Annotated in this window: 56 protein-coding genes and 1 pseudogene (1 of these 57 only partly in view); 26 read left to right on the top strand and 31 right to left on the bottom strand. The window is 69.3% G+C overall.

Annotation, left to right across the window (positions count from 1 at the left end; genetic code table 11):
- Positions 1-816, bottom strand: partial view of a hypothetical protein gene (locus JHY01_RS21725; RefSeq protein ID WP_205327793.1) — the 5' portion only. It extends 180 nt beyond the left edge of the window; the window shows 816 of its 996 coding nt (coding positions 1-816); it begins with the start codon at positions 814-816; its stop codon lies beyond the left edge, outside the window.
- Positions 817-881: 65 nt separating this feature from the next.
- Positions 882-1,679 carry a biotin--[acetyl-CoA-carboxylase] ligase gene (locus tag JHY01_RS21720; protein WP_205327792.1) on the bottom strand — a complete coding sequence of 266 codons (798 nt, stop codon included), beginning with the start codon at positions 1,677-1,679 and terminating at the stop codon, positions 882-884.
- 33 nt (positions 1,680-1,712) lie between these two features.
- On the opposite strand from JHY01_RS21720, the gene JHY01_RS21715 reads away from it, so the two are divergent.
- From JHY01_RS21715 to JHY01_RS21700, 4 genes are all read left to right on the top strand, one after another.
- Positions 1,713-3,296 carry an acyl-CoA carboxylase subunit beta gene (locus JHY01_RS21715; protein WP_374199570.1) on the top strand — a complete coding sequence of 528 codons (1,584 nt, stop codon included), beginning with the start codon at positions 1,713-1,715 and terminating at the stop codon, positions 3,294-3,296.
- A gap of 284 nt (positions 3,297-3,580) precedes the next feature.
- A complete protein-coding gene (locus JHY01_RS21710) occupies positions 3,581-4,594 on the top strand; it encodes an NYN domain-containing protein (protein WP_205327790.1) in 1,014 nt (337 codons plus the stop codon).
- 6 nt (positions 4,595-4,600) lie between these two features.
- Positions 4,601-4,810, top strand: a complete 210-nt coding sequence (locus tag JHY01_RS21705; RefSeq protein WP_205327789.1) for an acyl-CoA carboxylase subunit epsilon — start codon at positions 4,601-4,603, stop codon at positions 4,808-4,810.
- Positions 4,807-5,400, top strand: coding sequence for a nucleoside triphosphate pyrophosphatase (locus JHY01_RS21700; protein ID WP_205327788.1), 594 nt, complete (start codon positions 4,807-4,809; stop codon positions 5,398-5,400). The genes JHY01_RS21705 and JHY01_RS21700 overlap by 4 nt, the downstream gene beginning before the upstream one ends.
- Before the next feature lie 140 nt (positions 5,401-5,540).
- Here JHY01_RS21700 and JHY01_RS21695 read toward each other — a convergent pair whose 3' ends face one another.
- On the bottom strand, positions 5,541-6,083 hold the full coding sequence (locus JHY01_RS21695; RefSeq protein WP_205327787.1) for a thioredoxin family protein: 543 nt from the start codon (positions 6,081-6,083) through the stop codon (positions 5,541-5,543).
- A 124-nt stretch (positions 6,084-6,207) separates the two neighbouring features.
- Between JHY01_RS21695 and JHY01_RS21690 the strand changes: the two genes are divergently transcribed.
- Positions 6,208-7,092, top strand: a complete 885-nt coding sequence (locus tag JHY01_RS21690) for a sulfotransferase domain-containing protein (protein ID WP_307814523.1) — start codon at positions 6,208-6,210, stop codon at positions 7,090-7,092.
- Positions 7,093-7,269: 177 nt separating this feature from the next.
- On the opposite strand, the gene JHY01_RS21685 is transcribed toward JHY01_RS21690, so the two are convergent.
- On the bottom strand, positions 7,270-8,064 hold the full coding sequence (locus tag JHY01_RS21685; protein WP_205327786.1) for a MerR family transcriptional regulator: 795 nt from the start codon (positions 8,062-8,064) through the stop codon (positions 7,270-7,272).
- A gap of 95 nt (positions 8,065-8,159) precedes the next feature.
- On the opposite strand from JHY01_RS21685, the gene JHY01_RS21680 reads away from it, so the two are divergent.
- The 4 genes from JHY01_RS21680 (at position 8,160) to JHY01_RS21665 (ending at position 12,770) form a co-directional block, all read left to right on the top strand.
- Entirely contained in the window at positions 8,160-8,864 is a 705-nt protein-coding gene (locus JHY01_RS21680; protein ID WP_205327785.1) for a DUF2306 domain-containing protein, read from the top strand.
- 22 nt (positions 8,865-8,886) lie between these two features.
- On the top strand, positions 8,887-9,312 hold the full coding sequence (locus JHY01_RS21675; RefSeq protein WP_205327784.1) for a GNAT family N-acetyltransferase: 426 nt from the start codon (positions 8,887-8,889) through the stop codon (positions 9,310-9,312).
- Positions 9,313-9,405: 93 nt separating this feature from the next.
- A complete protein-coding gene (locus tag JHY01_RS21670; protein ID WP_205327783.1) occupies positions 9,406-11,547 on the top strand; it encodes a UvrD-helicase domain-containing protein in 2,142 nt (713 codons plus the stop codon).
- Positions 11,548-12,398: 851 nt separating this feature from the next.
- Positions 12,399-12,770, top strand: coding sequence for a hypothetical protein (locus JHY01_RS21665; RefSeq protein ID WP_205327782.1), 372 nt, complete (start codon positions 12,399-12,401; stop codon positions 12,768-12,770).
- 105 nt (positions 12,771-12,875) lie between these two features.
- Here the strand turns inward: JHY01_RS21665 and JHY01_RS21660 are convergent, their stop codons facing one another.
- Positions 12,876-13,565 (bottom strand): lysoplasmalogenase, encoded by a 690-nt coding sequence (locus tag JHY01_RS21660; protein WP_205327781.1) that lies wholly within the window; start codon positions 13,563-13,565, stop codon positions 12,876-12,878.
- Positions 13,566-13,833: 268 nt separating this feature from the next.
- On the opposite strand from JHY01_RS21660, the gene JHY01_RS21655 reads away from it, so the two are divergent.
- Positions 13,834-14,676 (top strand): class I SAM-dependent methyltransferase, encoded by an 843-nt coding sequence (locus JHY01_RS21655; RefSeq protein WP_205327780.1) that lies wholly within the window; start codon positions 13,834-13,836, stop codon positions 14,674-14,676.
- 196 nt (positions 14,677-14,872) lie between these two features.
- On the opposite strand, the gene JHY01_RS21650 is transcribed toward JHY01_RS21655, so the two are convergent.
- From JHY01_RS21650 to JHY01_RS21640, 3 genes are read right to left on the bottom strand one after another with little or no spacing between them, the layout of a single operon-like run.
- Positions 14,873-15,466, bottom strand: coding sequence for a histidine phosphatase family protein (locus tag JHY01_RS21650; protein ID WP_205327779.1), 594 nt, complete (start codon positions 15,464-15,466; stop codon positions 14,873-14,875).
- 57 nt (positions 15,467-15,523) lie between these two features.
- On the bottom strand, positions 15,524-16,504 hold the full coding sequence (gene egtD / locus JHY01_RS21645; RefSeq protein ID WP_307814522.1) for an L-histidine N(alpha)-methyltransferase: 981 nt from the start codon (positions 16,502-16,504) through the stop codon (positions 15,524-15,526).
- Positions 16,505-16,557: 53 nt separating this feature from the next.
- A complete protein-coding gene (locus JHY01_RS21640) occupies positions 16,558-17,445 on the bottom strand; it encodes a carbohydrate kinase (protein ID WP_307814526.1) in 888 nt (295 codons plus the stop codon).
- Between the two features lie 191 nt (positions 17,446-17,636).
- Between JHY01_RS21640 and JHY01_RS21635 the strand changes: the two genes are divergently transcribed.
- Positions 17,637-18,272 carry a DUF4245 family protein gene (locus JHY01_RS21635; protein WP_205327777.1) on the top strand — a complete coding sequence of 212 codons (636 nt, stop codon included), beginning with the start codon at positions 17,637-17,639 and terminating at the stop codon, positions 18,270-18,272.
- Here the strand turns inward: JHY01_RS21635 and JHY01_RS21630 are convergent.
- Positions 18,269-18,481: an exodeoxyribonuclease VII small subunit gene (locus tag JHY01_RS21630; RefSeq protein ID WP_205327776.1), complete on the bottom strand. Its 213-nt coding sequence runs from the start codon at positions 18,479-18,481 to the stop codon at positions 18,269-18,271. The two genes, JHY01_RS21635 and JHY01_RS21630, sit on opposite strands and share 4 nt — an antisense overlap.
- On the bottom strand, positions 18,481-19,683 hold the full coding sequence (gene xseA, locus JHY01_RS21625) for an exodeoxyribonuclease VII large subunit (protein WP_205327825.1): 1,203 nt from the start codon (positions 19,681-19,683) through the stop codon (positions 18,481-18,483). Before xseA ends, JHY01_RS21630 begins: the two co-directional genes overlap by 1 nt.
- 146 nt (positions 19,684-19,829) lie before the next feature.
- On the opposite strand from xseA, the gene JHY01_RS21620 reads away from it, so the two are divergent.
- Positions 19,830-20,792, top strand: coding sequence for a 4-hydroxy-3-methylbut-2-enyl diphosphate reductase (locus tag JHY01_RS21620; RefSeq protein ID WP_205327775.1), 963 nt, complete (start codon positions 19,830-19,832; stop codon positions 20,790-20,792).
- A gap of 130 nt (positions 20,793-20,922) precedes the next feature.
- Here the strand turns inward: JHY01_RS21620 and JHY01_RS21615 are convergent, their stop codons facing one another.
- Positions 20,923-22,062, bottom strand: coding sequence for a DNA recombination protein RmuC (locus JHY01_RS21615; RefSeq protein ID WP_205327774.1), 1,140 nt, complete (start codon positions 22,060-22,062; stop codon positions 20,923-20,925).
- 41 nt (positions 22,063-22,103) lie between these two features.
- Here JHY01_RS21615 and JHY01_RS21610 point away from each other — a divergent pair, with 41 nt between their 5' ends.
- On the top strand, positions 22,104-22,877 hold the full coding sequence (locus JHY01_RS21610) for a hypothetical protein (RefSeq protein ID WP_205327773.1): 774 nt from the start codon (positions 22,104-22,106) through the stop codon (positions 22,875-22,877).
- A 158-nt stretch (positions 22,878-23,035) separates the two neighbouring features.
- Here JHY01_RS21610 and JHY01_RS21605 read toward each other — a convergent pair whose 3' ends face one another.
- From JHY01_RS21605 to JHY01_RS21585, 5 genes are all read right to left on the bottom strand, one after another.
- Complete coding sequence (locus JHY01_RS21605; RefSeq protein ID WP_205327772.1) at positions 23,036-23,431, bottom strand: hypothetical protein; 396 nt, start codon at positions 23,429-23,431, stop codon at positions 23,036-23,038.
- A 152-nt stretch (positions 23,432-23,583) separates the two neighbouring features.
- Positions 23,584-26,493: a C39 family peptidase gene (locus JHY01_RS21600; protein ID WP_205327771.1), complete on the bottom strand. Its 2,910-nt coding sequence runs from the start codon at positions 26,491-26,493 to the stop codon at positions 23,584-23,586.
- Positions 26,494-26,736: 243 nt separating this feature from the next.
- A complete protein-coding gene (gene dgoD / locus JHY01_RS21595; protein ID WP_205327770.1) occupies positions 26,737-27,882 on the bottom strand; it encodes a galactonate dehydratase in 1,146 nt (381 codons plus the stop codon).
- A 31-nt stretch (positions 27,883-27,913) separates the two neighbouring features.
- On the bottom strand, positions 27,914-28,651 hold the full coding sequence (locus JHY01_RS21590) for an SDR family NAD(P)-dependent oxidoreductase (protein WP_205327769.1): 738 nt from the start codon (positions 28,649-28,651) through the stop codon (positions 27,914-27,916).
- A gap of 9 nt (positions 28,652-28,660) precedes the next feature.
- A complete protein-coding gene (locus tag JHY01_RS21585) occupies positions 28,661-29,905 on the bottom strand; it encodes an ROK family transcriptional regulator (protein WP_205327768.1) in 1,245 nt (414 codons plus the stop codon).
- 266 nt (positions 29,906-30,171) lie between these two features.
- Between JHY01_RS21585 and JHY01_RS21580 the strand changes: the two genes are divergently transcribed.
- The 3 genes from JHY01_RS21580 to JHY01_RS21570 are packed head-to-tail and all read left to right on the top strand — an operon-like array spanning position 30,172 to position 33,193.
- Positions 30,172-31,371, top strand: coding sequence for an extracellular solute-binding protein (locus JHY01_RS21580; protein WP_205327767.1), 1,200 nt, complete (start codon positions 30,172-30,174; stop codon positions 31,369-31,371).
- Positions 31,368-32,357 carry a carbohydrate ABC transporter permease gene (locus JHY01_RS21575; protein WP_205327766.1) on the top strand — a complete coding sequence of 330 codons (990 nt, stop codon included), beginning with the start codon at positions 31,368-31,370 and terminating at the stop codon, positions 32,355-32,357. The genes JHY01_RS21580 and JHY01_RS21575 overlap by 4 nt, the downstream gene beginning before the upstream one ends.
- Entirely contained in the window at positions 32,357-33,193 is an 837-nt protein-coding gene (locus JHY01_RS21570) for a carbohydrate ABC transporter permease (RefSeq protein ID WP_205327765.1), read from the top strand. Before JHY01_RS21575 ends, JHY01_RS21570 begins: the two co-directional genes overlap by 1 nt.
- 487 nt (positions 33,194-33,680) lie before the next feature.
- Here the strand turns inward: JHY01_RS21570 and JHY01_RS21565 are convergent, their stop codons facing one another.
- The 3 genes from JHY01_RS21565 to JHY01_RS21555 all read right to left on the bottom strand — a co-directional run bounded on the left by JHY01_RS21565 (position 33,681) and on the right by JHY01_RS21555 (position 37,966).
- Positions 33,681-35,333 (bottom strand): HNH endonuclease signature motif containing protein, encoded by a 1,653-nt coding sequence (locus tag JHY01_RS21565; RefSeq protein ID WP_205327764.1) that lies wholly within the window; start codon positions 35,331-35,333, stop codon positions 33,681-33,683.
- Between the two features lie 538 nt (positions 35,334-35,871).
- Complete coding sequence (locus JHY01_RS21560; RefSeq protein WP_205327824.1) at positions 35,872-37,452, bottom strand: amidohydrolase family protein; 1,581 nt, start codon at positions 37,450-37,452, stop codon at positions 35,872-35,874.
- Positions 37,453-37,555: 103 nt separating this feature from the next.
- The gene (locus JHY01_RS21555; RefSeq protein WP_205327763.1) at positions 37,556-37,966 is read right to left on the bottom strand and encodes a (deoxy)nucleoside triphosphate pyrophosphohydrolase; all 411 of its coding nucleotides are present in this window, start codon (positions 37,964-37,966) and stop codon (positions 37,556-37,558) included.
- Between the two features lie 433 nt (positions 37,967-38,399).
- Here JHY01_RS21555 and JHY01_RS21550 point away from each other — a divergent pair, with 433 nt between their 5' ends.
- A complete protein-coding gene (locus JHY01_RS21550; RefSeq protein WP_205327762.1) occupies positions 38,400-38,759 on the top strand; it encodes a hypothetical protein in 360 nt (119 codons plus the stop codon).
- 72 nt (positions 38,760-38,831) lie between these two features.
- Here the strand turns inward: JHY01_RS21550 and JHY01_RS21545 are convergent, their stop codons facing one another.
- The 4 genes from JHY01_RS21545 to JHY01_RS21530 form a co-directional block, all read right to left on the bottom strand.
- Positions 38,832-39,629 carry an SDR family NAD(P)-dependent oxidoreductase gene (locus tag JHY01_RS21545; RefSeq protein WP_205327761.1) on the bottom strand — a complete coding sequence of 266 codons (798 nt, stop codon included), beginning with the start codon at positions 39,627-39,629 and terminating at the stop codon, positions 38,832-38,834.
- A 200-nt stretch (positions 39,630-39,829) separates the two neighbouring features.
- The gene (locus JHY01_RS21540) at positions 39,830-40,234 is read right to left on the bottom strand and encodes a nuclear transport factor 2 family protein (protein WP_205327760.1); all 405 of its coding nucleotides are present in this window, start codon (positions 40,232-40,234) and stop codon (positions 39,830-39,832) included.
- A gap of 94 nt (positions 40,235-40,328) precedes the next feature.
- Positions 40,329-41,402, bottom strand: a complete 1,074-nt coding sequence (gene ychF, locus JHY01_RS21535; RefSeq protein WP_205327759.1) for a redox-regulated ATPase YchF — start codon at positions 41,400-41,402, stop codon at positions 40,329-40,331.
- A 125-nt stretch (positions 41,403-41,527) separates the two neighbouring features.
- Positions 41,528-41,950 carry a hypothetical protein gene (locus JHY01_RS21530; RefSeq protein ID WP_205327758.1) on the bottom strand — a complete coding sequence of 141 codons (423 nt, stop codon included), beginning with the start codon at positions 41,948-41,950 and terminating at the stop codon, positions 41,528-41,530.
- Between the two features lie 129 nt (positions 41,951-42,079).
- Between JHY01_RS21530 and JHY01_RS21525 the strand changes: the two genes are divergently transcribed.
- From JHY01_RS21525 to JHY01_RS21515, 3 genes are all read left to right on the top strand, one after another.
- Positions 42,080-42,652, top strand: a complete 573-nt coding sequence (locus JHY01_RS21525; RefSeq protein WP_205327757.1) for a TetR/AcrR family transcriptional regulator — start codon at positions 42,080-42,082, stop codon at positions 42,650-42,652.
- A gap of 80 nt (positions 42,653-42,732) precedes the next feature.
- Positions 42,733-43,176 (top strand): MarR family winged helix-turn-helix transcriptional regulator, encoded by a 444-nt coding sequence (locus JHY01_RS27450; protein WP_205327756.1) that lies wholly within the window; start codon positions 42,733-42,735, stop codon positions 43,174-43,176.
- A gap of 28 nt (positions 43,177-43,204) precedes the next feature.
- On the top strand, positions 43,205-43,639 hold the full coding sequence (locus JHY01_RS21515; RefSeq protein WP_205327755.1) for an organic hydroperoxide resistance protein: 435 nt from the start codon (positions 43,205-43,207) through the stop codon (positions 43,637-43,639).
- Positions 43,640-43,846: 207 nt separating this feature from the next.
- On the opposite strand, the pseudogene JHY01_RS21510 reads toward JHY01_RS21515, so the two are convergent.
- The 3 genes and pseudogenes from JHY01_RS21510 to JHY01_RS21500 form a co-directional block, all read right to left on the bottom strand.
- Positions 43,847-44,590: pseudogene (locus JHY01_RS21510) on the bottom strand (succinate dehydrogenase/fumarate reductase iron-sulfur subunit); the annotation flags it as partial.
- Positions 44,590-46,515, bottom strand: coding sequence for a fumarate reductase/succinate dehydrogenase flavoprotein subunit (locus JHY01_RS21505; RefSeq protein WP_240193087.1), 1,926 nt, complete (start codon positions 46,513-46,515; stop codon positions 44,590-44,592). The pseudogene JHY01_RS21510 and the gene JHY01_RS21505, both read right to left, overlap by 1 nt.
- An 11-nt stretch (positions 46,516-46,526) precedes the next feature.
- Positions 46,527-47,333, bottom strand: coding sequence for a hypothetical protein (locus JHY01_RS21500; protein WP_205327753.1), 807 nt, complete (start codon positions 47,331-47,333; stop codon positions 46,527-46,529).
- A gap of 169 nt (positions 47,334-47,502) precedes the next feature.
- On the opposite strand from JHY01_RS21500, the gene mshB reads away from it, so the two are divergent.
- Positions 47,503-48,381 carry an N-acetyl-1-D-myo-inositol-2-amino-2-deoxy-alpha-D-glucopyranoside deacetylase gene (gene mshB / locus JHY01_RS21495; RefSeq protein ID WP_205327752.1) on the top strand — a complete coding sequence of 293 codons (879 nt, stop codon included), beginning with the start codon at positions 47,503-47,505 and terminating at the stop codon, positions 48,379-48,381.
- 177 nt (positions 48,382-48,558) lie between these two features.
- Positions 48,559-49,215, top strand: coding sequence for an MgtC/SapB family protein (locus JHY01_RS21490; RefSeq protein WP_205327751.1), 657 nt, complete (start codon positions 48,559-48,561; stop codon positions 49,213-49,215).
- Between the two features lie 30 nt (positions 49,216-49,245).
- On the opposite strand, the gene JHY01_RS21485 is transcribed toward JHY01_RS21490, so the two are convergent.
- Positions 49,246-49,986: a hypothetical protein gene (locus tag JHY01_RS21485; RefSeq protein WP_205327750.1), complete on the bottom strand. Its 741-nt coding sequence runs from the start codon at positions 49,984-49,986 to the stop codon at positions 49,246-49,248.
- Between the two features lie 244 nt (positions 49,987-50,230).
- On the opposite strand from JHY01_RS21485, the gene JHY01_RS21480 reads away from it, so the two are divergent.
- The gene (locus JHY01_RS21480) at positions 50,231-50,635 is read left to right on the top strand and encodes a hypothetical protein (protein WP_205327749.1); all 405 of its coding nucleotides are present in this window, start codon (positions 50,231-50,233) and stop codon (positions 50,633-50,635) included.
- Positions 50,636-50,640: 5 nt separating this feature from the next.
- On the opposite strand, the gene JHY01_RS21475 is transcribed toward JHY01_RS21480, so the two are convergent.
- From JHY01_RS21475 to JHY01_RS21465, 3 genes are all read right to left on the bottom strand, one after another.
- Positions 50,641-51,477, bottom strand: a complete 837-nt coding sequence (locus JHY01_RS21475; protein ID WP_205327748.1) for a deiodinase-like protein — start codon at positions 51,475-51,477, stop codon at positions 50,641-50,643.
- Positions 51,478-51,567: 90 nt separating this feature from the next.
- Positions 51,568-52,158, bottom strand: a complete 591-nt coding sequence (locus tag JHY01_RS21470; RefSeq protein WP_205327747.1) for a TetR/AcrR family transcriptional regulator — start codon at positions 52,156-52,158, stop codon at positions 51,568-51,570.
- 119 nt (positions 52,159-52,277) lie between these two features.
- Entirely contained in the window at positions 52,278-52,850 is a 573-nt protein-coding gene (locus tag JHY01_RS21465) for an NADPH-dependent FMN reductase (protein WP_205327746.1), read from the bottom strand.
- A gap of 85 nt (positions 52,851-52,935) precedes the next feature.
- Between JHY01_RS21465 and JHY01_RS21460 the strand changes: the two genes are divergently transcribed.
- From JHY01_RS21460 to JHY01_RS21450, 3 genes are all read left to right on the top strand, one after another.
- Positions 52,936-53,382 carry a MarR family winged helix-turn-helix transcriptional regulator gene (locus JHY01_RS21460; protein WP_205327745.1) on the top strand — a complete coding sequence of 149 codons (447 nt, stop codon included), beginning with the start codon at positions 52,936-52,938 and terminating at the stop codon, positions 53,380-53,382.
- Positions 53,383-53,485: 103 nt separating this feature from the next.
- On the top strand, positions 53,486-53,764 hold the full coding sequence (locus JHY01_RS21455) for a hypothetical protein (RefSeq protein ID WP_205327744.1): 279 nt from the start codon (positions 53,486-53,488) through the stop codon (positions 53,762-53,764).
- Between the two features lie 80 nt (positions 53,765-53,844).
- Positions 53,845-54,030: a hypothetical protein gene (locus JHY01_RS21450; protein WP_205327743.1), complete on the top strand. Its 186-nt coding sequence runs from the start codon at positions 53,845-53,847 to the stop codon at positions 54,028-54,030.
- A gap of 142 nt (positions 54,031-54,172) precedes the next feature.
- Here JHY01_RS21450 and JHY01_RS21445 read toward each other — a convergent pair whose 3' ends face one another.
- Entirely contained in the window at positions 54,173-54,667 is a 495-nt protein-coding gene (locus JHY01_RS21445; protein ID WP_205327742.1) for a hypothetical protein, read from the bottom strand.
- Positions 54,668-55,242: the final 575 nt, after the last annotated feature.

Raw genomic sequence — 55,242 nt, 5'->3', positions numbered from 1 at the left:
CTCGTCGAGGCGCACCTCGCTGCTCGATGCCGTGGTCGCCGGAATGCCGTTGGACCACAACTGGTCGAACAGCGTGCCCGCGAGTTCCACGATGGACCTGTTGCTGGTGACGATCGCCTTCGGCCGTCCGCCGCCCTCTTCCATGAGCGCCGTCCTGTCGTCCACGACCAGGAGCTTCAGCGGCAGCCGCTTCGCGAACCGCACCTCGTCGCCCGAGGCCAGGGCGTGGCGGAGGTAGTCGGCGTACGGGTCGATGTCGAGCACCGAGCGGTCGAAGAGGAGGCGATGGCGGACGCCGCGGGCCTGCAGCTCCTCGTGGAGCGCGGCTTCGGGCACGGGCAGGACCATGGGCGGGCGCACGAACGTGCGGAGGCTCCGTTCGGCGTCGGCCTTGAGCCGGCGCAGGCGGGAGCGGATGGCGACGGGGCCGGTGACGACCTCCCAGCCTCGTTCGCCGCCGGAGCCGGGGCGGGCGCGGTGGATCTCGAGGAGTTCGCGCAGGGCCTCGTACTCGTCGAGGACCTCGCCGAGCTGGGAGGCGATGCGTCCGCCGAGGACGGTGTCGGGTCCGACGGCGCGGAAGCGGGTGTCGGCGACCATGGTGGCGAAGCCGTCGTCGACGAGCCGCATGAGGACGTCCCGGGCGCGGCCGGTCCCGAGACCGGCGTCGGCCGCGAGCTGCGACACGGAGGCGTCCGTTTTGGACAGCAGGAGTCGGTAGAGCGCTTCGGCCTCGGGGTCGAGTCCGGTCGGCCCCGGAGGCTGCCGGGCCCACCGGGTCTCGGGATCGTCGCCGTTGCGCGCCTGGTCGGCCAATCCGCCCCTCCTTCGTTGCTCTGCGCCGCCCGGGCTCCGGGCGCTCGGTTCCCCCAGGTCCCGGTTCAGTCCTGCGGCCGCAGGTGGACGATGTCGCCGGCGGCGACGGTCTCCACGGTGCCGTCGGCGGCGGCGACCTGCAGGCAGCCGTGGCCGTCGATGCCGACGGCGCGTCCGGTGAGGTTGCGGCCGCCCGGGAACGATACCGCCACATGCCGTCCGAGGGTCGCCGAATTGCGGCGCCAGCGCTCGATCACGGAGGCGGGTCCGCGTTCGTTCCAGGTCCGGTAGACGGCCGCGACGTGCGCGAGGAAGGCCGCGGCGATCTCGACGCGGTCGAGTGTGGAGGCACCGGCGAGTTGCAGCGAGGTGGCCTCGGGGATCGGGAGCTCCGCTTCGGTGAGCGAGACGTTGAGCCCGACGCCGACGATGACGGCATTGCCCTCGACCTGGGCGAGGACGCCGCAGACCTTCTTGTCGGCGATGAGCACGTCGTTGGGCCACTTGAGCTTCGCGTTGACGCCGCACACGCCCTTGAGCGCCTCCTCCAGGGCGACCGCGGTGAGGAGGCTGAGCGTGCCCCACTGCTCGCGAGGGAGGGTGGGGCGCAGCAGGAACGACATGGTGAGTCCGGCGCGGGCCGGGCTGACCCAGTGACGGTCGAGGCGTCCGCGCCCGTGCTCCTGCTCCTCGGCGATGAGGACCTTGCCTTCGGGCGCGCCGTGCTTGGCGGCGTTCACCAGATCCGTGTTCGTCGAACCGGTGACTTGCACCACATCGAGTTCGGTCCAGAAGTCGGACTTCTCCGACAACAACGACCAGAGCTCGTGCCGGTCCAGTGGCTTTCTCGTCGGTGTGCTCACGCACATAGCGTAGCCACAGGAAGGGCCGATACGATCCGAGTCGTGACCGACATCGACTTCCACACGACCGCCGGGCGGCTCACCGACCTGGCCGAGCGCCTTTCAGAAGCGGCCACCGGGAACCCCCGGGCGATCGAGAAGCAGCACGAGAAGGGCAAGCGCACCGCCCGCGAACGCCTCGAGCAGCTGCTCGACGAGGGGTCGTTCGTCGAACTGGACTCCCTGCGCAAGCACCACTCGACCAGTTTCGGCATGGAGGCCAACCGGCCCTACGGCGACGGCGTCGTCACCGGCTACGGCACCATCGAGGGCCGGGAGGTCTGCGTGTTCGCGCAGGACTTCACCGTCCTCGGCGGTTCGCTCGGGCAGGTCTCGGGCGAGAAGATCACCAAGATCCAGGACCTGGCGCTGCGCACCGGCCGCCCGATCATCGGCATCTCCGACTCCGGCGGCGCCCGCATCCAGGAAGGCGTGGCCTCCCTCGGCGGCTATTCCGACATCTTCTTCCGCAACGTGCGCGCCTCCGGCGTCATCCCGCAGATCTCGCTCATCATGGGCCCCTGCGCGGGCGGCGCGGTCTACTCCCCGGCGATCACCGACTTCACGGTGATGGTCGACCAGACCAGCCACATGTTCATCACCGGCCCGGACGTGGTCCGCGCGGTGACCGGCGAGGACGTCGGCATGGAGGAGCTCGGCGGCGCGCGCACCCACAACGCGGTCGCGGGCAACGCCCACTACCTGGCCTCCGACGAGACCGACGCGCTCGAGTACGTCAAGCACCTCCTGTCGTACCTGCCGTCGAACAACCTCGACGAGCCGCCCGCCTACGAGTCCAAGGACGTCGAGCTCGACCTCACCGCCACCGACCTCGAACTCGACACCGTCATCCCCGACTCGGCGAACCAGCCGTACGACATGCACAAGGTGCTCGAATCGGTGCTCGACGACGGCGAGTTCCTGGAGACCCAGGCGCTGTTCGCGAAGAACATCATCACCGGCTTCGGCCGACTCGACGGTCGGCCCGTCGGCGTCGTCGCCAACCAGCCCATGCACTTCGCGGGCTGCCTCGACATCGACGCCTCGGAGAAGGCCGCGCGGTTCATCCGCTTCTGCGACGCCTTCAACATCGCGATCATCTCGTTCGTCGACGTCCCGGGCTTCCTCCCGGGCACCTCGCAGGAGCACGACGGGATCATCCGCCGCGGCGCCAAGCTCATCTACGCGTACGCCGAGGCGACGGTCCCCAAGCTCACCGTCGTCACCCGCAAGGACTACGGCGGCGCGTACTGCGTCATGGGCTCCAAGGGCGTCGGCGCCGACCTCAACCTGGCGTGGCCGACCGCGGAGATCGCGGTCATGGGCTCGCAGGGCGCGGTCAACATCCTCTACCGCCGCGAACTCGCGAAGGCCGACGACGAGCAGGCCAAGCGCGCCGAACTCATGGCCGAGTACGAGGAGAAGCTGAACAACCCGTACGTCGCGGCCGAACTCGGCTACATCGACGCGGTCATCCAGCCGCGCGAGACCCGCGCGATGCTCGTGCGCGGCCTGCGCATGAACGCCTCGAAGCGCGACGAACTGCCTGCCAAGAAGCACGGCAACATCCCGCTCTAGGCGACACCGTCCAAGGACGTACCGCGAGGACGGCGGGGCAGCCCACAGTGACGCCTGCGAACCGCGCAGGCGCACAGGCCCCGCCGTCCTTTGCCGTCCACTCTCACTCGATCCGGTGAGCGCTCCACGCGTCCGCCGCGCAGGGAGCGCCCGTCACCGGCTCAAACCGCCTTGCCACGCGAAGCGACGCGCACCACTCCCATCCCTGGCGTCCGATCCGGGTACCGTCTTATAGAGCTGGGGGAAGCGGGACAATTCGTCCCGCCCGACGTTGGGAGTGGGCCATGACACCTATCGGAGGGATGCTGCCAGGGCTGCCGTCCCGGCGGTACGCCATATTGATCGACGTCGGCTACCTCTACGCGGCGGCGGCGGAGCTCCTGCTCGACGCCACCTCCCGCCGCGACTACCGAGTCGACGCCGAGAAGCTGATCAAATCCCTCATCGAACGCGCCGCCCACCACCTCTCCGACGGCGAACTGCTCCGCCTCTACTGGTTCGACGCCGCCCGCGACCGCGTACCCACGGTCGACCAGCGGGTCATCGCCAACATGGAATTCGTCAAAGTCCGCCTCGGCAACCTCAACTCGCGCGGCCAGCAGAAGGGCGTCGACGCGCAGATCCGCTCCGACCTGGAACTGCTCGCCCGCCACCACGCCGTCCACGAGGCCATCCTCCTCGCCGGCGACGAGGACATGGTCCCGGCCGTCGAGGTCGCCCAGGCCTACGGCGTGCGCGTCCACCTCTGGGGCGTCGAGCCGCCGTACGGCACCAACCAGGCCGAGCGCCTGGTGTGGGAGTCCGACACCGTGGCCACGATCGAAGCCGAGGACCTGCGGGCCTACTTCACCAAGAGCGGCACCGCCGCGGCCGCCACGTACAGCATGGTCGGCGCGCCGATGACGCAGCCCGAGCCGCGCGTGCCGAGCCCGGCCGCGGTCTTCGGCCAGCGCCAGTCCGTGGCCGTGACCATGAACGCGGCCGAGGCGCTGGCCCAAGCCGAGTCCGCCCGGCCGAAGTTCGTGCGCACCACGCAGACCGGTGAGAAGCTCGACCCCGAGACCGTGCGCCAGATCGGGGAGTACGTGGGCCACAAGTGGCTGCTGACCAGGGGCGCGGACAACATCGCGGATCTGCTTCCGGGCCCGCAGCTGCCGACGGTCATCGACAAGGAGCTGCTGGTGGAAGCCGAGAAGGAACTCGGCTACTCTCTACGCGACCACCCGGAAGCGCGGATCTGGGTCCGCGACGGCTTCTGGGAGCGGGTGCACCGCGAATTCGATATCGACGAGGAGTAGTTCTCGATGAGTCTGGAACTCAAGGTCGTCCGTGGCAACCCCACTGATGAAGAACTGGCCGCGCTGGTCGGGCTGATCACCGCGCTGCCGCGCCCGGTAGAGGAGTCCGAGGCCCCGACTCGCCGGGCCGCCTGGTCGAACCCGGGCCTGCAGCTGCGGGTGCGCCGTTCCTGGCGTGACACGGCGGTCCCGGCCCGCAGGGGTATGGACCGTTGAGCAGGCCCTTCGTTCTGGCCTCGCAGTCCCCTGCGCGGCGCGAGCTGCTGAAGGCTGCCGGTCTCGAGCCGCAGGTGATCGTCTCGGGTGTGGACGAGAGCCGCGTGATGGGCCATGACCCGGCCGAGCTGGCCGCGACGCTCGCGGAGATGAAGGCGCAGGCGGTCCTCAACCTGGTGGGACCGGATTCGCTGGTGCTGGGATGCGATTCGGTGCTGCACTTCGGGCACGAGATCCTCGGCAAGCCCGAGGGCCCCGAGGAGGCGACCTCGCGCTGGAAGCGGATGCGCGGCCGTTCCGGGACGCTCTACACCGGGCACTGCCTCATCGATGTGGCCGCCGACCGGCAGATCGTGCGCTCGGCGGGGACCGAGGTCCACTTCGCCGAGGTCTCCGACGAGGAGATCGCCGCGTATGTGGCGACGGGCGAGCCGCTGCACGTCGCGGGCTCGTTCACGCTCGACGGCTACGGTTCGGCGTTCATCGACCGGATCGACGGCGACCCGGGAACCGTGATCGGCCTCTCGATGCCGTTGCTGCGCAACATGCTCGGCGAGCTGGAGATCGCGCTGCACAGTCTTTGGCGATAGGCGCGGGGCAGATGCGCGGCGGACAACGCGCCGCCGGGTCTTGGCCGCCTCCTCGGCGTCCACCGCCTCGAGCCGCCGGCGCCGCGTCGCCTCCAGGGTCGGGCCGCGCCCGTCATCGAGGTGCGCCAAGGGACGCTCGTCTAGGACCGCCACTTGATGCCGCAGCCCGTCGACGGGTAATGCGGCTCGGGCACCGGCTCGCCCCGGCGGACCAGCTCGATCGCCCGCTCCAGGTACTCCCCGGTGACGGGCACGCCGTTGCCGGGGGTCGAACCGTCGAACGCGCCCCGGTAGGCCAGCGCCCGGTCCGGCCCGTACAGGAAGAAATCCGGGGTGCACGCCGCGCTGTAGGCGCGCGCGACCTCCTGCGACCCGTCGACCAGGTACGGGAACGTCCAGCTCGCGCGCGCCACCTGGTCGGCGAGCCCCGCCGGCGCGTCGTCCGGGTAGCGCTCGGCGTCGTTCGAGCAGATCGCCACCACGTCCAGATCCGCCTGCCCGGCGGTGAAGGCCCCGAAGACCTGCTCGATGTGCCGCACGTACGGGCAGTGGTTGCACAGGAACGCGACCAGCAGCATCGGCGCGTCGAAACCGGCGAGCGACCGCAGCTCGCCGTCGAGGTCCGGCAGCGAGAAATCGGGGGCGGGCGTGCCCAGCGGCACCATGTTCGAGTTGAGGGCCAAAGGAATCGCACTCCAAGCGATAGACGACGTCTCACCTCCATCGTAGGAACCGAGCCCGCGACGCACCACCGCGACGCACGCAAAATTCTTTGCGTCGCATCCACTGCCGTCCTAGGATCCTCCGGTGCTTCCCCACCGATACGTCTCTGAAATGGAAGACAGCCACCGCTGGCTCGACTTCCCCGTCCGCGACGGCGACATCATCCTCAGCACCCGATCCAAACACGGCACCACCTGGACGCAGATGATCTGCGCCCTCCTCGTCTTCCAGACCCCCGAACTCCCCGCGCCGCTCCCCGCGCTCTCCCCCTGGCTCGACTGGACCATCGAGCCCGAGGACGAGGTGTTCGCGCGCCTCGACGCCCAGGGCCACCGCCGGTTCATCAAGACCCACACCCCGCTCGACGGCATCCCGTTCCACCCCCAGGCCCGCTACATCGTGGTCGCCCGCCACCCGCTCGACGCCGCCGTCTCGCTCTACCACCAGGGCTCCAACCTGATCCGCGAACGCATCGCCGAACTCACCGGCGAACCCGTGCCCGAAGCCAAGCGGGGACCGCGCCCCGAACTCCACGACTGGCTCGTCGGCTGGACCCGCTCGGGGAACGACCCGCGCGAAGCCCCCGACATGCTCCCCGGCGTCATGGCCCACCTCGGCGACGCCTGGAGGCGCCGCGACGAACCCAACCTCCTCCTCGTGCACTACGCCGACCTCGCCGCCGACCTTGAAGGCGAGATGCGCCGCATCGCCGCATGGCTCGACATCGAAGTGGACGAAGCGCGCTGGCCCGAACTGGTGGAGGCCGCGTCCTTCTCGGCGATGAAGTCGAAAGCGGACTTGACGGCCCCGGACCCGGCGGGCCTGTTCCGCAGCCGCGCCGCCTTCTTCCGGAGGGGCGCTTCAGGCTCGGCCGCCGAACTCCTCACGCCGGAGGAACTCGCGGCCTACGAGCAGCGGGTCGAGGCCATGGCCCCGAGGGACCTCCTGGCCTGGCTCCACCGCCCGTAGCGGTCGCGTTCGGGGTCCGGGCATGGATAAGCGGCGGGGCTCCAGGCCAGGTAGTTGGAGCCCCGCCGCCGGCCGTCTCGACTACCCCACTTCGTCGGACGGCCTCCTGGTGATGGCGGCAAAGTCTCTGGTCGAGCAGGCTTGGTCTCTGCCGCCGCGCCACCGGGGTGCGTGGAATCAGCGTAGAACCGCCCAATCGGCTTGCACAGTCGAAAACCCGACAATTGCAGACATTGCCATTTGCGCATGATACGTGCCCGTCCCGGGGGCGGACCGTGCGGCATATCCGTCCCTAGTGGATAAATCTTCCTTGTGTTCGCGCTGCTTCGCCTCGGTCCCTTGGGCATCGCGCTTGAATTCGCGGCCGGATATCTCGACTTGGGCGATGCGCCGCAGGATCTCGAAGAGCGCGTCGCCGAGCACCGTTCCCACGATCATCGTCTCCAGAATCTCGTCGCGGTCCTCGCGCAGCATCAGGAGCCGGATGTCCGCCTCGGCCACCTGTTCGGCCGCGCGCGCATAGCGGTCCTCCAGTTCGGCCAGGTCGCCGATCCCGAACAGTTCGAGCCGGCCGATGACGTCGGCGAGGGCGCGGATGTAGCCGTGATCGGCGGACATCCGGTTCCAGCCCCGCCGCCGCACGATCGCCAGCGCCGTCGCGAGATGGGCTTCCTCGGGGGCGTCCTCGGGCACCCGGTGGCTCGAGAGGGCCCGGCTGGCGACGCCGAGCGCGCTGTCGAGGTCGCGGCTGGGGTCCTCGACCTCGGCGAGGACCTCGCGGACCGTTGCGATCGGCAGCGATCCGGTCTCGACCATGGAGCGCACCAGCCGCAGTCGCCGCACGTGCTCCTCGCCGTAGCTGACCTGGTTGTGGCTGGTGCGTTCGCCTCCGGCGACGAGGCCCTCGCGCACGTAGTACTTGATCGTGGCCACGGGGACCCCGGTCCTGGCGCTGAGCTCTCCGATTCGCATGCGTCCTTCTTACCCGAGCGGTGGTTGTGACCCGCTCGATTTAATGATAGCGTCACTATCGATAGTTACGCTCACAATTCGAGGAGCACCCCTTCATGAGCGCCACCCTCACCACCCGGGAACCGAACGCCGCGAAACGGCGGCGGCGCGGCCGCATCGCCGTCGTCGTGGTCGCCATCGCCAGCGTCGCGATCGTCCTCAGTGCCTTGCCGCCCTACCTCGCGGGCATGGAACCGCGCGTCGGCATCCGCGAGAACGTGCCGCTCCACCTGCCGGTCCTCGTCGCCCACGCCGTCGCCGGAGGCATCGCGCTCCTGGTGGGGCCCTTCCAGTTCTTCGGCTCGATCCGCCGCAGACACCCGAAGGTCCACCGGATCCTCGGCCGCGTCTACCTGCTCGGCGGCATCCTCCCCGGCGCGCTCACCGGCATCGTCGTCGCCGTCCTGACCACAGCCGGGCCGATCGCGCTCGTCTTCTTCGTGTTCCTCGACGTGTTCTGGCTCTACTCGGCCGCGCGGGCCTACCGGGCCGTGCGGGCGCGCGACTTCGCCGCGCACGAACGGTGGATGCTGCGCAGCATGGCCGCTACCTTCGCCGCCGTGATGCTGCGGGTCTACCTGGGGCTGTTCATCGCCGTGCAGCTCCCGCTGCTCGAGGGCTTCTACGGCGGCGACTTCGACGCGCTCTTCAGCGTCGCGTACACCGCGGCGATCGTCGGCTCGATCGTGCTCAACCTCCTGTTCATCGAGATCTATCTGCGCCGCAAGGGGAGCCGCACGATTTCGGCTGGCGCGGCCTGAGTCGCGGGCATAGGTTGGGGCGATGAGCGACGAGTACACGATCTCCTCCGACCCCGACCGGCTCGACCGCGAGTGGGTCCACAAGGCGATCTCCACCGACACGTACTGGGCCATGGGCCGCACCCGCGAGCGCATGGACCTCGCCATCGACCACTCGCTCCCGTTCGGGCTCTACGACGGCGGCGGGCGCCAGCTCGCGTTCGCGCGGCTCATCACCGACCACGCGTACTTCGGGTGGCTCAGCGACGTCTACGTGGACCGCGAGGCGCGCGGCAGGGGATTGAGCAAGCGGCTCGTCGCGCACATCGCGGAGGAGGCCGAGCGGATGGGCCTCAAGCGGGTGCTCCTCGCGACCGGCGACGCCCAAGGTCTCTACCGTCAGTTCGGGTTCGACGAGATCGACGACGACTACTCGTGGATGTACCGGGTGTGGCCCGCGCAGCCGTAGAGGTGGGCGAGCACTCCCTAGTCCATGATCGGCGGACGGGTGTCGCCGCGACGCGCTAGGCTGGTGCGTTCCCGAATTCGAGCGAGGAGCGCAGTGTCCCAGGAAACAGGCCCCGCAGACGTCCGGCAGGAGCAGGACGTCGACACGACGCACGCCGTCCCCGTCCCCGATCCCGCCAGCACCCCCGAGCAGGAGATCGCGATCGAGCAGGGCTTCGTCGACCGCGTGTACTCGCGCGTCGACGTGCTCCGCGGTGAAGCCGAAGGCAACCGCGACTCCGGCTACGCCCACCTCGCCGCCACCGTCCCGGGTGCGCGGTACGAACGCGACGTGTTCGTCTACCAGGCCGCCCGCCGCATCGCCGACCTCGACTCCCAGCATGAAGGCCTCGTGTTCGGCCGCCTCGACTTCGACGACGGCAAGGTCCGCCACGTCGGACGCCTCGGGGTGCGCGACGAGGAGTACCGCACCCTCCTGGTCGACTGGCGCGCGCCGGCCGCCGCCCCGTTCTACCGCGCGACCGCCGTCGACCGGCAGGAAGTGGCGCGGCGACGCGTCATCCGCTCCTTCGGCCGCACCGTCGAGGAGATCAGCGACGACCTGCTCAATGAGGACGCCGCCGACCGGCTTCCCGTGATCGGCGACGGCGCGCTCATGGCCGCTCTGGGCCGCAAGCGGACCGGGCGGATGCGCGACATCGTCGCGACGATCCAGGCCGAGCAGGACGCCGCCATCCGCGCGCCCGGCCGCGGCGCCACCATCATCACCGGCGGGCCCGGCACCGGCAAGACCGTCGTCGCCCTCCACCGCGCCGCGTACCTTCTCTACCAGGACCGCAGCCGCTACGAGGCCGCGGGCATCCTCGTCGTCGGCCCCTCTGCGGTGTTCATGAAGTACATCGGGCGGGTCCTCCCGAGTCTCGGCGAGGAGACCGCAGCACTGTACTCACTCGGCGAGCTGTACGCCGGCGTCGAGGCCACCCGCCAGGACCGGCCCGAGGTCGCGGCCGTCAAGGGCGGCACCGTGATGCTCCCGATCCTGCGCCGCCTCGTGCGGCAGACCCCGCCAGGCGCGCCCAGCGAACTGCGCATCGTCTACCGCGGCGACGTGTTCAAACTCGATGCCGCCGAGCTCGCGGCCGCCCGCGCCCGCGTCTTCGAGAAGGAGCCGCGCCCGAACCTCGCCAAGACCGAGGCCGGCCGCGCCCTGCTGGTCGCCTTGTGGCGCAAGATCAAACCGGTCATCGAAGAGGCCGAGCCGGCGAAGTTCTCCCGCGACGTGGGCTCGCGCGGGGAGTTCCTCACCTTCCTCGACCACTGGTGGCCCGACCTCGACCCGGCCGACGTGCTCGGCTGGGGCGGCGACGTCCGCCGCCTCGCGTCCGCCGCCGAAGGGCACCTGAAGAAGGAGGCCATCGAAGGGGTCGCCGCCTCGCTGCGAGAGACCGACTTCTCGATCCCGGACGTGGCGCTCCTCGACGAGCTGCGCATCCTCCTGGGCGTCAAGCCCCAGCCGCGGGGCCGCGACCGCATTCGGTCGTGGGAGGGCATCCAAGAGGTCTCCACGGTCCAGGACCGCTATTACGACCGGCCCGAACGGCAGTCGCGCGACGCGTTCTACGAGGACTACGCGCATGTGATCGTCGACGAGGCCCAGGACCTCTCGCCCATGCAGTGGCGCATGCTCGGCCGCCGCGGCCGCGGCGCCGGATGGACCATTGTCGGTGACGAGGCCCAGTCGAGCTGGCCCAGGCCGAGGGAGAGCGCCGACGCCCGTCGCCGCGCCGTCCCGAGCGGCCGCCTCCACGAGTTCCACCTCACCAAGAACTACCGGAACTCCAAAGAGGTCTTCGAGTACGCCGCCGAATGGGCCAAGCCGCGGCTGCGCAACATCGACCTCCCCGAGGCCGTCCGCGAGACCGGCGTGCGCGTCGTCGAGAAGACGGTCGCCGCCGATGCGCTCCTGCCGGAGGTGGCGGGCGCGGTCGTGCAGGCGCTGGACGCCGTCGAAGGCACGGTCGGCATCATCGCCCCGTACGACCGCCATGCCGAACTCGACGACATCGTCCACGATGGACGAGTCACCCTGGTGGGTCCCTTGGAGTCCAAGGGCCTCGAGTGGGACGCGGTGATCGCGGTGGACCTCGAAGCCGTCGCCGAATCCCACGGTGCCGGCGTCGCCTACGTGGTGCTGACCCGAGCCACGCAGAGGCTCACGAGGATCGACATTGCATAGCCTCGTCGGACCTTGAGGATTCGGCTGCTTTGGCTCAAAGCCGGCGGCGACGAAGTGGTGGGTTGAGGGTGGGCCTTTCGCCTTGGGCTGGTTGGGGTCCGGGCGGCCTTGGAACGTGAATGCTTTCGCATCGTGTGGGTGATGACAGTCGGGGGCTGTATGGGGGACAATTGAGGTACGTACAGGGACAGGAAACTGGTACAGGTGTCGGGGTAGGTGTAAGCAGACTACGACAAGCCTCTGGCCGATCCGACAAACCGACTTGTTTCGAGGCGACGACCCGGTAAGCCAGGGTGCTCCTCCTCCACTGGAGGCGTCCGATCTCACCCCCGTGCCATCGCCCGCAGCTGTCCGCGCCCCCGACGGGCCGTGACTGGGTGGACGATCCTAGTTGGGATCACCCCAACCAGAAGGCAATGCCGTACACGACGGCACTCGCGATCCGAGCACGACCCGCCAGCGTCAGCGGTGAGGCCACACCGAGCGAATAGAGGACTCGGTACGGCGACACCGCAAGCACGTCCATGGCGAGCACCACCCCGTCCCGGCAGCGCCGCGCCCGCAAGCCCACGCGCCTACGGGACGGACCCCAGGAACGGCAAGCGATCCTCGGGAGGCGAACCCGCCACCGGCATCCACCCGGAAGACCACCGGGCACGCCACCGGCATCCGCCGGGAGGCCGCACCACTTCCTCAGGGACGGCAGGCAATAGCGCCCGTCCCCGGCAGGAACGGCGCGCGGCTAGGCGAAAGCCGAAGGGCCGGAACCGGAAGCCGAAGCAAGGTCAGCAGGGCCAGCAGGGTCAGCGAGGGAAGCAAGCGGAGCAGCGGGAAGGAGGCGACACAGGCGCATGAGGACCACGACCATGCACACGAACACGAACACGAACATGGACATGGACATGGACATGGACACGAGCGCAGCCGAGCCGAACTCGGCGGCTGACGGCTCCCGTGCCGCCGACCGCCCCGCCGCTGCGGCATCAGGCCGGACCCGCCCGGCCCTGCCGGTAGCGACCACCGGCCCGGCTTCGGCGACATACCGCCGGAGCCTCGCCTACCTTTCCCTCGCTGCCGGTTTGCACCTCGCGCCAGAGACGACCCCGGCCCCGGACACGCAGCCCGGCCCCAACCCCACCCGGCCCGACCGGAAGCGACCACCGGCCCCGCCCCGGCGACACACCCCCGGACCACCGCCCGCCGCTCCCTCGCTGCCGGTTTGAAGCTCGATCGAGTTCCCGCCTAGTCCCGGACACCCAACCTCCGGCGCCACCCCCGCGCTTCCGTCGCTGCGAACACGAGGATCGCGGCGATATTGATCAGGGAGGTCATTCGCGGGCCTTGAGGGAGAGGGCCTTGATCGTGCCGAGGGTCAGGAGCAGTTGGGCTGCCGCATAGGTGGCCATCACCGTCTGGTCCTGAAGGGCGAAGTCGATGCCGGCTACGCCCAAGCCCAACACGAGATCCGAGACGACGAAGAACAGGCCCCCGACAGCGGTGAGGCGATTGAGGGCGCTTCCCGCCGCGGCCATCGACACGAGCAGCAGACTGTAGACCGCGATCGGGACGGCCAGGGCGCCGAGCTGGGGCCATAGCAGCACGTTGGCGCCCAACCAGAACGCCAGGTAGCAGCCGGGGGCCGTCCAGTGTTCGCGGAGGATCGGCAACGCGCCCAGGCGGATGAACACGGCGAAGTACGTGATCTGCATGAGGGCGAACAGGCCCATGCCGACCAGGAACGCAGTCGTGCCGTCGACCAGCAGCGCGATGTCGGCCGCGCAGGCGAGCAGGAGGCCCAGCCCGAACAGGCGGGCGTGGCGCAGCCCCGGCGGGGTCGCGACGATCAGGTGGGCGAGGAGCAGGAGCGTCAGCGCGGGCTTGCTCGCCCAGCGAACCGCGTCCGTGCCGAGGGTGATCGCGGCAAGGTCGGCAGCGATGGCGAAGGCGAACGCCCACAGCCAGAGACGCGCGGGCACGCGGACCAGCATCGAGCGGATCACGAGGAGGGGAGGGCTCATGGACGCCAGAGCCTACCAGAATCCCAGTGGGCCACGTCTCAGTTGAGGGTCAGGCCGTTGACGGTCGCAGCCTGGATCAGCCCCTGGCGAACACGTGAGACCTGGCCGGAGGGCGGGGAGGCCTCGTGCGCATCGGGACCTCGCTCGAGTTCTCAGGCCGACTGGAACTGAAACGAGAACGGCTCCGAACAGGCGTCCCGGAAAAAGCGCTGGCCATCTACGAGCCGATCGGCGATGCTGGCGCCGATGGGATACGGAAACTGCTCCAATGACCACTGACGCCGCCGGATGGGAGTGGGACGAGACCCTCTTCGCCGGCAGCGCCGCCCACTACAGCGTCGGCCGAATGCCCTATCCGTCCGCTCTCGCCGCCGCCGTACGCGACGTGCTCGGCCTCGACGGCACCGGTCGGCTGCTCGACGTCGGCTGCGGCCCAGGCTCTCTGACCCTCATGCTCGCTCCGCTGTTCGCCTCCACTGTGGGCGTCGACCCGGATCCGGGCATGCTCGCCGAAGCCGCCCGGCGAGCCGGGGAAGCCGGGCTCACCGACATCGAATGGCTGCAGGCCCGTGCCGAAGCCCTGCCCGAGGACCTGGGCGTCTTCCAAGTCGTCGCCTTCGCGCAGTCCTTCCACTGGATGGACCGCCTCCACGTGGCTGACCGCGTCCGCAAACTGCTCGACCCCGACGGGTACTGGATCCACGTCGGCGCCACTACCCATCGCGGCGCGGACGACACCGAATCCCTCCCGCATCCGGCCCCGCCCTGGGACCGGATCGGCGACCTGGTAGCGGCCTACCTCGGGCCGGTCCGCCGCGCCGGGCAGGGATACCTGCCGGGCGGCACGGCCGGCGGCGAAGAGGACATCATGCGGCAGGCCGGGTACACCAAGATGACCCGCATCCAGGTCGACGACGGCCGCATCTTCGAACGGAACGCCGACTCGATCGTCTCGGCGGTGTTCTCGCTGTCGAGCTCGGCACCCCACCTGTTCGGGGAACGCCTGCCCGCCTTCGAGATCGAACTCCGCGACCTACTGGCCGAATCGGCCCCTGAGGGCCGCTTCTCGGAACGCGAAGTCTCGACCGGAGTCGTCATCTGGCGGCCCTGACGACCGCCGGAGGCCTCGATCGATGCGGTGGCAGTGACTCCCGGCCACGGAGCTGCAGCGTGTGCGCTGTCGAATCGAGGATCGACCTTCGATGTCGGCTCTAGCGGCGGCGCGGCGCGCCGAAACGATCTCGCGCGCCCGAGTCGACTGGGGGACAAGCGGTTTCGCACGTCTTCGCGTGCAGTCGGCGACACTGCTATTCGCCGTTCACGGCCGCTGCCGTGAGGTTCCACAGCGTGATCGCACGGCGCTCGTGCTCGTAGCCGAGGGCCGCGATCGAGGCGGTGTCGATCTTGAACTCGCGTCCGTCACGGGCGGGGCGGCCGAGCCAGCGGGCCGCCGCGACACGGAGGCTGTGGCCGTGCGCGATGAACGCGACGTCGCCGTGCTCGAGGAGCGGTTCGGCCTCGGCGATCGCGCGGTCGAGTCGGGCGGCGACCTCCGCCGCGCTCTCGCCGCCGGGGCCTTTGCCGCCGTCGGTCCAGAGCGACCAGCCCGGGTTGTCGGCCTCGATCTCCTCGCTGGTGCGGCCCTCGTAGTCGCCGTAGCCCCATTCGGCCAGATCGGGGATGACGGCGCCGACCGCGAGCCCCGCCAGGTCGGCGGTGATGAGGGCCCGCTTGCGGGGGCTCGACCAGACCGCGGTGAACTCGCGTCCGGCGAGTAGCGGCGCGAGTGCCTTCGCTTGGGACACACCGTTCTCGGTGAGTTCGAGGTCGGTCACGGACGTATGCCGGCCCGAAGCGGACCAGGTGGTCTCGCCGTGGCGGATGAGCACGATCTCTCCCATGCCGACCACCCTAATCCGGCGGCGGCGAGGGCACGTCCGATCGCCTGAGCGCGGCGGTCAGATCGCGCACGCGAGGAACACGCCCATGTATCCGCGTTCGTCGGTCCAGCAGCGGGTGGTCTCGAAGCCGGTGGCCTGGAGGTGGTTCTCGAGTTCGCCGCGGAGGAACTTGGTGGAGATGCCGGTGTGGATCTCCTCGCCGACGCTGAACGAGACGTCGATCGCGAGGGCCGAGAGGTCCACCTTCATCGGCTTCATTGCCCGCAGGCGCATGTCGATGGTGGCGGTGTCGTTGTCCCACAACGCGATGTGCTCGAAGTTGTCGGGTTCGAAATCGGCGTCCAGGCGATGGTTGAGGACGTACAGGACGTGCCGGTTGAACTCGGCCGTCACCCCGGCCGCGTCGTTGTAGGCCGCGAGGATCACGTCCGGGTCCTTCACGAGGTCGGCGCCGAGCAGGAACCAGTCGCCGGGGCGCAACGCCTCGCGCAGGTCGCGCAGGAACTGGCTGCGCTCCATCCCGGTGAAGTTCCCGAAGGTGCCGCCGAGGAACGCGACGAGCCGCGTGTCGTGGTGGTCGGGCAGGTGAGCGAGATGGCGGGTGAAGTCGCCGACGATCCCGCCGAGGTAAGCGTCCGGGTAGGCCGTGGAGAGCTCCAGCAGCACGTCCCGGACCTCGCCTTCGGCCACGTCGAAAGGCCAGAACGCGTCGAGGCGGCCGGTCCCCGCGAGGGCGCTGAGCAGCGGCCGGATCTTCTCGGCCCGGCCCGCGCCGAGCTCGATCACCGAGACGTCGTCGGCGCCGAGCGCGTCCGCGATCTCCCCGGCCCTGTCGTGGAGGATCGCCCGCTCGCTGCGCGTCTGGTAGTACTCCGGCTGGCGGGTGAGCTCGGCGAAGAGGGTGGAGCCGCGGCCGTCGTAGTGCAGGCGCATCGGCAGGTACTTGGGGTGCGACGTGAGGCCGCGCCGGACGTCGAGGCGGAGCGACGCGTCGAGGTCGGACTCGTCGAGGCAGATCCGCAGTTCGGGAGCAGGCACACCACGATCTTATGTCGACTCGGGGCGTGTTTCACCTCAGTGAACGACGGGCGTCACGGCGCGCCGGGGACGGTGCAGGCCTGGGCGGCGACCTGGCTCGCGTAGCGCAGGGCCGCGCCGACCACGGCCGGGTTGCCCCAGGCCGGGAGACGGTCGAGACGCATCCAGCCCGCGGAGGTGAGCCAGCCGAGCAGGCCCGAGGTGAACGCGTCGCCCGCGCCCACGCGATCCACGACGTCCACGGGTACGGCCGCCATCTCGGTGACGTGGTTGTGGTGGAACGCCACGGACCCGGCGTCGCCGAGGGTCACGACCACCAGGTCAGGGCCCGCTTCGAGCCATTTGCGGGCGATCTCGTCGACGGCGGTGCCCGGGTAGAGGCGGGCGAGGTCGCGTTCTGAGACCCGGACGAGGTTGGACAGGCCGACCAGGCGCTCGGTGCGTTCGACCACCTTCGCCTGGTCGCCCATGGCGCTGAGGCGGATGTTCGGGTCGAACGAGATCGGGACGGCGCGACGGGCGCGGTTCACCCAGTGCTCGATGGCGCGGGCGGAGGGCTCGATGTAGGCGGCGAGGGACCCGAAGTGGACGAGGTCGATCTGGGCCGGGTCGAGCCCGGGCAGGGCACGGCCCTCCCAGGCGAAGTCCGCGGCTCCGGTCGTCCAGTAGTCGTGCTCGGCGCTGCCGTCCTCGTGGACGATCGCGAGGCCGAGGGTGGAGGGCAGGTCGGTGCGGAGCAGCCACTCGCGGCGCACGCCCGCGGCGATGTGGCGGCGCCAGATCTGGCGGCCGAAGTGGTCGCCGCCGACCGCCCCGACGAGCGCGGTCGGGATGCCGCGCCGGGCGAGCGAGACGGCGGTGTTCGCGGGGCCGCCGCCGCAGGTCGGGCGAAGCTGGCCGCCGGGGGCCGGGACGAGGTCGATGATGTTCTCGCCTGCCACGAGGATCAAAGGGAGCTCCTTCCATCGGGCGCGGTTGCCGCTGCGGAGAGGGTATTGCAGAGCGCGGACGGCTCGGAAGTCGGATTCGCGTCGCGGTGGGAGGCGCGTCCGGGTTGCACGCGGGGGCCTGGTGCGCCACGCCGGGGCGGGGTGGTGCGCCTGGCGGAGCGGCGGTCGTTCAGGATGGAGGCATGTCCACCGAACAGGTCAAGGTCGAAGCCGAGGTTGAAGACGGCGCCGTAGCGGCTGCGGCTGCGGGCGGAGCCGAGAACGACGCCGTCGATGAAGCCGTCGCGAACGCCGACGCGGCCAAGTCGGCGCGCCCGAAGCAGCGGCGGATGCGCGACATGGCGATGTCGATGGCGGTGCTGCTGGTGCCGATCGGCCTGTTCTACGTCGGTTGGCAGTGGGTGGCCTCGGACCGGCAGGTGAGCGTGGTCGACACGACCGAGAACCACTCGACGGCGGCGAGCCTCGGCCTGGCGGCGATCGAGCCGGAGCTCTCCGGGGAGTGGAAGGCGATCTCGACCGACCTCGCCGTCGACGGCGAGCAGGTGGTGCTCCGGACCGGCTACTACTCGCCCGAGGGCCATGGCCTCCAGCTTTCCGAGACGAACGGCACGGCCGCCGACGTCAACGAGGACCTGACCGGCGCCGGCACCCCGGTCGAGGCGGCCGGGATCGAATGGGCCGCATACGAATCGGGTGAGAGCAAGACCTGGGTGGCCGAGATCGGCGGCGAGACCTTCGTGCTCAGTGCCGAAGCGGACGGCGCCGGCGAGCTCCCGGAGCTCGCCGAAGGCGTGGCCGAAGCCACGGGCGCTTAGTCTTCGTCGTCCTCGGCTTCGGGCTCCGTTCGGGCCTTGAGCCGCGCCCTCGCGCCCTCGAGGTGCGACTGGCACAGGTCGGCGAGCTTCTCGCCGCGTTCCCAGAGCCGCAGCGACTCCTCGAGCGTGGCCCCGCCCGCCTCGAGCCGTTCGACCGTGGCCACGAGCTCGGCCCGCGCCTCTTCGTAGGTCAGCTGTTCTTCGCTCACTACCCGTCCTCCCTTGTGCGCACGACCGCGGCCCGCAGCGATCCCGCCGCCAGCCGCACTTCGATGGCCTCTCCGGCCGCCGCGGCCTCCCGCAGCACCGCCCCCGACTCGGTGTCGGTGACGATCGCGTAGCCCCGGTCGAGTGTGGACTGCGGCGACAGCGCGCGCAGCCGGGCCCGCAGGTGCTCCAGCTCGTCGGTCGACCGTTCGAGGCGCGAATCCACCCTCGAACGCATACGGTGCGCCAGGTTCGCGACCGCTTCGCTCCGCATCTCGAGCATCGTCTCCGGCCGCGCCAGCACCGGCCGGGCGCGCATCGCCGCCAAGGCGTCCGACTGGTGGGTCAGCATCGCGTTCAGCGCCTGCCGGAGCCGCGTGCGGCAGATGTTCAGGCCGCGCTGCTCCTCTGCGAGGTCGGGGACGACCTTCTTCCCGGCCTCGGTGGGGGTCGAGGCGCGCCAGTCGGCCACGTAGTCGAGGATCGGCGTGTCCGGTTCGTGCCCGATCGCGGAGACCACGGGCGTCACCGCCTCGGCGACCGCCCGGCACAGCGTCTCGTCCGAGAACGGCAGCAGGTCCTCCATCGAACCGCCGCCGCGGGCGATCACGATGACCTCGATGTCGGGGTCCCGGTCGAGTTCGGCCAGCGCCGCGCACACCTCGGTGACCGCGCGCGGGCCCTGGACGGCGACCTCGCGGACCTCGAAGTCCGCGGACGGCAGGCGGGCCTGGGCGTTCTTCAGCACGTCGCGCATCGCGTCGGAGGCGCGGCCGGTGATGAGCCCGATCCGGTACGGCAGGAACGGGAGCGGCTGCTTGCGTTCGGCCGCGAACAGGCCCTCGGCGGCGAGCAGCTTCTTCAGGCGTTCGAGGCGGGCGAGGAGCTCGCCGAGGCCGACCTGCCGGATCTCGCGCACATGCAGCGAGAGCGAGCCGTTCTTGTCCCACCATTGGGCCTGGGCGCGGATCACGACTTGCGCGCCGTCCCGCAGCGGCGGGTCGCAGGCGGCGACGGCCCCGGTGAAGTCGACGACCCGCATCGAGACCTCGGCGGACGGGTCGCGGAGGGTCAGGTAGACAGTGCGGCCGCGGTGGCTGATCTCGGTGATCTGGCCCTCAGTCCAGACTTCGCCGAGGCGCGCGAGCCAGTCGCCGATCTTCTTCGAGACGACCCGCAGGGGCCACGGGTTCTCGGCGCTCATCGGCGCGCCCGGGCCGGTGGCGGGGCCCGGTTGCGCAGAGGAACTGCGGTCGGAGGTGCTGCCGGTGGCGCTGCTCGCTGCGTCGGTCACATGGCCAGACTAACTGCAGGGTGTGACGAAACCGGGCGGCCGGATACCATCGAGGCGTGGCAGACCCGAAGCGAGTGTTGTTGGCCAAGCCGCGCGGGTACTGCGCGGGTGTGGACCGGGCCGTGGTGACCGTCGAGAAGGCGCTGGAGCTCTACGGCGCTCCGGTTTACGTGCGCAAGGAGATCGTGCACAACCGGCATGTCGTGGAGACGCTCGCCGGCAAGGGCGCGGTCTTCGTGGAGGAGAACGAGGAGGTGCCGCCGGGGTCGGTGGTGGTCTTCTCGGCGCACGGCGTGGCACCCGAGGTGCACGACCAGGCCGCCGAGCGCGGTTTGAAGGCGATCGACGCGACCTGTCCTCTCGTGACCAAGGTGCACAAGGAGGCGCGGCGGTACGCGGAGGAGGATTTCGACATCCTGCTGATCGGCCATGACGGTCACGAGGAGGTGATCGGCACCTCCGGTGAGGCCCCCGAGCACATCCAGCTCGTCGACGGGCCGGATTCGGTCGACGGGATCACGATCCGCGACCCCGAGAAGGTGGTGTGGCTCTCGCAGACCACGCTTTCGGTGGACGAGACCATGGAGACGGTCGACCGGCTCAAGAAGCGCCTGCCGATGCTCCAGAACCCGCCGAGCGACGACATCTGCTACGCGACCCAGAATCGTCAGCAGGTGGTCAAGGACATCGCGGCCGATTGCGACGTCATGCTCGTGGTCGGTTCGAAGAACTCCTCGAACTCGGTGCGTCTGGTCGAGGTCGCCGTGCAGCACGGCGCGAAGACCGGGCACCTGATCGACTTCGCGCACGAGATCGACGAGGCCTGGCTCGAGGGAGCGTCCACTGTGGGCTTGTCTTCCGGCGCGTCGGTGCCCGACAACCTGGTGCAGGACGTGCTCGCCCACCTGGCCGAGCGCGGTTTCACGAGCGTGGAGGAGTTCGAGCCGGTGACCGAGAAGATCGCCTTCTCCCTCCCGCGCGAACTCGCCAAGGACCTCAAGGCCGCCGGTCGCATCTAGGCGGTGACCCCTTTCGGGTGACAACGTTCCTTACGACGGTAAGAACGGCGGTGTTCTGTCGGACCCGCGCGTCACGCTTGTGCAGGGGACGCCCCCCTGGGAGGGCGGGGAACTGCCCGGGGGCATCGGGCTAGGGGCGCACGTCCTCGGACGCGTCCCAACTCGGCTTCCGCGTAGGCGTGATCACCGGGGCCGGGGACTCCGGCGGGCCGCCCGCGACCTCCAGCTCGCTGAAACGCCTCGCGGTCACCAGCAGCCGCGACTCGACGCTCGCGACCGCCGCGTTGTACGAACCGACCGCCGCCTCCAGCGACGAGCCGAGGCGGGAGAAGTGACCGGCGACCGCACCCAACCTTTCGTGCAGCTCGCGGCCGAGCTTGTGCACCTCCTTGGCGTGCAACGCCAAAGCCTCCTGCCGCCACGTGTGCGCCACCGTCCGCAGCAGCGCCATCAGCGTCGCGGGCGAGGCGATCACCACACCGCGTGCGAACGCGTCCTCCAGGAGCGCGGGATCGCCCCGCAGCGCCGCGTCCAGAAATGAGTCGGCGGGCACGAACAGCACCACCATCTCCGGCGTGTCCTCGAACGCCCGCCAGTACTCCTTGCCCGCCAAGGACTCCACATGCCGCCGAAGGTGCTTCGCGTGCACCCGCAGGAGCTGGTCCCGGCCCGCCTCGTCCTCTGACTCCAAGGCCTGCAGATAGGACTGGAGCGGCGCCTTCGCGTCCACGACGAGCGTCCGGCCGCCCGAGAGGCGCACCACCAGGTCGGGACGTACACCGCGCCCGTCGACGAGCCCCGCTTGCTGCTCGGAGAAGTCGCAGTGCTCGACCATTCCTGCCGCTTCCACGATCCGCCGCAGCTGCACCTCGCCCCACTGACCGCGCACCTGCGGCGACCGCAGCGCCCCCAGCAGCCGCCCGGTCTGCTCCCGCAGATCCTCCGAGGTCTCCGCGACTCCCGAGAGCTGGATCCGCAACTGCGCGTACGCGTCCACCCGGGCGCGCTCCACGTCGCCGAGCCGCGACTCATAGCGCGCCAGCGTCTCCGCGATCGGCGCGAGCACCTGGCCCACGGCCTGCCGCGAGTGGTCCGTCGCCTCGTACGCGACCGCTTTCAACGTCGACTCGAGCCGCTGCTCGTTGTCCGACGCGGCCTCGAGGCGCGCCGTGGCCGCCGCCAACTCGGCCGCCTGCCGCGACCGGCCCGCGAACCAGCCGCCGAAACCGCCCGCCGCCAGGCACACCACCGCCAATAGGACCCACGTCATACGGGCCAGTCTAGGCGGGGACGCCCGGGTACAGTCGGTGCATGGAGCTGTGGTTGACCCTGCTGGTAGTCGCGATCCTCGTCATCTTCTTCGTGGTGCAGTCCAATAAGAAGCGAGCGCAAGCCGAACTCGCGGACGCCGAAGCCGAGGCGAGGCGCCTCTACGAGCGCCTCGGCGGCCAGACCATGAACCTCGTCGCCCCGGGCGACAACCTCCCCGCGGGCCAGGCCCTCGCCGACGCCGGCGAGCGCTACACGGCCGCGGGCTCCCAGCTCGAATCGGCGCGCACGATCAACCAGTACCGGCTCGTCGCCGAGACCTCCATCGAAGGCCTGCTCTACGTGCGGGCCGCCCGCACCGCGATGGGCATCGACCCCGGGCCCGAGGTGCCGTCGCTGGTCGGCAAGCGCCGCACCGGCGCGCTCACCGAGTCCGTCAGCGCCGAGGTCGAGGGCCGCACCTACACCGGCTCCCCCGACCCGAGCGACGAGAACCGCCACTACTACCCGGGCGGCCGCGTCGACGGCCGTCCCGTACCCGCCGGCTGGTACAACACGCCCTGGTGGCAGCCCGCGCTCGCGGGCGCGGCCGGCGTGTTCGTCGGCATGATGGTCTTCGACGCGATGATCGCCCCCGCCTATGCGATGGGCGCGATCGAAGGCGGCGACTACAGCGGCGACGAGACCGGCGGCGATGCCGGTGACGCGGGCGCCGACGGCGCCGACGGCGGGGACGCCGGAGACGCCGGCGGCGATTTCGGAGGCGGCGATTTCGGCGGGGACTTCGGCGGAGGCGACTTCGGCGGCTTCGAGTAACCGCATTGCGACCACGAAGGCCCTTGCCGCTCAGCGGCGGGGGCCTTTTCACATGTTCTGCACCTGGCGGCGCACCGCTTCTGCGGCCCTGAAAGCAGGTCCGGCACACCGATGCGGCCCCGCCGCATCACGGCAGGGCCCGTTCGAGCGCCGGTCGGCTACGCGGCGCCGCACCACTGCTTCGACTCCCAGGAGACGAGCAGGACGATGATGACGATGTTGAGCCCCAAGCCGATCACCGCGGAGGCGTCGCCGGTGAGCAGGTTGACGGCCTGTCCCGCGACCCCGATCGCGCACAGCACGATCGCCGTGATCCGCGCCCAGTTCTGGCGTTTCTGGATCGCGATCGCGCAGACCGCGTTGAGCAGCGCGCCGCCGAGCACCAGTGCGAAGAGGAGCGTGACGATCGCCGTATCGGGGCCGCTGACGGAGCCAAGCGCCCTCATCGCGATGAGGCCGAGGACGGCGCCGAGCGCCGCGCCGATCCACAGGATGATCACCGCGGCCCTGGTCTTGCCGGGCATCTCGTAAGGGGGTGAAGCAGGAAGGGACATGGGTCCTCCTTGGGTCGAGGCGGATCCCGTTGTGTCCCATGCTAGTGACCGTACGCAATCGCCGCTGCGCACGCGTCCGCGACGGTGGCCGGAGGCAGGCGGGGCTCCCGCCGCGGCCGCGGCGGGAGCCCCCTCCCCTTCGGTCGTGCCCTTTATCCGTTCGGCGCGATGACGTCGAAGCCGCCTACGCCCGCAGCCGTCTGCGAGGCGTAGATCAGGTCGTCGACGGTGATCGTGTACGTCTTGGCGCTGGCCGAGTCCCAGACCTGGAACGCGGTCACGGGCCAGTTGGTGTTGGTGCCCGACGCGTTATAGCTCGCCGAGTAGCCGTAGATCATCATGTAGTGGCGCACCGAGGTGTCCGCCGTGGGATCGCCCCACGGCAGGTACCCGTACTGGACCAGTGTCGAGGACGGCTGACCGTTGTCCAGGTGCTCCCTGATCCGCTCGACCTGGAGCTCCATCGAGGTGCCCGAGGTCGATGCCGAGTACCAGTCGTAGAACGAGTACCCCAGCCCGGTCGGCACGAACGCGTTCCAGCCCGAGGCCATGTCCCCCGGGTAGGTGAACCCGTAGGTGTCGGTCTTCATCTGGTCGGCGATCGACGACTGGCTGGGGGCGCTGCTGGCCCGCATGGTCATCGCCGCGGACTTCACGGTCGCGGGACCGCAGTAGGTCGAGGTCTCCTGCCGGTACCCGACCATCGGCAGGCCGGTCACGCGCAGCTCGTTCTGGTCCTCGCCGTTGATCGTGACGGTGGCGTCGAGGACGCTCGCGCCCCGGTCGGCCACGTCGAGCCATTCCGTATAGCAGTCGCGCCGCTTCCCGTCGGCCAGCAGCGAGGACACGCATCTGCCGTCACCCCAGCCGTTCCCCGGGACGTACAAGTCCACCGCCGCTTGCACGGCGCCGTGCGAGGGGCTGCTCGAATTGTCGTCGTAGACGACCGACAGGCGTCCCCGGTACCGCGTGTTGTTGTAGGCGCCGTAGGTCGACGAAGGCGTGGTGACCCAGCCTTCGAGGCACAGCTGGTACTGCATCCCGGAGGCCGACTTGACGCCGGTGCAGATGTCGTTGTCGGAGGCGTTGCCGAAGTCCGACTCGTCGACGAGCGAAGAGCCGCTGGTCCAGTTCGTGTTCGCGTCGGCGACCGGCGAGACCACGGCGTAGATGTTGTTGTAGCTGTGGACCGGACCCGGGTTGTGCGGGTCCATGTTGGTCACCATCGTGACCTTGTTCCCGTAGTTCCCCTCGATGGTGGTGATGTTCCCGGTCACCGGGTCCACGTCCACGACGACGCCGATGTGGTCGGAGTCGTAGTAGCTCGTGCCGTAGATGACCACGTCGCCTGGTTCGATGTTCGACTTCGAGGTCATCAACCCGCGGTTCTTGCCCCAGGTCTCGAACGTGCCCGAGTACGGGAAGTACACGTCGATCCCGGCCTGCTGCCAGGTCCAGGACGCGAACATCGAGCACCACGGGTCGCCGCATTTGACGCCGCCGTTGCCGTAAGGGTTGCAGTTGTCGCCCCATTCCTGGGTCCCCAGCTGCGAATACGCGGCGTTGACGATGCGGTCGCGCACTTCGGAAGTGGGGACCGACCCGGTCGCCGGGTTCGACGGCACCGTCGGGTTGCCCGAGCCTCCGCTGGGTTTCGGATCGGAGTCGCACCGGTTCATGATGATGTCGGTGGAGCCGGTCGAGACGTAGTAGTCGGCGATCCACAGACCGTCCGACGTGTAGTCCCACACCGCGTAGCCGCCGTAGTTGAACTCGCCGTAGGCCTGGCAGGTGATGGTCACATAGGATCCCGCCGGGTACTTGTCGAGCACGTAGGTGCTCGTCAGGCTCTTGCCGTTGTACCCGTTGAGGGTCTCCTTGACCAGGAAGCGGTTCCCGCTCCCCGAGGGGCTGTCGCCGTCGCAGGAGGTCATGACCATCGAGGACGACCCCGTGACGACGTAGTAGTCCGGGATCCACAGGCCGTCGCTGGTGAGGTCCCAGATCGCCGAGCCGCCGTAGTTCACCTCGCCGTAGGCCTGGCACATGATCGTGACGTACGAGCCCTCGGTGTACTTGTCCCAGACGTTCCCCGACGACAGCGACTTCTCGTAGTAGCCGTTCAGGTTCGTGCGGATCTTGAACTGCGTCCCGGAGCCGCCGCCGGAGCCGCCGCCGATCCCGATCGAGGAGCACAGCGGCACGCCGGAGATCCGGCCGTCGATGCCGGTGGTGACGTACGCGTCGGGCACCCAGTACCCGTCGGTCGTGTAGTCCCACAGGGTCGAGCCGCCGGTGCTGACGCCGGTGTCCTGGCAGCGGATGTACAGCGATGAACCGTCGGGATAGGCGTCGACGCGCACGCGGTCGTCCGGGTCGGGGCTGCCGCGCCCGTCGAGGGCGAACTTCACCGGGTACGGCCCGGAGTTCGCGCCCGTGCCGGACGGGGTGCCGTTGATGCCGATCGAGATGCAGCGCGGCGCGCCGTCGATCATGCCGGAGGTCCCGGTGGTGACGTACGCGTCGGGCACCCAGTACCCGTCGGTGGTGTAGATCCACAGCGTGGACCCGCCGGCGCTCAGGCCGTAGTCCTGGCACTTGACGTACAGGTTGGCGCCGCTCAGGTAGGCGTCGGTCTTCACCCGGTCGTCCGGGTCCATCGACCCGCGACCGTCGATCGCGGTGCTCGCCTTGTACGGGCCGGCGCTGAAGCCGACGCCCGCGGGGGTTCCGTCGATGCCGAGGTCTGAGCACAGCGGCACGCCCGGGACGCGGCCGCTGTGGCCCGTGGTCAAGTAGGCGTCGGGGATCCACCAGTTCGCGGCGGTGTAGTCCCACAGGGTGGAGCCGCCGGCGGCCATGCCCCAGTCCTGGCACTGGATGTAGACGCCTTGACCGGCGGTGTACCAGTCGGTGGCGGTGCGGTCGTTGGGGTCCATGGACCCGCGCGCATCGATGTTGACCTTGGCGGTGTACGGGCCGTAGGTCGCCGCTTGCGCCGGTGAGGCCGCGGCGATGACTCCCGCCATCGCCGCGACGAGTGCGGCGAGCAGCAGGGTCATCCTTCTTCTGAAATTGGACACACTGTCTCCTGACAGCGAGGGCCGGGGGAGGGGAGGCCCCGGCGGCTGATGGGGGGATGGGGATCGGGGGTCACGGGGTCGGGGCCGTGGGGCGGCCCAAGTGGACGATAACGGGCCGATCATACGGCAAGTGGTGTCATGCGGTAAAGAATCTGAAACGTGAACAAGGCGTGACGCACTGCGCCACGCCTTGCCTTCCGTCACCGTCCTACCGCCGTGTTCTCACCACTCGGCGAACGAACCGTCCTTGAGGCGCCAGATCTCGTTGCGCCAGCGGTGGGGGTCCTCGGCGGCCTTGCGGACCGCCGCCTCGTCGATGTCGATGCCCAGGCCGGGACCGGTCGGACGCTGCACGTAGCCGTCCGTGAACGCGAAGACCGCCGGGTCGACCAGGTAGTCGAGGAGATCGTTGCCCTCGTTGTAGTGGATGCCGAGGCTCTGCTCCTGGATGAGGAAGTTCGGCGACGCGAAGTCCACCTGCAGGCTCGCCGCGAGCGCGATCGGCCCCAGCGGGCAGTGCGGGGCCAGCGCGACGTCGTAGGCCTCGGCCATGGCCGCGATGCGGCGGACCTCGGAGATGCCGCCCGCGTGGGAGAGGTCGGGCTGCGCGACCGCGATGCCGGTGGAGAGGACGTCGCGGTAGTCCCAGCGGGAGTAGAGCCGCTCGCCGGTGGCGATCGGGATCGACGTGCCCGCGGTGACCCGTGCCAGGTCGCGCGAGAACTCCGGCAGCACCGTCTCCTCGACGAACAGGGGGAACAGCGGCTCCAGCAGGGGCAGTACGCGGCGGGCCATGGCGGTCGAGAAGCGGCCGTGGAAGTCGATCGCGAAGTCGAAGTCGTCGCCCACCGCCGAGCGCAGTTCCGTGAACTGGTCGACGATCCGGTGCACTTGTGCGGCGGTCTCGATCGGCCCGAGCTGGGCCGAGCCGTTGCATTTGACGGCGTCGAAGCCGTTCGCCTTGGCGCGCAGGGCGTCTTCGGCGAGGGCTTGGGCGGAGTCCCCGCCGATCCAGGTGTACACGCGGGCCTTGTCGCGCACGGCGCCGCCGAGGAGTTCGTACACGGGCACGCCGAGGGCCTTGCCCTTGAGGTCCCACAGGGCCTGGTCGATCCCCGCGACGGCGCTGGAGAGCACGGGTCCGCCGCGGTAGAAGCCGCCCTTGGTCATGACCTGCCAGTGGTCCTCGATGCGCGAGGCGTCGGCGCCGATGAGCCGGTCCGCGAGCGCTTCGACGACGCCGGCGACCGCTTCGGCGCGGCCCTCGACGATCGGTTCGCCCCAGCCGACGAGGCCGTCGTCGGTTTCGATGCGGACGAAGAGCCACCGGGGCCGGACGAAGAAGGTCTCGATTCTGGCGATGTTCAAGGGAACCTCTATCTCTTGTGGAGCTTGAGCGTCAGGCGAGTCTGACGAGACGGCCGCCGTCGACGGGGAGTTCGGCCCCGGTGATGTAGCCCGCCTCGTCGGAGGCGAGGAAGGCGATCGCGGCGGCGACCTCTTCGGGCCTTCCGAGTCGCCCGGCGAGCGTCCGCCCGGCCTCTTCGGCCTGCCCCGCGGGGGGTACGGGGTCCCATTGCCGGGTGCGGATGGGGCCGGGCGCGACGGCGTTGACGCGCACGGCGGGGGCGTATTCGACGGCGAGCTGGCGCACCAGCGCGCTGAGGCCGCCTTTGGCGGCGGCGTAGGCGGTGAACCCGGGCATGGACGCGTGCGCGTGGACCGAGGAGACGGCGACGACCGAACCGCATGCGGCCGTGAGGGGTTGGGCGAGCGAGGCGACGCCGAGGTAGGTGGCCTTGAGGGTCACGTCGAGCACGAGGCCCCAGTCGGCCTCGGGCAGTTCGTGGGCCGCGCCGAAGCGGAGCGTGTACGCGTTCGACACGAGGGTGTCGACGTGCCCCTGCTCGTCCATCACGCGCGCGGCGAGGTCGTTCCAGTGCGCCGACGCCGCGACGTCGCAGTGGGCGAAGTGGACGGTGCCCTCGGTCTCGGCGACGACGCGAGCTCCGGCTTCGCCGTCGATGTCGGCGAGGTACACGACCGCGCCCTCGTTCGCGAGGCGCTGCACGGTGGCGGCCCCGATGCCCATGGCGCCGCCGGTGACGACAGCGACTTTGCCCTCGAATCGATTCATCCGGCGACCCTACCGCCCGTCCGCGGCGGGCTTGGCGCGCTGGCGGATGGGCACTGCGGGTTCGGTGAGGTCGACGAGCGCGGAGGCGAGGCCGGGCCTTTCGCGCAGGATGAGGGCCGCGCCGCCGACGGCTCCGGCGCGGGCGCCGAGGTCGAGGGCGGCGGGGACGACGTCGACGTCGCGCACCAGGGTGAGCGCGTACCGGCGGAGCGCGGTGCGCAGCGGGTCGAGGAGGACTTCGCCGGCGCGGGCGAGTTCGCCGCCGACGACGATGCGTTCGGGGTTGAGCAGGTTGCAGAGGCTGGCGAGGACGCGGCCGGTCATCTGGCCGACGTCGGCGAGGACGCCTTCGCAGGCGCGGTCGCCCGCGGCGGCGGCGGCGAGTACGTCTTCCACGGTCGCTTTGGCGCCCAAGTGGGGTCGCAGCGCCGCCAGGACGGCGGGGATGCCGGCGTGGAGGACGAGGCAGCCGCGGTTCCCGCACGGGCAGGCCGGGCCGTCCACATTGATCGAGGTGTGGCCGAGTTCCCCGGCGGCGCCCACCGCGCCGCGGAAGACTCTGCCGTCGAGGATGAGTCCGGCCGCGATGCCGTTCGAGAGGCCGACGTACATGAGGTCGCGGACGCCTCGGCCCGCGCCGCTGTAGGCCTCGGCCACCGCTTCGAGCCGCGTGTTGTTCTCGATCGCCACGGGCAGTTGGAGTCGCTGGGCGAACTCGTCGGCGGCGTGCACATGGGACCAGGGCTGGTCGGGCAGCGAGGTGGAGACGATGCCGGTGGCCTTCTCGATGGGGCCGGGCAGGCCGACGCCCGCGCCCACGATCCTGCCGCGGTCGAGTCCGTGCTCGTCGATGAGGCGTTCGAGCAGGTCGGCGGCGACGTCGATGCGTTCGGCCCAGCCGAGCTCGGGGTCCACGGCGCGGCCGGCGCCCGCGATCTCGTTGTGCGCCAAGTCGGAGAGGTGCACCCAGACGTGGTCGAAGGTGAAGTCGAGGCCGAGCGCGACGGCGGCGCCAGGACTGATCGCGAGGGTCTCCTTCGCGCGGCCGTCCCCGTCGGGGTCGCCGTCCCGCTCGATCACGAGACCGCGGGATATCAATTCGGTGACGATGGTCGACACGGTCGTGCGCGACAGGTCGGCGCGGCGGGCGAGCTCGGCGCGGTGCGTGGGTCCCTTGCGCAGCAAGAGGGTCAGCAGCCGTTCCTGGTTCGCCCGGCGCAGTGACTGGAGGGATCCGCTCTTCGTCCGGGGCATTGGCCGATCATACAGCCCGCTCATAAATCTTTGTCAAGACTATTGACGTACTTAAGCGAGCAGAGCTAGCCTTCGTCAACAGAGTTTCGTACCCCTTCCCTGAAAGGCCAAAACCCATGCGTGGATCCCTCGGGACGCCGGTGTCCCGTCGAAGCTTGATGCGCGGCACCGCCGCAGGTGCCGCTGCGGCGGCCACTGCCGGAGCCCTCTCTGCCTGCGCCCCTTCGGCAGGGGGCGGAGCCGGCGGAAAGACGACGCTGACGATCATGGCCCCGGAAAACGAGTTCAGCCCGGAATTCCTCAAGACCGCCGAAGAGCGGCTCGACGTCAAGATCAAGCGCGTCGAGGTCGACACCACCAAGCTGACCGCCATGCTCGCCAGCGGCACCGCACCCGACCTGGTCCGCGGCCTCGGCGCCGTCGAGACGCCCTACATCGTCGGCCGCGACCTGGCGCTCCCCCTCGACGACTACTTCGCCAAGAGCGAACTGCTCAAAGAGGACGACATCGACCCCGTCAACGACGTGTGGCGCTACGACGGCTCCGTCCAGGGCCAGGGCCCGCGCTACGGCATGGCGAAGGACTACTCCCAGGACGCCATGTTCTGGTACAACACCGCCCTGTTCGACGCGGCCGGCGTCGCCCACCCCTCCGAGACCGAGCCGGTCACCTACGACCAGTGGCTCGAGATGGGCAAGGAGCTCACCCAGAAGGACGGCGACACCACCACCGTCTACGGTCTCTCGGCCGGCGGCCTCGGCCTGTTCATCAGCCTCGCCAACATGACCGCCTCCGCCGGCGGCAGCCTGCTCTCCGAGGACCTCGGCACCGTCGACTTCTCCTCGCCCGAGGGGCAGAAGGCCCTCCAGTGGTTCCTCGACTACGCCCGCGCCAAGGTCGGATTCAGCCCCGTCGAGCCCAACCCCGACGGCTGGGACTGGCCGCCCTACCAGACCGGCCGCCTGGCGCAGTCCTGGTCCGGCTACTGGTTCGGCGGCGCGATCGCGGCCGAGGCCGGACTCGCCGAGACCTCCCGACTCGCCCCCGCCCCGACGATGGGCGGCGAGCGCATCAGCCCCTGCTTCGGCGCCACCGGCTACTGGATCCCCAAGGCCTCCAAGCACCAGGACGAGGCCTGGCAGGTCTTCGAGTGGTTCATGGGCGGCGACCCCGCCAAAGAGCGCGCGGCCGGCGGCTGGGGCATGCCGAGCCTGCTGTCGCTCCGTGCGGACCTGCCGGTCGGCACGCCCGCCCAGGAACAGGCCCTCGCCGCCGTAGAGGCCGAGTCCGACTACTTCAAGGTCCTGTCGTTCTCCCCGTACGTCAAGGTCGAGGCGCTCGACGCCGTGCTCAACCAGTACCTGCCCGACGCGATCAACGAGGACGTCTCCGCAGGGGCGCTGGCCGACACGCTCAACACCGACATGCAGGCGCTCCTGGACGACGGCAAGGAGCTGGTGCTGTGACCGCAACGCTCCACGCGTCGCGTGAGACTCCCCCTGCGGTGCCGGCCCGACCCCGCCGCAGGCGGGGTCGGGCCGGGCAGCGAACCCGGACGTTCTACCTGTTCGTCGGGCCCTGGATCGCCGGGTTCGTGCTGCTGACGCTGTTCCCGCTCGGCTACGCGTTCTGGATGAGCCTCACCAACACCGACGGGCTCTCCCCGAACTGGTCGTATGTGGGCTTCGACAACTACCTGCGGGTCTTCCAGGACACGCAGACGATCGAATCCCTGGGCCGCACCGGGATCTTCATGCTCGCCACCGTGCCCACCGGCGTCGCCGCGGGCCTGGTGATGGCGGTCATGCTCAACCGCGACTTCCGGGGTCGGACGCTGTTCCGCGCCCTGTTCTACCTGCCGGCCGTGGTGCCCGGCGTTGCCGCGGCGCTGACCTTCAAGATCATCTTCGACCGGAACGCCGGTGCGGCCAACGCCCTGGTCGGCGCCGCCGGAGGCGAGCCGATTTCGTGGCTGGCCGATCCGTACACCCGCTTCGTGCTGATCCTGATGATCCTGTGGGGCGTCGGCGGCTCGATGATCATCTCCCTCGCCGCTCTGCAGGACGTGCCCAGGGAACTGCTTGAAGCAGCCAGAGTGGACGGCGCCGGTCCGGTCTACTCGTTCTTCAAGATCACGCTGCCGATCCTCAGCCCCATCATCTTCTTCCAGGTGGTCACGGGCGTCATCGGCTCGCTCCAGGTGTTCGTCCCCTCGCTGCTGCTCGCGCCGGTCAACGGCCCTGCGGCCGTCACGGCCGTGCCCGAGGGCAACTACCTCTTCATGGTGCACGTCTACGCCGAGTACTTCGCCAAGAGCCACTTCGGATACGCCTCGGCACTGCTGTGGGTGCTGTTCCTGTTCGTCCTGCTCATCACCGGCGTGGTCTTCAAGATCGGCAGCAAGGCGGTCTTCTACGGCGGCGTCGACCCCACCGAAGGGAAGGAGGGCTGATGAACGTGAACCTCGCGCGCCGGGCCCGCTTCACGGCCCTGTACCTTTCGCTGATCACGCTCGCGGTGATCTTCTCCGGTCCGCTCGGCTGGCTCATCCTCACCTCCTTGAAGGCCCCGAACGAACTGTCGGTCTTCCCGATCCAGTTGTTCCCCGCGACACCGCAGTGGCACAACTACCTCGATGCCCTGACGTTCATCGACTTCCTCGGCTACGCGCGCAACTCGCTGATCCTCGCCACGATCTCGTCGGTGCTGACGACCATCTCGTCGGCGTGGATGGCGTACGGGTTCGCCCGCCTCTCCGCACCCGGCAAGAAATTCTGGTTCGGCCTGCTGATCTCGACGATGATGATGCCCGGCATCATCACCCTCATCCCGACCTACCTGATGTTCGCCAAACTCGGCTTCGTGGACACCTACATTCCGTGGATCCTGTGGGGCCTGTGCGGCGCCGCCTTCATGGTCTTCCTGTTCCGCCAGTTCTTCGCGGGCATCCCGAAGGAGCTCGAGGAGGCGGCGATCCTCGACGGGTGCGGCCACGTGCGGATCTTCTGGAAGATCTTCATCCCGCAATCCGGGCCGATCCTGGCGGCGTGCATGGTGCTGACCTTCACCGCGTCCTGGGGCGACTTCATCGCCCCGAGCCTCCTGCTGAGCGATGACACGACGACCCTGGCCGTGGCGATGACCGCCGGGTACGTCAACGAGAAGGGCTTCCCGGTGCAGAACCTGCTCGCCGCGGGCAGCACCATGTTCATCCTGCCCGTGCTGCTGATGTTCCTGTTCTTCCAGCGGTTCTTCGTGCAGGGGTTCTCGACCTCAGGTTTGAAGTAGCGAGTTTCCGGCGCCCCGACTTCGTCTCGGCGGGGCGCCGGTTCACTACCGGGGCGGTGGACCGAAAGCCGGGTCAAGACCACGGTCCGCCGCCCCTCGCTTTCGTCTGGGCGGCTTCGACTTCCACGCAGTTTGTTGCGCCACTGACGGTCGAGCCGGGCCTGCGGCTCAAGGTGTATCCCCAGGCACACGCACGCGCATCGGCTTGCCGGTCGCCGTGGCCCCGGTCAAGGCGGCAGCGACGAGAGGAGTCTGGGCGGTCGGGGTCGGTCTGTCGGCCCGGGGGACCGTCGGGGTCGGGCGGCCTCAGTCGCGGTCGGTCCGACGAAGCATTGGTCACTCTGCGGGGCATGGGGAAAGGCCTGGATCCATAAGGAGTCCAGGCCTGAGCGCCTTGTGTCCGTCGGCCCTGCCTGCTTTCACCTGGGCCTTGGTGTGCCGCGCTTCGTGCAGTTCCCCGCCGGGATTGCGGCCCCGGCGGGCGTCCTCAAAAGGGAATGAATGCTTCGGCTGAGTCGCGTTCACCGTAGATCGGCGGCGGGTCGGTGACCGGAACCTGGTAGTTCCTCATGTGGTTCTCGGCTTCGTCATCGTCGAACCCGAGCTTGGCGGTCGTACCTTGGTAGCCGCGGCGGTTGATGCCGTGCTCGAAGTAGTCGCGGGCCTCCTCGACCTGCTCGGCGATCCATTCCAGGTCCGGGGTCATCGCCTCCGACCATTCGAACGGATAGAGACCGGTCGGGAAGAAATCCTTCTCCTGGCCCTTGAACAGGTCGTCCATGTCGGCCTCGGTGCGCCAGTCGCTGCATCCGCACGTCTCCGCGGTACCTGTCGTGTCACTCTCGTGGGGCATGCCCTCACTGGTCCGGCCGCAAGGGGCGACGGTTCGGTGTGCGCAGCCTGCCTCGTGGTGGACGATCATCGCCTCCCCGGGGCCGGTCTTGGTGACAGTCCAGCCCCTGGTGTGGATGCGCCCGTGGTGGAACCGGCACAAGAGGATCAGGTTCTCGGCGACCGTTTCGCCGCCATCCGCCCAATGGGACAAATGGTGCGCCTCGCACCATGCGACCGGGCGACCGCACCCGTGCCAAGCGCAACCCTCAGGTTGCTCAAGTTCGAGCTTCCTGCGCAGCGCCGTATTCGGGACCCTGAGCGCCCGGCCGAGTTCGATCGCCTCTCCGGTGGCGTAGTTGAACACCGAGGGAATGACCAGGCCCTCGCAGGCGAGCAGTCGCGCCCTCGCGAGGCTGACGGGGCGGCCTTCCAGGAGCGGCACCCGTCCGGTGTCCTTGCCCTGCAGAGTCTCGACATCGACCGTGAGGTTCAGAGTGGCGGTGTGGCCGTGGCGGGTCGCCGCTTCGGGAGAAGCCCCATAGCCGGCCACGAGCTGGTGGAGCGCTTCGGCATTGCGAGTCACCTGCGGAGGTAGAACCCCGTAGGCGTCGACCTCGTCCTTGCGGGGAGGGGGGACGGCGGTCTTGAGGTACTTGTCCAGGAGCATCCCGGTGGTGGAGGAGAGCACGCCCGAGAGGGTCCACATGCCGCCCTCGAACTCCTCGCGCAACTCGAGCCGCTGCAGCGATGCCTCCCCCAGCCCGTCGAGGAGTTCCGCCTCATCGGCGAGGTTCGCGTGAAGCTCCTTCAGATGGCGCGCGAGGTCCTTGAACGGGGCATGCGCGGCGTACTCGGCCACCAGCGCTTCAGGGGTCGCGCATTCCCTCTCGGCATCGAACGGGGAGCTCACCGGGGCCCTGAACGGGGTGCGGGAGAACAGGGCCGCCGCGGTGGTGGCGTTCAAGCGATTCATGGCGTAGGCGACCTGGTCGATCCGGGCGTACCCGGTCAGGGCCGCCTCAGCGAGGACACCGAACTTCTTGGCGAGCTTCGCGATGGAGGCGATGTTCCCGGCGGTCTGAAAGGTGAAGTCGAACTCGGAGACCAGCCAGTCCCGCTGGGCTGAGAAGCCGTCGGCGTCACGGTGCACGTTCCGTTCGAAGGCGTCCAAGACGATCTTGAGTGCAATGGCATTGTGGGCGTTGATCATCGCCGCTGCATCATCGAGGAGCATCCTGGTGGCCTGGGTCTTGGCGCGCTGCTCTGCACGGGCCTGGGGAGTAGTGGGGCTGGTGCGTCGGGCCACTGGATTTCACCGCCTCGCCATGCTCGAATATCTGTCTGTTTTTCGTCTCCTTGTACTGATTCAAGTATGGCTTGGTATCGGTGGGTTGCCATCACCTGAAAGGGTGAATTATCCATTGAGGAGTATCAATCTCTTCGATCAACTGCACTGGGGCGCAATGAACCCCGCTGCATCGAGCCTTGGCAGGGCGACTTCAGGCGACCCGGCGGCCGCACCCGACCGCCACCCTCATCCGACCTATTCGTCGCCGCCTCACGACCGCTTCCTCAGTGTCGCGGGCAGCCGAAATCGGAGCGCGCGTGGACACGCGTGTATTCGGGGAGTCCTGCATGAAATCCCGTTCTCCTTGAATGTGCCGGGCCCGCACTATGCCCGAAGGCACTGGGGGTCCGCACCCGGGACACGCGGACCGGCACCCGCGCGAAAAGTTGGGTGGGGCAAGGACAAGGCGCGGAACGCACCGTTGCGCAAGCGTTTGCGGGGGAGCGTATAGACGTCAGCCACACTGGACCGACAGGCCGCGTTGACGGGCGCGGCGTCAGCGACGGGAGGCCGAGTGGCGCACCGAACGGCCTGACAGGGCTTCGGTTCGTCGGCCTTCTTCTACCGCCAAGGCGCCGTTGACCAAGACATACGGAATACCGGCGGCCTGCCGGCGTGGTGCTTCGAAGGTGGCCATCGCGTCGACCGTTTCGGGATCGAACAACACCAAATCGGCCGCGAAGCCCTCCTTCACCAGGCCGCGGTCCCGCAGGCCGAGGATGGCCGCCGGTCGGCCGCTGAGGTGGGCCACGCATTCCTCCACGCTCATCAGTCCGAGCTCGCGGGTGTAGTGCCCGAGGTAGCGGGCGAAGGAGCCCCACGCGCGCGGGTGGATCTTCTCGCCCGCGAGCACGCCGTCGGTCGATCCGGTGTGGACGCCGTGGCGCATGATCGTCCGGACGTTCTCCTCGTTGCCCTCGTGCATGAGGCAGGCGGTGCCGAACTCGTCCCGCACGATGAGGTCGAGGAAGAACTCGGCCGGGGCGCGGCCCTCGGCGGCCTCGCTCACGCGGCGTCCCACGAGGCCGCGCAGCTGTGGATCGGCGACCCCGGCGATCTCGATCTTGGTCCAGTCGACCGGGACGCCGTTGGCGCCGTCAGTGCCCTCGACGTCGAGCTCGCGCACGATCCGGGCGCGGTTCCCGGCGTCCGCCAGCCGCTCCTGCAGCGCCCCGTAGCCGCCCGCGACCGACCAGCTCGGCAGCAGCGCCGCGAGCATCGTCATGCCCGGCAGGTAGGGGTACGTGTCGAGGCTGATCGGCAGGCCCTCGTCGAGGCCTTTGTCGACGAGTTTGAGCAGTTCGGCGGCCCGTCCCTCGTTGACGCGGTAGTTCAAGGTGGCGTGGGCCAGATGCAGGGCGCAGCCCGAGGCGCGGCCGATTTCGATCATCTCCGCGTAGCCCTCCATCGCGCCGGCACCGTAACTGCGCTGGTGGGGGCTGAAGTAGCCGCCGTAGCCCGCGACCACCTTGCACAATTCGACCAGCTCGCCGGTCTTCGCGTACATGCCCGGCGCGTAGCTCAGACCGGCCGAGAGCCCGAACGCGCCCGCTTCCATGCCTTGGGTGACCAGGGCTTTCATGACCTCGAGTTCGGCGTGCGTCGGTTCGCGGTCCTCCCAGCCCATCGCGAGCATCCGCACGGTGCCGTGGGGGACGAGGTAGGCCGCGTTCACGGGGATGCCCCGGTCGAGGCGGTCGAGGTACTCGCCGACCGTGCGCCAGTCGTATGCGACGTCGAGGCGGCCGTTCCACGCGGCGATCGCCTCCCACATCAGCGGCGCGGTGGTCTCGTCGACGGGCGCGTACGAGAGCCCGTCCTGGCCGAGCACTTCGAGGGTGCAGCCCTGGCCGAGCTTCGCGAGGTGGTCGTGATCGGCGAGGAGCGCCAGTTCGGAGTGGGCGTGCATGTCGATGAACCCGGGGGCGAGGACGAGGCCGCCGGCGTCGATGACGCGCCTGCCGTCGAGCCGGCCCCCGATCGCGGCGATGCGGCCGTCCTTGATGCCGACCTCGGCCGTGCGCAGCGGCGAGCCGGTCCCGTCGGCGACCTCGGCTCCTCGGATCACGATGTCCATTGCGGCCACTCGGCGCCCTCCCTCGATCGGCACGGAGCGTCAGTCTATGCAGCCCGGAGAGTGCTCACCAGTGACATCTCGGCCATCGGGAGGTGCCGGACGCTCAGGCGCGCAGGAGCTCCCGGAGGGCGTCGACCGCCGGGCGGTTGCCCGGGAGCCAGGGCACGGAGTCGAGTTCGGCGGGGGCCAGCCAGCGCAGTTCGGCGTGCTCCGCGGCGTGCGGCTCGCCGTCGGTCAGCTCCGCGACGTAGACCCGCAGCAGGTACCGGCCGTTGCCGGTCGAGAGGTCGCCGCCGACGCGCTCGCCGACCGCGATCGTGACGCCGAGTTCTTCGCGGCATTCGCGGATCAGCGCTTCGGTTTCGGTCTCGTCGGGTTCGACCTTGCCGCCGGGGAATTCCCAGAGCCCGGCGAGCTCGGGCGGGTAGGCGCGGGCGGCGGCGAGAATGCGGTGTCCCTCGCGGATCGCGGCGCCGACGACGACCTTCGGCGGCTCAGGACGCGGTTCGTTCACCGCAAGAGCTTATCGGTGGCGGCGTGTCGTTCAGGCTTCGCCGCTGTTGCCGGTTTGAGGGCGTTTCGTTATCTTTCGCGCGTCAGATCACGTCCTGTGATCGCTATTGAGCAATCTGTTGTTCATACGTTCGGATGATGTGGCGTAGATCCAACGGTCAGGAATCGTGTCCACCAGCACAAAACCAGACAAGAACCGTCCCATGTAACCCGATATTACCGATTAATCCCATTTGCCGGTCTGGACAGAAACTGGGAGACGCGCAAGACTCGGTTCAGAAACGATAAAGATCCGGCGACAATTCAGACACGAAGTCCGCGTGTCCGTCGGAGCGAATCAGACCACCTTACTGATCGGTCGCAGCCCTGCTCAGGCAGGGCACCGCTATGCCGGTCGCGGCAGTCAGAAAGCCACGACGAATGGCGATGGTGCCATGAGGAGAACGGAGCAAGACGACAACGTGCTGCTGGATGCACTGAGGGAGCTCAACGGTTGGGTAGCGGATGACGACGGCCGCCTCTCGCGGTCGCTGCCGCTCGACGATTCCCAGCACGCGGAGCTCGCCGAACACATCAAGATCTTCGCTGACACGCTCGGCGTCAGACCGGACGTGTCGCGCACCGACGAAGCCACGCTCATCGTGCTCGCCAGTGAAGGCGGATTCAGTCTCACCGACGTGACCTTCGCGGGCCGGGTCGAGACCGCTTACATCACCATCGCCGGCGACCTCGCCGCCCAAGAGGACCCGAGCCTCTCCAAGGGCCGCTTCCGCTGGCTCCGACGAAGCGAATAGCGCGAACCCGCACGGCGGATCGCCGGGGACCCCACCTCCCCGCCGGTCCGCCGCAGCCATGTCCGGAGCGCGTCAGGCCGGCATCTCGGCCTCGGGATCGTGGCCCTGGGCCGCTCGGGCGCCGTCGACCGGCAGTACCGCGCCGCTGATGAACGAGGCCTTCGCCGAGAGCAGGAACGCGACCGCCTCCGCGACCTCGGCAGCCTCTCCCGCCCTGCCGAGCGGATGCAGCTTCCGCATCGCCGCCTCCACGCGCGCGTACGCGGCCGCGCCGGAGTCCTCGAGGGAACGCAGCCGCTCGGTCGCCACCGACCCGAGGGCGAGCGCGTTCACCCGCACCTCCCAAGGGCCGTAATCGACCGCGAGCGCTCGCGTGAGGCCCTCGATCGCGGCCTTGGCGGTCGCGTACGGCAAGGCGCCCCGCACGGCCCGCTGCGCTTGATGGGACGAGACGTTGACGATGCTCCCGGGGACGCCCTGGACCCGGAACGCGGCCACCGCGGCGGCGGCCCCCGCCAGGCACGGCTGGAGGTTCCGCCGGATCAGCTCCGCGACGGCCGCGCCGCCCGCCTCATGAAGCCAGGCGTCGCGGAACACCGCCGCGTTGTTGACCCAGCCGGTGAGCGCGCCGAGCGATTCGGCGGCCGCGACGGCGCGAGCGGCGACCGCGTCCTCGCCCGCGTCGCCCACGACCACCCAGGCCCGGCTCTCACCGATGGCCTCGTCGAGCCATTCGAGCCGCTCGTCGTGCAGTTCCACGACGACCACCGCGCGGCCCTCGGCGAGGAGCCGTTCGACGATCGCCCTGCCGACGCCCTGCCCGCCGCCGGTCACGACCGCGACCTCCCGCTGTCTCGGCTCACGCTGCATGGCCCACCTCCGAAATCGACGACGCCGCGACCGCGCGTCGCGGCGTCGGATTCCATAGTGCTCAAGGAAAGGCGTGTTTAAACCCGGCCATCACCGGGGAGGGCCGGGCGTTGCGGGGCTGAGGCGCTGCCGCGCTTGGGCATCGCCGCGCGTCTCGACCAGGTCGCCGTCGCGACGGCGCTTTCGGCCTTTCGCATTCGCTAGGCGTGGTCAGGCGGCGTGTCGCCGTGTCGATGGACGACCTTCCACTCGCCCGCCTCGCGCCGGTAGACCTGCGTCACGCGCAGGGTGTAGGTGCGGTCGGTGCCGTCCAAGGTGGTCTGCGTGTGCTCGAAGCCGACCGTGTACGCCATGTCGCCGATGACGTCGGCGGCCACGATCTCGTAGATGTGGGACGTGCAGCCGGAGAAACGCTGTTCCAGGTAGGTGAAGAGCTCGTCGGTCTCGGCTGTCCCGACCGCGCTCTTCCAGGCACCGAAGACGGTGACCGGGTTCTTGCGGGACCAGATCCCACGCCGCGCAGTGGCGTCGCCTTCATGGAGCGCGGTCTCCGCTTCTCTGACCGCAGTGTTCACCCATGTGAGGAAGTCATCGCGTTCGGTCATATCGCCAAGTAAAGCACCTGACGCGAAGGCATGAGTCAGGAAGAGCTGAGGGAAGGGGCCGCGTTGGGCGCGGGCCTCAGCCCTCGGCCGTCTCTCAGACGTTGAAGCGGAACTCCACGACGTCGCCGTCGGCCATGACGTAGTCCTTGCCCTCCATGCGGACCTTGCCGGCGGCCTTGGCGGCCTGCATGGTCCCGGCGTCCACAAGCGCGTCGAACGAGACGATCTCGGCCTTGATGAAGCCGCGCTGGAAGTCGGTGTGGATCTCGCCGGCGGCCTCGGGGGCGGTCGCGCCCTTCTTGATCGTCCAGGCCCTGGTCTCCTTCGGGCCCGCCGTGAGGTAGGTCTGGAGGCCCAGGGTCTCGAAGCCGACGCTCGCGAGGCGGTCGAGGCCCGGTTCGGTCTGGCCGGTCGATTCGAGGAGTTCGAGCGCTTCGGCCTCGTCGAGGTCGATGAGCTCGGACTCGAACTTGGCGTCGAGCAGGACGGCCTTCGCAGGGGCGACCAGCGCGCGGAGCTTCGCGGCCAGCTCCTCGTCCGCGACCTGGTCCTCGTCGACGTTGAAGACGTAGATGAACGGCTTCGCGGTGAGCAGGTGCAGGTCGTACAGCAGCTCGGTGTCGAGCCCGGCGGCGAAGATCGTCTTGCCGGAGTCGAGGACCTGCTGCGCGGTCTGGACGGCCTCGAGCTTCGCTTTGGCGTCCTTGTTCATGCGCGCCTCGCGCTCGAGGCGCTTGAGGGCGTTCTCTACCGTCTGGAGGTCGGCGAGGATGAGCTCGGTGTTGATCGTCTCGATGTCGTCGACGGGCGAGACCTTGCCGTCGACGTGGGTGACGTTGCCGTCTTCGAAGACGCGCACGACCTGGGCGATCGCCGAGGTCTCGCGGATGTTGGAGAGGAACTGGTTGCCCTTGCCCGCGCCTTCGGAGGCGCCCTTGACCAGGCCCGCGATGTCGACGAAGGTGACCGTCGCGGGGAGGATCCTCTCCGAGCCGTAGATCTCGGCCAGCTTCGGGAGCCGGGAGTCCGGGACGGCGACCACGCCGACGTTCGGCTCGATGGTCGCGAACGGGTAGTTCGCCGCGAGGATCTCCGAGCGGGTCAGCGCGTTGAACAGCGTGCTCTTGCCGACGTTGGGCAGGCCGACGATACCGATGCTGAGTTTCACGAGGGTCAAGTCTAGGCGGGGCCGCGCCGTGACGACACGGCGCGACCAGGTGATGTGGGTCAGGCTGCGCTTTCGGCGACGTTTGCGGGCCGTCAATTGGCACTTTCGGCGACGCTTGTGAGCCGTCAATTGGCAAGGAGGCCGATCCCGAGGGTCACGACGCCGAGCGCGAGGCTCGCGGCGCCGGCGTAGACGATCGCGATGAGCCGATTGGGCGCGGTGCGGCCCGGGCCCGCCATCGTGGCGAAGAACCCGCCGGACATGAGGACGGCGGCCGCCGGGATCGCGATGCGGGCGACCCAGCCCCAGAGTCCTTCGAGGCCCGTCGCGTCGGCGAGGATCAGGCTGACGAGGCTGAGGATGACCAGGACGCCGGCGTGGGCGTGCCCGGCTCTTGAGAAGGACTTCTGGAACTCGGTGAACGGGACCTTGCCGCTGGCGATCTTCAGCAGGAAGGTGCCGCCGAACTCGATGGTGACGATGGTGAGCAGACCGATTCCGGCGATGATGCGGGAGGCGTCGCTCAGGGCGAGAGTGGACTCGAACATCAGGGGGGCATCCAATCGTGAGTGGCTTGGAAACCCAACGTACGCGGCAGTCTTGACAGTGTCAAGTTATGCGCCTCGATCGGTCGAGTGGTATTTGACACTGTCAAGATACGCGCTACAGTGGCTCTTGTGACCGATCGCTACCACCACGGCGACCTGCGCCGCGCGCTCATCGACGCGGCCGTCGAGGCCATCGCCGAAAGCGGCCCCAGCGCCCTGAGCCTGCGGGCCGTCGCCAAGGGGGCGGGCGTCTCGCACGCCGCTCCGGCCCACCACTTCGGCGACAAGGCCGGGCTCCTGACCGCCGTCGCCGCCGAGGGCTACGACCGCTTCGCGGACGCACTGGACAGGGCGTGGGAGGCGACCGGCGACTTCATCGAAGTCGGGATCGCCTACGTGCGCTTCGCCATCGACAACAAGGCGTACTTCGAGACGATGTTCCGACCCGAACTGCTGCATGAAGACGACCCCGACCTCGCCCGCGCCGAGGCCCGCTCGCGCGCCGCGCTCATCCGCGGATCGGGGGAGCCGAAGCCCGGCCCCGGCGGCGAGATGCCCGAGTTCAACGCGAACGCGCTGGGCGCGTGGTCGCTCGTGCACGGCTTCGCGGGGCTGCTCATGGCCGGGAACTTCCCGCCCTCGGTGGCGGCGGACCCCGAAGGCGCCCTGCGGGAGATCGCGAAGCACGTGCGCTTCGGCTGACGCCCGCGACGGCGATCCGATCTGATCGCTGGATCACATATAGGTTGTGCACAACTTAGTTGTGCGCTAGTTTCAACCGCATGGACGCGACACCACGGCTCCGCGAGCAGGCCTGCTTCGCGCTGTACACCGCCTCGCGGGCGGTCATCGGCCTCTATCGGCCGATGCTCGACCGGCTCGGGATCACGTACCCGCAGTACCTGGTCCTCATGGCGCTGTGGGAGAACGACGGCCTCACCGTCACCGCCCTCGGCGACGCGCTCCAGCTCGACTCCGGCACCGTCTCGCCGCTGCTCAAGCGACTCGAGGCCGCCGGGCTCGTCGAGCGCCGCCGCGAGTCCGAAGACGAGCGGCGGGTCACCGTGCACCTCACCGAGGCCGGGGCCGGTCTCGAGCGCGAGGGCTGCGAGATCGCCAAGACCGTCGGCTCGTCCACCGACATGCCCCACGAGGAGCTGTACGCCTTGCGCGACAAGCTCAACGAATTCACCGCATCGCTCCGTGAACACCGCGCCGCCGAATAGCGGCGACCGCAGAGAAGAAGGAGACCCCATGAAGGCGCTTTACACTGCTCACGCCGTCTCGACCGGCGACGGCCGCAACGGCCATGTCACCGGCGACGACGGCCTCATCGACTTCGACGTCCGGATGCCCCCCGAACTCGGCGGCCCCGGCGGCGCCCCCAACCCGGAACTGCTCTTCGCCGCCGGTTACGCGGCCTGTTTCCACTCCGCACTCCAGAGCATCGCCCGCCAGGCGAAAGTGGACCTCGGCGCCTCGAGCGTCGAAGCCAGCGTCGGCATCGGCAAGCTCGACGGCGGCGACGGCTTCGGCCTGAACGCGGTCCTCGAGGTCTCGATCCCGGGCGCACCCCGCTCGGTCGCGGAAGGCCTCGTCACCAAGGCGCACGAGTACTGCCCGTACTCGAACGCGACGCGCGGCAACATCGAGGTCGAGATCGACCTCGTGCACGCGGCGGGCGAGTAGCGAGAACGGACGACGGGGCGGACCATCGCAATGCGGTGGTCCGCCCCGTCCGTCGTGAACGTGAACACGGTTGAGCCCGGTGCTCGCCTGCAAATCGGACATTCGCAGCGCCCCCGACGACAACCCTGACACGGGTGCCCGAGGTCGGGCCTGTTCGGGCGTCGCGGTCTCGTCACTCTCGGCGAGGCTTGCGAGCCATCAATCGGCGCGGCGGAAGATCTTGCGGCCCAGCCACACCAGCGGGTCGTAGCGGTCCCCGGCGACGCGCTCCTTCATCGGGATGATCGCGTTGTCGGTGATCTTGATGTGCTCCGGGCACACCTCGGTGCAGCACTTGGTGATGTTGCAGTAGCCGAGGCCCTGGTCGTCCTGGGCCTGCTCGCGGCGGTCCGAGCGAGCGTCGAGCGGGTGCATGTCGAGCTCGGCGGCCCGGATGAACAGGCGCGGGCCCGAGAACGGCGGCTTGTTCTCCTCGTGGTCGCGCACCACATGGCAGGTGTTCTGGCACAGGAAGCACTCGATGCACTTGCGGAACTCCTGGCTGCGCTCCACGTCGACCTGCTGCATCCGGTACTCGCCCGGCTTCAGGTCCTCCGGCGGCGCGAACGCCGGCATGTGCCGCGCCTTCTCGTAGTTGAAGGACACGTCGGTGACGAGGTCGCGCACCACGGGGAACGTCCGCAGCGGCGTGATCGTGACCGTCTCGCCCTCCTCGAAGAGGTTCATGCGGGTCATGCACATCAGCCGCGGCATCCCGTTCACCTCGGCCGAGCACGAACCGCACTTGCCCGCCTTGCAGTTCCACCGCACCGCCAGGTCGGGCGCCTGCTCGGCCTGGATGCGGTGCACCACGTCGAGGATCACCTCGCCCTCGTTCACCTCGACGTCGAACTCGGCGAAGTCGCCGCCGTCGGCGTCACCCCGCCATACCCGGAAGTTCCTCTCGCCCATCAGGATTCCTCCGCTGTCGTTGCAGGGCCGTTCGAGGAGCGGTACTCCTCGGGGGTCATGTACTTGGAGAGCTCGGTCTGCTCGAACAGGCCCAGCAGCTCGGGCGTCATGGCGGGCACGGGCTGGCGCTCCAGCCGCACCTCCTCGGCCCCGTCGGGGCCGCGGTCGAGCGAGGCCACCAGGTTCACCTTGCGCCACTGCGGGTTCATGCCCGGCGCGTCCTCGCGGGTGTGCCCGCCGCGCGACTCGTCCCGCTCCAGCGCGGCCATCGCGGTCGCGACCGAGCAGACGTACATGTTCCGCAGGTCGAGCGCCAAGTGCCAGCCGGGGTTGTAGGCCCGGCCGCCGCTCGCGCTGACGTTCGCGATGCGCTCCTTGAGCGCCGCCAGTTCGGTCAGCGCCGCTTCGAGCTCGCCCGCGCGGCGGATGATCCCCACGAGGCGGCCGTTGATCGCCTGCATCGCGTTCTGGAGCGCGAACGGGTTCTCGCCGTCGTTCCCGAAGGGCCGCAAGGCCTCCTCTGCCGCCGCCGCGATCTCAGCCTCGGTGAGCTTCGGCGACGCCGACGCGGCGGCGTGCGCCGCGGCGTGCTCGCCGGCGCGCTTGCCGAACACCAGCAGGTCCGAAAGGGAGTTCCCGCCGAGCCGGTTCGAGCCGTGCATCCCGCCCGAGACCTCCCCGGCCGCGAACAGTCCCGTGACCGCCGAAGCGGTCGTGTCGGCGTCGACCTCGATGCCGCCCATGATGTAGTGGCAGGTCGGGCCCACCTCCATGGGCTCCGCCGTGATGTCCACATCGGCCAGTTCCTTGAACTGGTGGTACATCGACGGGAGCTTCTTGCGGATCGTCTCGGGGTCCCGCCGCGAGGCGATGTCGAGGTACACGCCGCCGTGCTCGGAGCCCCTGCCCGCCTTGACCTCCGAGTTGATCGCCCGCGCGACCTCGTCGCGCGGCAGCAGCTCCGGGGGCCTGCGGTTGTTGTCGGGGTCGGTGTACCAGCGGTCGGCCTCCTCGGGGTTGTCGGCGTACTGCGCCTTGAACACCTCGGGGATGTAGTCGAACATGAACCGTCTGCCGTCGGCGTTCTTCAGCACCCCGCCGTCGCCGCGCACCGACTCGGTGACGAGGATGCCGCGAACCGAAGGGGGCCAGACCATCCCGGTCGGGTGGAACTGGATGAACTCCATGTTGATGAGCTTCGCGCCGGCCCGGAGCGCGAGCGCGTGGCCGTCACCGGTGTACTCCCACGAGTTCGACGTGACCTTGAACGAGCGCCCGATGCCGCCCGTCGCGAGCACGACCGCGGGCGCCGCGATCGCGATGAACCGGCCCGTGCCGCGCCGATACCCGAAGGCGCCCTTGACGGCCCCGCCGTCGGTGAACAGTTCGGTGATCGTCGTCTCGTCGATCACCTGCAGCTTGTCCTCGCCCTCGCCGGCCGCCTCGTCGTCCTGCTGGAGCGAGACGAGCTTCTGCTGGAGGGTGCGGATCAGCTCGAGCCCGGTGCGGTCGCCGACGTGCGCGAGGCGCGGGTACTCGTGGCCGCCGAAGTTGCGCTGGCTGATCTTGCCGTCGGCGGTCCGGTCGAACAGGGCCCCGTAGGTCTCGAGCTCCCAGATCCGGTCCGGCGCCTCCTGGGCGTGCAGCTCGGCCATCCGGTAGTTGTTGAGGAACTTCCCGCCGCGCATCGTGTCGCGGAAGTGGACCTGCCAGTTGTCGTTCGCGTTGACGTTCCCCATCGCGGCGGCCGCGCCGCCCTCGGCCATGACGGTGTGCGCCTTGCCGAACAGGGACTTCGAGATCACGATGACGCTCTTGCCGGCGACCCGCGCCTCGACGGCGGCCCGGAGGCCCGCACCGCCCGCGCCGATCACGAGGACGTCGCAGGCGAGGTGCTCGACCTCGTTGATGTCGTTGTCGCTCATGCGCATTCCCCTTACCCGACGAAGCGGAGGTCGGTGATCCAGCCGGCGGCTACGGCCATGACGTACAGGTCCGTGAGCGCCAGCGACGCCAGGGTGATCCAGGCCCACATCATGTGGCGGGCGTTGAGCACGCTCGAGAACGTCCACAGGCGGTAGCGGATCGGGTGCTTCGAGAAGTGCTTCATCCGACCGCCCATCACGTGGCGGCACGAGTGGCAGCCGAGGGTGTAGCACCACAGCAGCACCACGTTGGCCCACAGCACCACGTTCCCGAGGCCGAAGCCGAAGCCGTCGGGGGAGTGGAAGGCCAGGACCGCGTCCCAGGTGTTGATCAGGGAGATCGCGAAGGCCAGGTAGAAGAAGTACCGGTGGAAGTTCTGGAGGATCAGCGGGAAGCGGGTCTCCCCGGTGTACTTCGCGTGCCCGTCGGGGACGGCGCACGCGGGCGGGGAGAGCCAGAACGAGCGGTAGTAGGCCTTGCGGTAGTAGTAGCAGGTGAGCCGGAACGCCAGCAGGAACGGCAGGCTCAAGGCCGCGTACGGGAGCAGCGGGTGGTCCGGCAGGAACCGTCCGAAGTGGGCGGACTCGGGGACGCAGCCCTCCGAGACGCACGGGGAGTAGAACGGCGTCAGGTAGTGGTAATCCGCGACCCAGTAGTCGCCCTGGTAGAAGACCCGGAAGGTCGCGTACGCGACCCAGACGGTGATGCCGAGAACTGTCAGGATCGGGCCCCGCCGCCAGTCGTCGATCCGCAGGTTCCGTGCCTTGATGGCGGCCCGGGGCGGCGACGAGACGGCACTGTCTTCGGTCGTGGTCATCAGCGCAGGATAGCCCTAAACGGGCCGCCGATGGTCATGGGGTGCATCACAATTCCGAGCATTTTTCTTGATGGGACTGTAGATTGCAAAGTTTGCTTCGATTGATCCATCGTGGCCCGTGGGACTCGAGAGGCGCCGGTCGACCACTGCGCTGGCTAGTCTTGACCGCATGAGCGCACGCGGGATCCTGTTCGTCCACGCCCACCCCGACGACGAGACCGTCGGCACCGGCGCCACGATCGCCCACTACGCCGCCCGGCCCGACGCGCACGTCACCATCGTCACCTGCACCCTCGGCGAGGAGGGCGAAGTCCGCGTCCCCCACCTCGCCGGGCTCGCCGCCGACCGGGCCGACCAGCTCGGCGGCTACCGCTACTGGGAGTACCGGCAGGCCACCGCCGCGCTCGGCGTCACCGACACCCACTTCCTCGGCGGCGTGGCCCGCTACCGCGACTCCGGCATGATGGGCCTGCGCGCGAACGACCACCCACGCGCGTTCTGGGGCGCCGACCGCGACGAGGCCGCCGCCGACCTCGTGGCCGTCATCCGCGACCGCGCCCCCGAAGTCCTCGTCACCTACGACCCCGACGGCTTCTACGGCCACCCCGACCACATCCAGGCCCACCGCGTCGCCATGCGCGCCGCCGACCTCGCCGCCGACCCCACCTGGCGACCCGACCTCGGCCCGGCCCACGACATCCGCAAGATCTACTGGACCACGATGCCCCGCAGCATCATCGAGGCCCAGTTCGACGCCTTCACCGGCGCCACCGACAACCCCTTCGCCGGAGCCGAGTCCGTCGACGACCTGCCCTTCGGCGTCCCCGACGACGAGATCGACGCCTGCGTCATCGGCGACACCTCGAGCAAACGCGAGGCCATGGCCGCCTACGCCACCCAGATCGCCCCCGGCGACTGGCTCGACGTCCTCGGCGACAAACTCGGCGAAGACGCCCTCGGCGCCGAGCACTACCGCCTCGTCAAGGGCGAACGCGGCCCCGGCGGCGGCGAACACGGCTGGGAATCCGACCTCTTCGCGGGGCTTTAGCCTGCTGCCTGCCGGGTCAGCTGCGAGGCACGCTGTTCGGAGACTCCGAGGACCGCGGCGATCGCGCCCGCTCGACATCTCGCCGCTGCATCGGCTTCGCCAACGCGGCTCGATACGAATTCGATTGGGCGTGCGGCCGTCCGGGTATCCCCATCAGTTATGGAGCCTTGGACGTTCTTGGGACCCCTCGGGCTGGCGCTGCTGCTCGGGCTGGCCGTCGGCGCCGAACGAGAATGGCAGGGCAAGCCCGCCGGGATGCGCACGCACGGCCTCATCGCGGTCGGCACCTGCATGTTCGTGCTCGCCGGCCGCTACGGCTTCCCCGAAACCGTCCCCGGCACCCCCGGCGTCGACCCCGCCCGCATCGCCGCGCAGGTCGTGACCGGCATCGGCTTCCTGGGCGCGGGCGTCATCTTCTTCCACCGGAACATCGTCCACGGCATGACTACCGCCGCCTCGATCTGGTCCACCACCGCCGTCGCGGTCGCCTGCGGCGCGGGCCTGTACTGGGCCGGCGTCGCGGTCGCCGTCGCGCAGCTCGCCGTCGTCGCCGGGCTCGCCCCCCTCGAGGACGTCATCGCCCACCACGCCAAACACGCCGGACGCCTCCGGATCCACTACACGAGCTCGGCCGCGCTGGCCTCCGCGCTCGCCAGATGCACCGCGGAGGGCTTCAAGGTCACCGAAGTCCAGGGCGAGAACGGCGACGGGTATGAGCGCACCACCGACTTCGTCCTCAGCGGCCGCGGCGCGGTCGAGGAGCTCACGGTGAAGCTCAGAACGATAGAAGGCATCGAGGACGTGACCTACCGCGAAGCGGACGACGGCGGGTGAGCTGCGTCCAGCGCCTCGACGCTCGACCGGCTACAGCCCGGGCGCGCCGAACGCGGCTCGACGCTTCGCGCCGCGATTGCACCTGAATCGCAGGTAGATCACCCGCACGACGGTGCCGAGCACGAAAGCCGCCGCAGCGATGGCACCGAACAGCGCGAGCGGCGCGCCGCTCGGCTCGCCCGTGCGGTGCCCGGCTCGGCCCTCGGGGTCGTAGGTGATGACGACCGACTCGCCCACCTCGTAGCGGCTGTGCGGCCTGGTCCGAAGCCCCAGTTCCCCGCCGGTCGGGCATTCCAGGGTGTGCTCGTACCGCGGCTCCCGCTCGCCGCCGCTGCGGATGTAGACCTTCTCCTGCGAAGTGACCGTGCATGATTCGGTGACGCCGCGCACGGCCAGCACCTGTTCGTTGACGCCGATGAACACCAGGATCGGGATCGCGAACAGGACCAGATGGACGCCGATCGCCGCCGCGATGAGCTTCGTCCGGCCCTCCCGGAGCACGAAGTACCAGACCTGGGCGAGGAACAGCAGGGCTGCGGCCGCCAGCAGCGCGGCCGGCACCGGCGTCCCGAGCGCGTCGGCGACGAACATCGCGTACCAGGCCGCGGCTCCGGTGCATGCGGTGCCGGCGAGGACCAGGACCGCGCCGACGACCATGTCGCGTCCCAGCTTGATCCGGTCCTCGAAGGCGTGCTCCGGGTTGCGTTTCCCGGGAGGGGGAAGTGGGTGGCCTGCCTGTGAGTACTGGGGGCCGTAGGGCTGCTGAACCACGGTGGGCACTTCCTTCGGGGGCTGGGGCGAGGGCACCGCCCAGGCTAACGTCCCTCGGCAAATCGCTGCGGCCCAACGGGGACCGGGCGCACTTCGAATGGTCGACGGGACTGCGCCGGCCGACGCGTCGAGTCCGTCGCCGCACCGCTCACTCGCATGCTCCGCGCATAATCAGGGCGGGCGCCGACGATCGGCGGCCCGGCCGGGCGCGTGCCCGGCGAGACATCGGACAGAAGGCACGGCATTGCGCTCGCACCCCCTCACCGCGCTGCCCCTGGCGATCGCGTCCTTCGCGCTCGCCGCGTGCAGCACCGAAACGGAACTCACCGCCTCCGGCGACGCGGTCGCCGACTTCGTCGCCAGAGTGCTGGAAGAGCAGCTCGGCGAGCGCCCCGAGGTCGACTGCGGTGATTTCGAGGTCATCGTCTCCTCGGGCAAGGAGGTGGACTGCACGGTGATCGATCCCGTCACCGGCGCCGCATTCGAAGTCACCGCCACGTTGCATGTCATCGGCGCCGACGAAGGATGGCGTGTCAGGGTCGAAGTGCCGGACGAGTCGGACGCCGAGCGTCCGACCGAGCCCGCCGACGGGTCCGATGTGGAGGGGACGCCGACGACGGGACCGGGGGAGACGCCTCGCGACGACTGAGGTGGTCAGAGGGCGAGGACGATGCCGACGGCGATGGCGGCCGCGGCGACGAGCAGTGCGAGCGAGGCGGCTCCGCGGTGGTCGCTGCGCAGCCTGCCGAACAGCCGTGACAGGCGGGCGAGGACGGCGAGCGGGGTGGCGGCGCGCCATACGTCCCGTTCGACGCTGCGCCCGGCGAACGCGACCACGCCTGGCAGGTGGCCGACCGCGCGCAGCAGCGGCCCGGTCATGCCCCTGCTCGCGCCCCGCTGGAGCGGTCGGCCGGAGGCGGCTCGAGCGAGCGCATCGCGAAGGCCGCGTTCATCATTGGCCCAGTGCGCGCGGTAGAGGACGGCGCCGGCCGGACTGAGGAGGTACGCCGAATTGGGCTTCGGCGACATCGCGCGGTGGAGACTCCCGTCGATGTCGTCGACGGCCACCTCGAAATCGAAACCGTGGTGGGCGCGAAGCTCGAGGGCGTGCTCCCACTTCTCTCGGAAGGACCTCGGCTGCGGGAACACGTCGCCGGGGTGGGCTTCACGAGTGTTGACGACGACGAAGCGAACCCTGCCCGCGAATTCGTCGTGCAGCCGCCGCAGCACCGGTCCGGCGCTCTCGGTGACCGGGCAGGTGCGCGACCCGAACGCCATGAGGACCGGTGCGGCGCCGAGATCGTCGTCCCGGAATCGGCCGCCGTCGAGCGTCGGCAGGTCGAACGGGGGCACGCGGTCGCCGGCCTTGGGCGCCGTGGCGGGGAAACGCATGTCGTCGATCAGGAGCTTCGTGGTGAACCGCTCGAAGCGGTACGTCCGCTCCAGCTCGGTCTCGGCGGGGCGCTCGCTCGGTGCGGGTGGTTTCGACATGTGTCCTGTCCTTTTCATGGATTCGATGAGAGTTGACCGTTCGGTCAAATCGGTGGGCGCGCGAAGGCCGGCAGGCCCTCGGCGCGGGGTTCAGTCGGCGGCGATCAGCGCCCGGATCGTCTCGCGGGTCGCAACGACCCGGTCCGGGCGGTCGTACACCTTGGCGAGCAGCGCCATGCCCTGCACGAATGCCAGGATCCGCAGCGCCGCGGCGTGCGGATCGACCGATCGCGAGACCTGCCCTCGCACCTGGGCCTCGTGAACGGCGCCGGAGAAGTATCCGGCCCACTCCTCCAGCACCGCCTGCGCCCGGTCCCTCCCGGGGCCGGGCTGCGCCGACAGCTCCGCGGTCAGACCGCCGAGCGGGCAGCCCGGTGTCGTCCCCATCTTCTGGCGCATCAGACCGAGCATCCGGCCGAAGCCCTGGATGAAGCGGTCGATGCGGTCGAGCGGCTCGACCGCCGCCTGGAACGCCTCGTCGAGCATGGCGCGCATCAGATCCCAGTTGGCGTCCAGCACTGCGAGGCCGAGCGCGTCCTTCGAGGGAAAGAAGTGGTAGAGGCTGCCGCGGTGGACCCCCGCCTCGGCGCAGATCTCCTCGATGCCGACCTCCGCCAGCGATGCTCCATGGACGAGGTCGCGCGCCGTCCGGAGTACTCGTTCCCGGGTCTCTCGTGCCAACGGAATCCCTTTCTTGACTGTCCGGTCAAGAGCGTACCCCGTTCTTGACCGGACAGTCAAGAAAGGGAGGCCTCCGAATGGCGTTCAGCGCGCTCCGGGGCTCGGGTCGGTCGAGTACGTCACCGCCGGCCGTCGGAGGCGCCGGTCGCCGCCAGGAAGGTCTTGAGAACGGCGTCGAGGCGATCGCTTTCCCCGGAGTCGGTCAGATCGCCGCGCTCGGTCAGGACCTGGTCGGCCGCGGGGAGGGCGTAGTCGGATTCGTGGATGCGCATGCCGTTGCTCGCCAAGGTGATGCGGAGGGCTTCGAGGCCGCGCGCGCCACCGAGGGCACCGGTGGAGGCCGACATGAGCACGGTGTGAACGCCGGCGGTCGGCCAGGGTTTGATGCGGGAGACCCAGTCGAGGAGGTTCTTGAGGGCGCCGGGCATCGAGTGGTTGTACTCGGGGGACGCGAGGACGAGGCCGTCGTGGCGGGCCAGGTCGGCGGCGAACCGCCGGGCGCCTTCGGCGACGCCCTCGGTCGCCTCGACGCCGCCGCGGTAGAGCGGGACCGGGTAATCGTCGAGGTCGAGGAGCCGTGCCACCGCGCCTCCGGCGCGCAGCCGGTTCGCGGCGGCCGCGGCGAGGCGCCGGTTGAGCGAGCCGGGTCGGGTCGAAGCGCAGATCACCAGGATCTCCGGGGTGGTGGTCATGCCGTACCTCCAATATTAGTTACATGTAACTAAAAATCTAGCGCGCATTTTAGTTACATGTCAACTATCGGGTACCGTGGAGCGCATGACCGAACCCCGCTGGCTGAGCGACGCCGAGATGCGCGCCTGGCTCGGCTACCGCCGGATGCGCCGCCTGCTCGATCTGCGGATCGACCGCGACCTCGCCGCGGACGCCGGACTCTCGGAACAGGACTACGACGTGCTCTCGATCGTGTCCGAGCTGCCCGAGCAGGGGATTCGGGTCGGCGAGCTGAGCGAGCGGCTGTGGTGGACGCGCAGCGGCCTGTCACGCCATCTCGGCCGGATGGAACAGCGCGGCCTCATCGCGCGCGGCGACGACCCCGACGACGCCCGCGGCACCGTGGTCACCTTGACCGAGTCCGGGCGCAGTGCCATCCGCGAGGCCGCTCCGGGCCATGTCGATTCGGTCCGCCGCCACCTGATCGATCGCCTCACTCCCGCGGAGTTGCAGGCGCTCGGCGACATCGCCGCGAAGGTGCTCGAGGACTGAGCGCCCATCGGCGGGAGCCGGGTCGTGGCGGGGCCGACGGATCCGCTGTTCGGTGACCGCCCGCAAGGCGCCACAGTCAAGTCTGTCAATGTGTGCGCCCCGTATGGTCGCGTATTCGAACACGTTGACGCAGGTAGTGGCCCTGCATGAAGCGTTGGAACGGCGAATTGGTGCCCAGATCATCCAAGTCGCGTCCAGTCCCGCCGCCGTGGACGACTCCCGTAGGCCGCGGTCGCTGCACCAGCGCCTGACTCCGGTTGAGATTGAGGCGCTGGTTGCGGCCTACCGGGCCGGTGTTCGGCAGCCGGTGTTGGCGGAGCGGTACGGCATTGGCCTGACCAGCGTCAAGAAGCTCGTGCGTCAGACTCGCGAGCCGCGTTAGCTGAGGGGGAGGGGGTAGTTGGTGCATCCACCCCCTCGCTTTTCCACATGCTCTACTTCTCGTAGGCGAGAGGAGCCCTCATGACCAAGGCCGAAGAGATCATCCAGGAGATGAGAACCAACCCACGCGTCGATCACCCGAAAGACCAGCAGATGCGAGCGAAGCGCGAGTGTGTGCGCATCGAGGTGCCGGGGCTGGTTGAGCTGCAATACTTCGGGCACAACGGGAACATGACCTTCATCACGGTCGTGTCTAAGGACGGGTAGAACTCCAGATCCGCAAAACATTCGAGGCCCCGGAGATGTAATCTCCGGGGCTTCTGCATGTCTACGCATGGAGTCTGGTCAGGGCCCGGTGGCGGTCTGGACGACTGCGACTCCGGGGCTGCAATGCTTGCGCACAGCCAAATCATCCCTCTGGACCGACCGCTTCCACAAGGTCGAGCAACTGCGCCCACACCCCCTGCATCATCGCAGTGACGTCGGTGCCGGCGCTCTGGATCTGGTCGATCCGCACGACGTGCCCGTTGGTGTGGTTCCTTCGTCGACCGAGGGTTCTCACTTCATCCGGAGTCCACTCGAACGCCGACCTCACGCTGTTCGTCTCTGCGTCGATGACGATGAAGACGGCCGCGTCGAAATCGAAGGTGCGGAACGGGGAGAATGGCAGCGACTTGCTCGCGTTGCGATCGACCGATCGGGCTTTCACCTGAATGTGGCGCCCGTCAGCAGCAGTCAGATCATAGGATTTCTCGGAGTTCTTGGCGAGTTGCCCGCTGTACGCGAGCGCTGCGCCGTACTCGGCGAGGTCGCCGAGCGGGGCGTTCTTCGTCCGGACGAGCCCGCGGCGTCGGAGTTCGGCGAGGATGTCGGCATTCAACGTCAGCAGCTGCCTGACGGTCATCGCCTGAATCGTGAGGGGCATACACCGATCATGTCAGGTCCCGCCGCGGTGACCGTCGCTGAGCTCCCCAAGCAGGTCGCTGAACTTCGCAAGGACCGGAGACAGAACCGACATGCCGGCTTCACCTGAATCGATTGACGAGGCAGAACCCGTCGCCAGCGCAGCTGGCATGTCTGACTTGGATTGCAGGGCGCCGCCTCGTCCACACTGCGCTGTCGAACAACGGGTCGTGGTCGGGAAGCCGACGATCCTGCTGGCCGTCGGACACCCGACGTCAAGTGCGCCGTGGGCTCGAGCGTCACGTATCCACATCTGGGGGAAACGATCTGCTTGAGCCTTGCCCTATCTGGTGTGGCGTGTGCGCCCTTGATACAGCTGCGAGCGGATTCGAAAGAGGCTTGCGCCGTCGCGGATTCGTTGCAGGACAGGACGACCGTCCAGGACACGTGCTACTAATCCGGAACTGTGAAGTTGGTTGTTCTGGTGTCATTCCGGTTGGGCGGCAAGGATGTAGGCGAGTTCGGGGTGGTTGAAGAAGCGCTTGACGGTCTCAGGGAGTTTCTGGAGACTGCGCA

Source organism: Glycomyces sp. YM15 (assembly GCF_016918015.1).
Lineage (GTDB): Bacteria > Actinomycetota > Actinomycetes > Mycobacteriales > Micromonosporaceae > Glycomyces.
Note: the sequence above shows the minus strand (reverse complement) of the source record. Positions and strands in the feature narration are given on the sequence as shown.

What these genes read in the sequence shown, in the direction of transcription:
- JHY01_RS21710 (WP_205327790.1), top strand. Translation starts at nt 3,581, where the DNA reads ATGACACCTATCGGAGGGATGCTGCCAGGGCTGCCGTCCCGGCGGTAC.
- JHY01_RS21705 (WP_205327789.1), top strand. Translation starts at nt 4,601, where the DNA reads ATGAGTCTGGAACTCAAGGTCGTCCGTGGCAACCCCACTGATGAAGAA.
- JHY01_RS21685 (WP_205327786.1), bottom strand. Translation starts at nt 8,064, where the DNA reads ATGCGAATCGGAGAGCTCAGCGCCAGGACCGGGGTCCCCGTGGCCACG.
- JHY01_RS21680 (WP_205327785.1), top strand. Translation starts at nt 8,160, where the DNA reads ATGAGCGCCACCCTCACCACCCGGGAACCGAACGCCGCGAAACGGCGG.
- JHY01_RS21675 (WP_205327784.1), top strand. Translation starts at nt 8,887, where the DNA reads ATGAGCGACGAGTACACGATCTCCTCCGACCCCGACCGGCTCGACCGC.
- JHY01_RS21665 (WP_205327782.1), top strand. Translation starts at nt 12,399, where the DNA reads ATGAGGACCACGACCATGCACACGAACACGAACACGAACATGGACATG.
- JHY01_RS21660 (WP_205327781.1), bottom strand. Translation starts at nt 13,565, where the DNA reads ATGAGCCCTCCCCTCCTCGTGATCCGCTCGATGCTGGTCCGCGTGCCC.
- JHY01_RS21655 (WP_205327780.1), top strand. Translation starts at nt 13,834, where the DNA reads ATGACCACTGACGCCGCCGGATGGGAGTGGGACGAGACCCTCTTCGCC.
- JHY01_RS21650 (WP_205327779.1), bottom strand. Translation starts at nt 15,466, where the DNA reads ATGGGAGAGATCGTGCTCATCCGCCACGGCGAGACCACCTGGTCCGCT.
- JHY01_RS21635 (WP_205327777.1), top strand. Translation starts at nt 17,637, where the DNA reads ATGTCCACCGAACAGGTCAAGGTCGAAGCCGAGGTTGAAGACGGCGCC.
- xseA (WP_205327825.1), bottom strand. Translation starts at nt 19,683, where the DNA reads ATGAGCGCCGAGAACCCGTGGCCCCTGCGGGTCGTCTCGAAGAAGATC.
- JHY01_RS21615 (WP_205327774.1), bottom strand. Translation starts at nt 22,062, where the DNA reads ATGACGTGGGTCCTATTGGCGGTGGTGTGCCTGGCGGCGGGCGGTTTC.
- JHY01_RS21610 (WP_205327773.1), top strand. Translation starts at nt 22,104, where the DNA reads ATGGAGCTGTGGTTGACCCTGCTGGTAGTCGCGATCCTCGTCATCTTC.
- JHY01_RS21605 (WP_205327772.1), bottom strand. Translation starts at nt 23,431, where the DNA reads ATGTCCCTTCCTGCTTCACCCCCTTACGAGATGCCCGGCAAGACCAGG.
- JHY01_RS21600 (WP_205327771.1), bottom strand. Translation starts at nt 26,493, where the DNA reads ATGACCCTGCTGCTCGCCGCACTCGTCGCGGCGATGGCGGGAGTCATC.
- JHY01_RS21590 (WP_205327769.1), bottom strand. Translation starts at nt 28,651, where the DNA reads ATGAATCGATTCGAGGGCAAAGTCGCTGTCGTCACCGGCGGCGCCATG.
- JHY01_RS21585 (WP_205327768.1), bottom strand. Translation starts at nt 29,905, where the DNA reads ATGCCCCGGACGAAGAGCGGATCCCTCCAGTCACTGCGCCGGGCGAAC.
- JHY01_RS21580 (WP_205327767.1), top strand. Translation starts at nt 30,172, where the DNA reads ATGGCCCCGGAAAACGAGTTCAGCCCGGAATTCCTCAAGACCGCCGAA.
- JHY01_RS21570 (WP_205327765.1), top strand. Translation starts at nt 32,357, where the DNA reads ATGAACGTGAACCTCGCGCGCCGGGCCCGCTTCACGGCCCTGTACCTT.
- JHY01_RS21560 (WP_205327824.1), bottom strand. Translation starts at nt 37,452, where the DNA reads ATGGACATCGTGATCCGAGGAGCCGAGGTCGCCGACGGGACCGGCTCG.
- JHY01_RS21550 (WP_205327762.1), top strand. Translation starts at nt 38,400, where the DNA reads ATGAGGAGAACGGAGCAAGACGACAACGTGCTGCTGGATGCACTGAGG.
- JHY01_RS21545 (WP_205327761.1), bottom strand. Translation starts at nt 39,629, where the DNA reads ATGCAGCGTGAGCCGAGACAGCGGGAGGTCGCGGTCGTGACCGGCGGC.
- JHY01_RS21540 (WP_205327760.1), bottom strand. Translation starts at nt 40,234, where the DNA reads ATGACCGAACGCGATGACTTCCTCACATGGGTGAACACTGCGGTCAGA.
- JHY01_RS21530 (WP_205327758.1), bottom strand. Translation starts at nt 41,950, where the DNA reads ATGTTCGAGTCCACTCTCGCCCTGAGCGACGCCTCCCGCATCATCGCC.
- JHY01_RS27450 (WP_205327756.1), top strand. Translation starts at nt 42,733, where the DNA reads ATGGACGCGACACCACGGCTCCGCGAGCAGGCCTGCTTCGCGCTGTAC.
- JHY01_RS21515 (WP_205327755.1), top strand. Translation starts at nt 43,205, where the DNA reads ATGAAGGCGCTTTACACTGCTCACGCCGTCTCGACCGGCGACGGCCGC.
- JHY01_RS21505 (WP_240193087.1), bottom strand. Translation starts at nt 46,515, where the DNA reads ATGAGCGACAACGACATCAACGAGGTCGAGCACCTCGCCTGCGACGTC.
- JHY01_RS21500 (WP_205327753.1), bottom strand. Translation starts at nt 47,333, where the DNA reads ATGACCACGACCGAAGACAGTGCCGTCTCGTCGCCGCCCCGGGCCGCC.
- mshB (WP_205327752.1), top strand. Translation starts at nt 47,503, where the DNA reads ATGAGCGCACGCGGGATCCTGTTCGTCCACGCCCACCCCGACGACGAG.
- JHY01_RS21475 (WP_205327748.1), bottom strand. Translation starts at nt 51,477, where the DNA reads ATGTCGAAACCACCCGCACCGAGCGAGCGCCCCGCCGAGACCGAGCTG.
- JHY01_RS21465 (WP_205327746.1), bottom strand. Translation starts at nt 52,850, where the DNA reads ATGACCACCACCCCGGAGATCCTGGTGATCTGCGCTTCGACCCGACCC.
- JHY01_RS21460 (WP_205327745.1), top strand. Translation starts at nt 52,936, where the DNA reads ATGACCGAACCCCGCTGGCTGAGCGACGCCGAGATGCGCGCCTGGCTC.
- JHY01_RS21455 (WP_205327744.1), top strand. Translation starts at nt 53,486, where the DNA reads ATGGTCGCGTATTCGAACACGTTGACGCAGGTAGTGGCCCTGCATGAA.
- JHY01_RS21450 (WP_205327743.1), top strand. Translation starts at nt 53,845, where the DNA reads ATGACCAAGGCCGAAGAGATCATCCAGGAGATGAGAACCAACCCACGC.
- JHY01_RS21445 (WP_205327742.1), bottom strand. Translation starts at nt 54,667, where the DNA reads ATGACCGTCAGGCAGCTGCTGACGTTGAATGCCGACATCCTCGCCGAA.